The following is a 56,120-nucleotide window of genomic DNA, read 5'->3' as shown; positions in this document are numbered from 1 at the left end:
CCGGCCGGGCTGCTGCAGCTCGACGCCAGCGGCGCGGTGCAGATGCTGAACCCGCCCGCGGCGCAGATGCTGCTGCCGCTGCTGGCCACGCCGGTGCTGGAGAACCTGTTCACCTGCCTGGAAGGCTACGCGCCCGAGCTGCGTAACCTGGTCGCCGACTTCCACGAACCCCGCGGCACGATTTGCGAGAACCACCGCATCCACGTCAGCCAGGTGGCCGACCGGCCCGCCGTGCTGTCCTGCACCCTGCTGCGCATCCGGCCGGACTGCATCATGGCGGTGCTGAGCGACGTGTCGGCGCAGGTGGCGCAGGAGCGGCGGCTGCAGCAGGCGGAATCCTGGTTCGGCACCCTGCTGGCGGGGGTGCACGACTTCGCCCTGTTCTCGCTCGACCGCGACGGGCGGATCGACAGCTGGAACGCGTCCGCCCAGCGTCACACCGGCTTCACCGAGGCGGAGGTGCTGGGGCGCACGCTGCACCAGTTCTATGCGGCCGAGGACGTCATCCGCAACAAGGCGCAGGAGCAGATCGAGCGGGCGCGGCGCGAAGGCTGGGCCGTGGAGGAAGGGCGCCGGATCAACCGCGACGGCCGCGGCAGCTGGATGCAGAGCCTGGTGGCCGCGCTGCGCGAGCAGGACGGGGAGATCCATGGCTTTTCCGTGGTGATGCGCGACACCGCCGAGCGCAAGGTGAGCACGGACGAACTGCGCCGGCTGCTGACCACCGACCACCTCACCGGCGCGGCCAACCGCGCCCGGCTCTTCGACGTGGGCGAGATCGAGATCGCGCGCTGGAAGCGCCACGGCTCGCCGCTCTCGGCCATCATGTTCGATGCCGACCACTTCAAGCGCATCAACGACAGCTGCGGCCACGCGGCGGGGGATGCGGTGCTGCGGGAACTGGCCCGGCGCTGCCGCGACGGCTTGCGCGCGGTGGACACCCTGGCCCGCTACGGCGGCGAGGAGTTCGTGGTGCTGCTGCCCGGAATGGGGGAAGCGGAAGCGGCCGAGGTGGCGGAACACCTGCGCTGCACCGTGGCCGAGCGGCCGGTGGAGCATGCCGGCACCGCCGTGCCGGTCACGCTGAGCCTGGGCTGCGCCAGCATGGGCCCGGGCATCGCCGGCATGGACGATCTGCTCAACGCCGCCGACGCGGCCATGTACCGGGCCAAGCAGGACGGCCGGAACCGCGTCGTGCTGCACCGGCTGCAGCCGGAACCCGTGCGCACCTGAACGGACGGCGCCAAGCGCGCCCTGCCTGAAACGGGCGGTGGCCGATTCTGCCCTTCCCGCGCGCCGCACGTCCCCGTCCCGCCAGGCGGCCCCGTGTCGCCGGCCGCGGCCGGTGGCCGGGCTAGAAGGTGACCGCCGGCAGTTCCTCGAAGCCCGGCCGCGCGAACAGGTAGCCCTGGAAGCAGCGCACGCCCATGTCGCGCAGCGCCGCCACCTCGCCCGGGCTTTCCACCCCTTCCGCGATCACCCCGATGCCGAGGTCGCGGGTCATCTGCAGCACGCCGGCGATGATGCAGCGGCGGGCGGCGTGCCGGTCCACGTCGCGCACCAGCGCCATGTCGAGCTTGATCAGGTCGGGCTGGAACTCGGCCAGCAGATTCAGCCCGGCATAGCCGGCGCCGAAATCATCCAGGGCCGTGACGAAGCCGTGCCGCTTGTAGACGTCCAGGATGCGCCGCAGATGGGGCACGTCCTGCACCTTCTCGTTCTCGGTCAGCTCGAACATCAGGCGGTCGAGGGGCAAGTGGAAGCGCCGCGCGGCGGCCAGCGTCGCCTGCACGCAGTTTTCCGGTTCGTACATGGCGCCGGGGATGAAGTTGATGGACAGCCGGGCGCCGCCCAGCCCCAGCTCCAGCCCCGCCGCCAGTTCGATCGCGCGGCGGCGGCAGGACTGGTCGAAGGCGTAGCGGTTGTCGGGGGTGACGTGGGTCAGCACGGTGCTGGCACCCTCGCCGGCCGGGCCGCGCACCAGCGCCTCGTAGGCGACGACGCGGCGGTCTTCCAGATCCACGATCGGCTGGAAGGCCATGGAGAAGGGAAAGGGCGCCGAGCGGCCGCCGGAGCAGTTGCGACAGGGCTTGGTGGCCCGCTGGTCGGATTCGTCGACGTTCTCGACGCTGCTCATGTCACGCGTACTCCGGGGTGCCCATCACCCCGTTCCTTCAGAGTGAGCACCGTATGGTGCCACAGGTTGCCTCAGCTTCATGAAAACTTCCCTGAGAGGCACCGAATACTGCCGATGTTGCGATGACTGCCGTGCCGCCGCGACGCGATGCTTCATTGCCCCGGGCAGCCGCGCATCGCTGCGGCCTGCGGGCGGTTGTCAGGGTGCCCGGCGGAAATGCGCCAGGGTTGCCACGTCCTGCTGCAGCGCCTCGTCCAGCATGGCGCGGGCTGCGGGCGTTTCCACCAGGGCCAGCACGCGGTCGAACCAGGCCGCGGCGCCGCCCTGCCGCGCCTGGAACAACCGCTCCAGCGCCGCCGCGGCGGGCGAGCGGCCGCCACAGCAGGAACAGCCGGCGAGATGCGCGCCGAAGGGCTCGAAGCTCACCGCGGCGAGCAGCCCGGCCGGCAGGGGCGGCGGCGGTGCCTCGAACAGCGCGGCGGCCGGCGGTCCCGCGGCCAGCGCGGTGGCCAGCGCGGCCTCATCGGGCAGAACCGTCACGGGGATGCGGGCGTCAAGGCTCCAGGGCATGGCCGCAGGCAGATGAACCACCCCGCCCGCCCTGTCGACTCGGCGGCTATCGGCCGGGGTCAGGCGGCGCGGCGGGCCGGCAGCATCAACAGGCCCGGGCTGGGGCGCAGGGTAATGCGCATCTGCAGGCCGGGGGCGGTGTTGCCGGCCAGGGACAGGCGCAGGGCGGGCAGCAGCGTGGCCAGGATCGCCACGGCTTCCAGCGTGGCGAAGGAAGCGCCGATGCAGATGCGCGGCCCGGCGCCGAAGGGCAGGAAGGCGTAGCGGTGGCGGGCCTTGGCCAGTTCCGGGCGGAAGCGATCGGGGTCGAAGCGGTCCGGCTCCTCCCACAGCGTGCGGTGGCGGTGCACGGAATACACCGGGATGTAGACGGGGGTGCCGGCGCGGACGGGCAGGTCGCCCAGCCGCACGTCGCGCTGGGCGGTGCGGGCGACGATGGGGGCGGGCGGATAGAGGCGCATGGCCTCCTGGATCACCTGCCGCACGTAGGTCAGGGCGGGGACGTGGTCCGGCCGCAGCGGGCCGCCGCCGGTGACGGCGGCGATTTCCGCCAGCACGCGCGCCTCGACGGCGGGGTGCAGGGCGAGGAGGTAGAAGCTCCAGGCCAGGGCCAGGGCGGTGGTCTCGTGCCCGGCGGTGATGAAGGTCAGCAGGTTGTCGGCCACGTCCTGGTCGTCCATGGCCTGGCCGGTGTCGGGGTCCTGCGCCTGCAGCAGCAGGGAGATCAGGTCGCGCCGCTCCTCGCCCTCCGGGCCGTGGCCCGCCGGGTCGGCGCCGCGCCGGGCGGTGGCCAGGCGCAGCAGCTCGTCGCGCAGGTAGTCGCGGGCCCGCTCGGCGCGGCGGCGGCCGGGATGCGGCGTCCAGGCGGGCGCGTGCAGCATGGCCAGGGCGATGGCCCAGGAGGTGGCGCCGAGATAATCGGTGATGCCCTGCTCCACCCGGTCCACGTCGATGTCGCCGCGGCCCGAGAGCATGGTGTCCACGATGATGTCGAAGGTGGTGCGCATCATCTCGTGCCCGAGATCCACCGGCTGCCCGGCCGGCAGGGCCAGCCAGCGGTCGCGCGTGCGGCCGGCGGCGGTCAGCATTTCCGGCAGGAAGCCCAGGATGCGCTCGTGCCGGAAGATCGGCGCGGCGGCGCGGCGCTGCCAGCGCCAGCGCTCGCCGTCGGCGGTCAGGATGGCCTCGCCCAGCGCGGGCTTCAGGGCGCGCTGCATCGCCTCCGCCTTGACGAAGGCATCGGCCTCGGCCGTCAGGACCTGGCCCACCAGCTCGGGCGCCATCACGAAGACGCGGCGATAGCTGAACACGCCCTGCTGCACGATGGGCTCGGTGAGGGTGGCGGCCGGGATCGCCTCCATCGGGTTGCGCAGCACGGTGCGCAGCAGGCGCAGGGGGGAGAGCGGCGCCACCGGCAGGGCGGCCCCGGCCGGCAGAACGGTGGCTTCGGACAAGGGGGTTCCGGCACTCGCGGTGGAGCCGGCATATCGGCACGGCTGCCCCAGGCTTCCAGGCGGCGTCACGCCGCGTGACGTGCCAGGGGCCGCGCCCCCGGCGGGCCAGGGCCCGAAACAAGGCGCTGGCCCCCCTGGCCACACCGCGCTAGAGGGGGCGGCAAGCACCGACCGGCGCAGCCGGCCTGCGGCCCCCTTGCGAGGGGGCTGCCGAACAGGATATCGCCCCATGCCCCAGTATCGCTCGCGCACCACCACCCACGGCCGCAACATGGCGGGCGCCCGCGGCCTTTGGCGCGCCACGGGGATGCGCGACGGCGACTTCGGCAAGCCGATCATCGCCGTGGTCAACTCCTTCACGCAGTTCGTGCCCGGGCACGTGCACCTGAAGGACCTCGGCCAGATGGTGGCGCGCGAGATCGAGGCGGCGGGCGGCGTCGCCAAGGAGTTCAACACCATCGCGGTGGATGACGGCATCGCGATGGGCCACGACGGCATGCTCTACAGCCTGCCCTCGCGCGAGCTGATCGCCGACAGCGTGGAATACATGGTCAACGCGCACTGCGCCGACGCCATGGTCTGCATCTCCAACTGCGACAAGATCACGCCGGGCATGCTGATGGCCGCGATGCGGCTGAACATCCCCGCGATCTTCGTCTCGGGTGGGCCGATGGAGGCCGGCAAGGTCGTGCACCGCGGCGTCAAGCGCTCGGTGGACCTGATCGACGCCATGGTGGCCGCGGCCGACAGCTCGATCACCGATGCCGAGGTGGCGGTGATCGAGCGCTCGGCCTGCCCGACCTGCGGCTCCTGCTCGGGCATGTTCACCGCCAATTCCATGAACTGCCTGACCGAGGCGCTGGGCCTCTCGCTGCCCGGCAACGGCACGGTGGTGGCGACGCACGCCGACCGCAAGGAACTGTTCCTGGAAGCCGGGCGGCGGATCGTGGAGATCACCCGCCGGCACTACGAGACCGACGACATGAGCGTGCTGCCGCGCTCGGTGGCCACCTTCCCGGCCTTCGAGAACGCGATGACGCTGGACATCGCCATGGGCGGTTCCACCAACACCGTGCTGCACCTGCTGGCCGCGGCGGTGGAGGGCGGGGTGGACTTCACCATGCGCGACATCGACCGGCTCAGCCGCCGGGTTCCGGTGCTGTGCAAGGTGGCGCCGTCCGTGCCCGACGTGCACGTGGAGGACGTCCACCGCGCCGGCGGCATCATGGGCATCCTGGGCGAGTTGGACCGCGCCGGGCTGCTCGATACCTCCGTTCCCACCGTGCATTCCGACACCATGGCCGAGGCGCTGCAGCGCTGGGACATCAAGCGCACCGCCGACGAGAAGGTGCGCCACTTCTTCCGCGCGGCGCCCGGCGGCATCCCGACCACGGTGGCCTTCTCGCAGAACCAGCGCTGGGAAGAGGTGGATGACGACCGGCAGAAGGGCGTGATCCGCGCGCGGGAAAGCGCCTTCTCCGCCGATGGTGGGCTGGCCGTGCTCTACGGCAACCTCGCGGAAGAGGGCTGCATCGTGAAGACCGCCGGGGTGGACGAGAGCATCCTGCGCTTCAGCGGCCCCGCCCACGTGTTCGAGAGCCAGGACGCCGCGGTGGAGGGCATCCTGGGCGGCAAGGTGGTGCCGGGCGAGGTGGTGCTGATCCGCTACGAGGGGCCGCGCGGCGGGCCGGGGATGCAGGAGATGCTGTACCCGACCAGCTACCTGAAGTCGAAGGGCCTGGGGAAGGCCTGCGCCCTGGTGACGGACGGGCGCTTCTCCGGCGGCTCTTCCGGTCTCAGCATCGGGCACGTGTCGCCCGAGGCGGAGGAGGGCGGCACGATCGGGCTGGTGGAGACCGGCGACCGCATCGAGATCAACATCCCCGAGCGCACCATCCACCTGGCGGTGGACGACGCCACCCTGGCCGCGCGCCGCGCCGCCATGGACGCCCGCCCGGATGGCTGGCAGCCGGCGGCGCCGCGGCAGCGGCAGGTGTCGGCCGCGCTGCAGGCCTACGCCGCCATGGCCACCAGCGCCGCCCGCGGCGCGGTGCGCGACGTGCGGATGCTGCGCCGGCGCTGAGGAACCGCCGGCCGGGCGCGCCGCGTCCGGCCGGTTCGCCTTACTTCCTTACCATCTTACTTCCTTACCCGGACCTCGCCGAAAGGGCGCGGATCGGGCGTTTCGGACGGTATTCCTATCAGCCAAGTGGCTGATTCGTCAAGAGAATTACCTCGGGGGTCGCCTGCCCGGGCGGGCCGGGGTGCGGCCGGATGTGGCATTTCGGGCGGAATCTGACACATCCGGCCCGTGCGGCCAGGCCGGGGGAGTGAACTCCCCCGGACTTACTTCTTTCACCGCACCAGAACGAAGACTCGCTGCCCTCAGGACTTGCCGCCGTTGTCGCGGATCCAGTTCACCAGCGCGGTCAGCCGCGCCTCGTCGCGCAGGCCCGGATAGGGCATCGACCCGCCGGGCACGAGCTCGCGCGGGTTGCGCAGGTAGGCGCGCAGGTTCTCCTCGTCCCAGCTCAGCCCGCCCTCGGCCTTGGCGCGCAGGGCGGGGGAATAGCGGAAGCCCTCCACCGCGGCGGCGCGGCGTTCCCAGACCCCGGCCAGGCCGGGGCCGACGCGGTTGCGCGCGTCCATGCCGTGGCAGGCGCCGCACTGGGCGCGGAACAGCTGCGCGCCGTCCGGGGCGGCGGCCTCCTGCGCCCCGGCGGCGAGGCTGGGCAGGCTCAGGAGCAGGGCGAGGACGAACGGGCGCATGGGCGGTTTCCTGGATGTCCGGGCGGGCGCGGCAGGAGCCGGTCCCTTCGCCGGTTATTCTGCACGCCCGCGTCGCGAGGTGAATGCGGGGGAACACCGCCGGGTTGCGCGTCCCCCGCCGGCATTCCGGCGCCGCGGCGCCGGGGCAGGGAGGCCGGCAGTGGATGGGACGGGGCAAGGGCGCCCGCGCCGTGGGGCGGGGCAGTGCGGGGCGGGACAGGGCGGAGCGGAGCGGCGCGACACGGCACGGCGCGGCGCGGTGCAGTGCGACGCCGGCGGGGCGCAGGGGCGATGGACCCGCGGGCCTCGGCGCGTTGCACCTCTCCGGCCGCGCGCCGCCCGTGATAGGCTGGCGCCCATGGCCGACCTGCTTTCTCCCGCCCTTCTCCGCCCCGGCCGCGACGACGACGCGCCGGGCTTCATCCGGCTGATCGGCGACGCCTGGGGCGAATACCCCAACTGCATCCTGGACGTGGACGGCGAGAACCCGGAGCTGCGGGCGCTGGCCAGCTACTTCGCCGGGCGCGGCGGCGCGCTGTGGACGGCGGAACAGGGCGGCGAGGTGGTGGGCATGGTCGGCACCCGCCCGCTGGGCGCCGACGAGGCCTGGGAAATCTGCCGCGTCTATGTCCGCCGCGACCGGCGCGGCAGCGGCCTGGCGCAATCCCTGCTGGACGCGGCGGAAGCGCACGCGGTGGCGGCGGGGGCGCAGCGCTTCGTGCTGTGGACCGACACCCGCTTCGACGCCGCGCATGCCTTCTACGAGAAGCACGGCTACGTCCGCTCGGGCTCCATCCGCATCCTGGACGACGTGTCGCGCTCGCTGGAGTTCCGCTACGCCAAGCCGGCGCGCGGGCTGGTGGTGGAAGCGCTGGACGCCGCCGCCGCCGCCAGCGCCGAGCGGCGCCTGTCGGCCATCCTGATCCGCTGCGTGGCGGAGGGCGCGTCCGTGTCCTTCCTGCCGCCGCTGGCCCCCGACGTGGCGCGCCGCCACTGGCGCGCCGTGTCGGCCGAGGTGGCCACGGGCAAGCGGCTGCTGCTGGCGGCCTGGCTGGACGGGCGCATGGCCGGCACGGTGCAGCTGCACCTCGCCACGCCGCAGAACCAGCCGCACCGGGCGGAGATCCGCAAGCTGCTGGTGGACCCCGCCTTCCGTCGCCGCGGCGTGGCCCGCGTCCTGATGCAGCGGGCCGAACAGGCCGCCCGCGGCCTGGGCCGCCGGCTGCTGACGCTGGACACCCTGGCCGGGAGCGGCGCCGAGCCGCTGTTTCGCGAACTCGGCTGGCTGGAAGCCGGCCGTATCCCCGGCTACGCCCTGGACGCCGCGGGCCGCGCCGAAGCCACGGTTCTGTTCTTCAAACCCCTCGGCGGCTGACGATTCCGCCCGGGTTTCCGGGTTGGGGTGGTTGGTCTGGGTGGTGTGAGCGTTGGCCAGGAGGCTCTGCCTCCTGGACCTCCGCCGGGGAGTTACGAACTCCCCGGACCCCGCGTTGAGTGCCTCCGGCGGGGGCAGGATGGCCGAGGTTGGTCATCACGGACAACGCGGGCCAACCCGCCTCCGCCGGAGGCACTCATGAGGTCGAGGAGCCCAAGCTCCTCGCGCGGGACGAAGGCTTCGCCTTCGTCCTGGGGTGTCCAGAGGGGTGGCGCCCCTTTGGCCGCCGCCCGAACACCCAGGAACAGCCGCCCCACCCGGAACCGGGCGGGTGTTAGGATGTCATCCCCTGGGGTGGACTGCTAAGAACCGCGGCCATGCCCGCCAATGATGCGCTGACCGTTTCCCTGACGCCGGAGTTGCGCCGCTTCATCGCGGCGCAGGTGGAATCCGGCCGCTACGGCAGCGCCAGCGAGGTGGTGCGGGCGGGGTTGCGGCTGCTGAGCCGGGTGGACCCGCCGCGTAGGCTGGACGCGCCGCCCGCCGCGCGGGAGCCGGGCCATGACTGACCGGGCCGGGGAGGACGGGCTCGGGGCGGCGGGGGACGGCGCCGCGGCGGGTGGCACGGCCAGCGGGGTTTCGCCCCGCGGCGTGGTGACGGGGGCGCAGATCTGGACGGAGGCGGAGCGCCTGGCCGCGCTGCACCGCACGGGGCTGCTGGACACCTCGCCGGAACAGGCCTTCGATGACCTCGTGCGGCTGGCCGCCGAGCTGCTGGGCATGCCCATGGCCGGCATCCACCTGGTGGATGCGGACCGGCAATGGGGCAAGGCGGAGGTCGGGCTAGGCACCCGCCACATCGCGCGCGAGGTCGCCTTCTGCCCGCACACCCTGCTGCAGCCCGGCGGCATGGTGGTGCCCGATGCCACGCGCGACCCGCGCTTCGCCGACAACCCGCTGGTCACCGGCGGGCCGGGCATCCGCTTCTATGCCGGCATGCCGCTGGAAGCCGAGGGGCTGCCGATCGGTGCGCTCTGCGTGCTGGACACGGTGCCGCATGCCCAGGGGCTGGATGAGCGGCAGCTCTTCACCCTCCGCACCCTGGCGGCCCAGGTCAGCACCCAGATCGCGCTGCGCCGCGCCCTGGCCGAGCGCAACGCGGCACTGACCGAGCTGACCCGGCGCGGCGCGCTGCAGCAACAGACGCTGAACAGCGTCACCGACTACGCCATCATCAGCACCGACCCGCAGGGCCGCGTGTCCGGCTGGAACACGGGGGCGGAAAACGTGCTGGGCTGGACGGAGGCGGAGATGCTCGGCCAGCCCACCGAGCGCTTCTTCACGCCCGAGGACCGCGCCGCCGGGCGTCCGGCGGCCGAGATGCGCGAGGCGCTGGAGAGCGGGCGCGGCAGCGACGAGCGCTGGCATGTCCGCGCCGATGGCCGGCGCTTCTGGGCCAACGGCACCACCATGCCGCTGCGCGACGAGGCCGGCGCGGCGGTGGGCTTCGTCAAGGTGCTGCGCGACCGCACGGAACAGCACCGCGCCGAGCAGGCGCTGCGGGACGCCGAGCTGGGGCTGCGGCGGGCGCAGGAAGCGGGGCGGGTGGGCGTCTTCACCGTCGGCGTGGAGGACGGGATGCTGCAGGCCTCGCCGGAGTTCTGCCGCCTGTACGGCCTGCCGCCGCGCGACCGCTTCCCCGCCGCCGAGGTCGAGCGGCTGGTGCTGCCGGAGGATGCGGCGCTGCCCTCCAACGCGGAGTCGCGCCGCAGCGGCGAGGTGGCGGGCGACGTGGCCTACCGCATCCGCCGCGCCGACACCGGCGAGCTGCGCTGGATCGCCCGCAAGGCGGAGGTGGAGCGCGACGCGGATGGCCGGCCGCTGCGCTTCGTGGGCGTGGTGCAGGACATCACCGAGCAGCGCGCGGCGCAGCAGGCGGTGGCCGAGAGCGAGGCCCGCTACCGGGCGCTGATCGAGACCATCGATGTCGGCTTCTGCGTGCTGGAGATGACGTTCGACGAGGCCGGCCGGGCGGTGGACTACCGCGTGGCGGAGGCCAACCCGGCCTTCGAGCGGCAAACCGGCGCGGACGTGCTGGGGCGCTGGGTGAGCGACTTCGCCCCCGACCTGGAGCGGCACTGGTTCGACACCTATGGCCGCGTGGCGCTGACCGGCCAGCCCGTGCATTTCGAGAACGGCGCCGCGGTGTTCGGCCGCTGGTTCGACGTGCGGGCGCTGCGCATCGGGGATCCGGCCGCGCATCGCGTGGCGGTGCTGTTCAGCGACATCACCGGCCGCAAGCGCATGGAGGATGCGCTGGTGGAGGAGCGCAACCGCCTGGCGCAGATGTTCGAGCAGGCGCCGACCTTCATGGCGATGCTGCAGGGGCCGCAGCACCGCATCGAGCTGGCCAATCCCGGCTTCCTGCGGCTGGTGGGCCACCGCGAGGTGCTGGGCCGCACGGTGGCCGACGCCCTGCCCGACGCGGTGGCGCAGGGCCACCTGGACCGGCTGGACGAGGTGTTCCGCACGGGGCGGCCCTTCGCGGCGCGCGGGCTGCTCTATGCCGCGCAGCCCGTGCCGGGCGGGCCGGTGGAGGAGCACTACGTCGATTTCGTGTACAGCCCGATCCGCGACGCGGCGGGACAGGTGTCGGGCATCTTCGTGGAGGGTGCCGACGTCACCGACCGCGCCCTGGCCGAGCGCGGGCTGCGGCAGAGCGAGGCGCAGTTCCGCGTCTTCGCCCAGGCGGTGCCCAGCCAGATCTGGGCGGCCCAGCCGGACGGGCGGTTCTACTGGTTCAACGACCAGGTCTACAACTATGCCGGCGCGACGCCGGAACAGCTCTGCACGGCCGAGGGCTGGACGGCGCTGATCCACCCCGACGATTTGCCCGGCGCGCGGGCGGCCTGGGCGCACGCGCTGCGCACGGGCGAGGTCTACGAGACGGAGTTCCGCGTCCGCCGCCACGACGGCGCGTATCGCTGGTTCCTGGCGCGCGCCGAGGCGGTGCGCGACGAGGCGGGCGGCATCACCGGCTGGGTGGGCACCAGCACCGACATCCACGACCGCAAGCAGCAGGCCACGGCGCTGGCCGAGCTGAACGAGGTGCTGGAACAGCGTGTCGAGGCACGCACGGCCGAGCGCAACCGCATCTGGCAGGTCAGCCGCGACATGCTGCTAGTGGCCGACCTCGCCGGCGTCTGGCTGAGCGTGAACCCGTCCTGGACGCGGGTGCTGGGCTGGGAGGAAGCGGAACTGGTCGGACAAACCTCCGAATGGCTGGAACACCCCGACGACCGCGCCAGGACCCGTGCGGAGATGGAGCGCCTGGCGGACGGACGGGCCACGCTGGTGTTCGAGAACCGCTTCCGCACGCGGCGCGGCGACTACCGCATCCTGTCCTGGACGGCGGTGCCGGCCGAGGGGCTGGTGTTCTGCGTGGCGCGCGACGTCACCGAGGAGCGCGAGAGCGCGGCCGCGCTGCGCCTGTACGAGAAGATCATCCAGTCCGACCGCTCGCCGGTCTGCGCCTTCGACACGGAATACCGGCTGATCGCCTTCAACCAGGCGCATTCGGACGAGTTCTTCCGCATCTACGGCCATCGCGTGCGGGTGGGCGAGGTGTTCCCCGACCTGTTCCTGCCCGATCAGGCGCCGGTGATCCGCGGCTTCATGGCGCGTGCCCTGGCCGGCGAAAGCTTCACCGCCCTGGAGGAGTTCGGCGACCCCACCCTGGCCAAGCCGCACTGGGAGGTGTCCTACACGCCGCTGCGCGATGCCGGCGGGCGCATCACCGGGGCCTTCCACCACGCCAACGACGTGTCCTCGCGGCTGCGGGCGGAGGCGGAGCTGCAGGCGGCGCAGGACGCGCTGCGGCAATCGCAGAAGATGGAGGCGGTGGGCCAGCTGACCGGCGGCATCGCGCACGACTTCAACAACCTGCTGACCGGCATCATCGGCTCGCTGGAGCTGCTCAACACCCGGGTGGCGCAGGGGCGGATGGCGGATGCGGCGCGCTACGTTTCCGCGGCGCAGGGCGCGGCGCGGCGGGCGGCGGCGCTGACGCACCGGCTGCTGGCCTTCTCCCGCCGGCAAACCCTGGACCCGCGGCCCACGGACGCGAACCGGCTGGTGCGCGGGATGGAGGAGCTGATCCGCCGCACGGTGGGCCCGGCCATCGACACGGAGGTGGCAGGGGCGGAGGCGCTGTGGCCGGTGCTGGTGGACCCGCCGCAGCTGGAGAACGCGCTGCTGAACCTGTGCATCAACGCGCGCGACGCCATGCCCGATGGCGGGCAGCTGCGGATCGAGACGGCCAACACCTGGCTGGACGAGCGCGCGGCGCGCGAGCGCGACCTGCCGCCGGGCGCCTTTATCACCCTGAGCGTGTCCGACACCGGCGCCGGCATGACGCCCGAGGTGGCGGCGCGCGCCTTCGACCCCTTCTTCACCACCAAGCCGCTGGGCCAGGGCACCGGGCTGGGGCTGAGCATGATCTACGGCTTCGTGCGGCAATCCGGCGGGCAGGTGCGGATCTATTCCGCGCCCGGGGAAGGCACCACCGTCCGCCTGTACCTGCCGCGGCACCTGGGCGAGGCGGCCGCGGCCGAGGCGGCGCCGGCCCCCGCCGGGACGCTGCGCGCGCGTGCCGGGCAGACCGTGCTGGTGGTGGACGACGAGGCCACGGTGCGGATGCTGGTGGCCGAGGTGCTGGAGGAGCTGGGCTACGCGGCGACGGAGGCGGCGGACGGCGCCGCCGGGCTGCGGCTGCTGCAGTCGGAGGCGCGGGTGGACCTGCTGGTGACCGATGTCGGCCTGCCCGGCGGCATGAACGGGCGGCAGCTGGCCGATGCGGCGCGGGCGATCCGGCCCGGGCTGCGCGTGCTGTTCATCACCGGCTACGCGGAGAACGCGGTGGTGGGCAACGGCCAGCTGGAGGCGGGCATGCAGGTGCTGACCAAGCCCTTCGCCATGGAAGCCCTGGCCAGCCGCATCAAGGAGCTGATCGACACCCCCTGACCCGCCGTGCTGCCCGGCGGCGGGCAGCGCGCGCTGCGGGCTGGGAGTGCGACGGGTCAGGCGACGGCTTCGGGACGTGCCCTCAGCGCTGCTTCAGCCCCATCAGCCCGGCGATCAGGTTGCGCTGGGTTTCCGAGGTGCCGGCGGCGATGGTGGCGCTGCGGGCGTCGCGGAAATAGCGCTGCATGTCGAACTCGGCGTTGAGGCCGTAACCGCCCATGATCTGCACGCCCTCGCCGGACACGCGGACATAGGTTTCGGCGGAGAAGAGCTTGGCCATGGTGATCTCGCGCAGCGCGTCGCGCCCTTGGGCGGCCAGCCAGGCGGCGCGCCAGGTCAGCATGCGGGCGGCGTCGACCTCCGTCTGCATGTCGGCCAGGCGGTGGCCGATCGCCTGGAAGGAGCCGATCGGGCGGCCGAACTGCACGCGTTCCCCGGCATAGTGCAGCGCGAGGTCCACCACCGCCTGGGCGCCGCCGCAATTGCCGGCGGCCGAGACGGCGCGCTCGCTCTGCAGGCCGGACATCAGGCAGTTCCAGCCCCCGTTCTCGCCGCCCACGAGGTTGTCGTCCGGCACTTCGACGTCGCGGAAGAAGACCTCATAGGTGCCGGTGCAGCGGCGGCCCAGCATCTCCAGCTTGCGCAGCTCCACGCCGGGGCTGTCGGCGGGGATCAGCAGCAGCGACAGCCCGTGGCGGCCATGCGCCTTGGGGTCGGTGCGGGCATAGGTGCTGATGACGCTGCCTCGCAGCCCCGCCCCGGTGGTCCAGAGCTTCTGGCCGTTGACGATCCAGCGGTCGCCCTGCTTGCGCGCACTGGTCCGCAGCGCGCCGACATCGGAGCCGGCATCGGGTTCGGAGATGCCGATGGCCAGCCGCACCTCGCCCGCGATGACCTTGGGCAGCCAGTGCCGCTTCTGCGCCTCGCTACCCACCCGCAGGATGTTGAGGCCGCAGAACACGCTGCCCGCGGCCGCCATGGTGAAGTCCGTGCTGGTGCGCGACAGTTCCTCGATCACCAGGGCGAGGTCCACGGCGTCGCCGCCGGCGCCGCCGTACTCCTCGGGGAAGGCGAGGCCGAGCAGCCCGGCCTCGGCCCAGGCGTCATAGAGTTCGTAAGGGTAGGTGCGCTCGGCGTCGTGGCGGCGCACCACCTCCGGCGGCGCGTGGCGGGCCATCAAGCGGCGCACGCTGTCGAGCAGCATCTCCTGTTGCTCGGAAAGGGCGAAATCCATAGCGGTGTTCTCCTCGTGCCCCGCAGTGGCCAGCCCCTGTGAGGAACCGCGATCAACGGTTCGCAAGGTGTGCCGGCTCTGGCGGGACGGTTGTTCCTGGGTGTTCTGACATTGGCCAGGAGGCTCTGCCTCCTGGACCTCCGCCGGGGAGTTTAAACTCCCCGGACCCCACGTTGAGCCTCCGGCGGGGGCGGGATGATCCACGTCAGTCGCGGCGGGCACCGTCGGCCATCCCGCCCCCGCCGGAGGCACTCATGAGGTCGAGGAGCCTAAGCTCCTCGCGGGGTGTCCAGAGGGGCAGAGCCCCTCTGGCCCCGGCCGGAACACCGAAGACCAACCGCCCCCCAGGGCCGGCACCTCGCGCGAACCGATGACCGGGGTCCCTCGCAGGGGCGCGGGTCAGCCGCGGACCACCAGGGCGTCCAGGGCAATGGCGCCCTGGCCCTGGGGGTAGAGCATCACGGGGTTGATCTCGACCTCCGTCAGTTCGGGGGCGGCGCGCAGCAGGGCGCCCAGGCGGGCGGCGATGGCGGCGGCGGCGGGGATGTCCAGGGCGGGGGTGCCGCGGAAGCCTCGCAGCAGGGCGGCGCCCTTGAGCTGGTGGATTTCCGCGGCGATGGCCTCCTCCGGCAGGTCGGCGGGGAGGAGGCGGACGTCGTGCAGGGCTTCGGCCCAGATGCCGCCCAGCCCGACCAGCAGCACGGGGCCCCAGTTCGGGTCGCGCCGGGCGCCCAGGATCAGCTCCGTGCCTGGGGAAGCCATGCGCTCCACCAGCACGCTGTCCAGCACCAGCCCCGGCCGGGTGCGGGCGAGGGCGGCGTGCAGGGCGTCCCAGCCGGCGGCCAGGGTTTCGGGGTCGGTCAGGCGCAGCACCACGCCGCCGGCATCGCTCTTGTGCGCCAGGGCAGCCGCCTGGGCCTTGAGCACCACGGGAAAGCCGATGCGTGCGGCGGCGTCCTGCGCGGCGGCGAGGTCGTGCACCAGCTCGCCCGCCGGCACGGGGATGCCCAGCGCCGCCAGGATCGCCTTGGAGCGGTGTTCCGTGGCCGGGCCCGGCGCGAGGTCCAGCGGCGGCACTTCGGGAGCCGCGGCTCCGGCGGGCGCGGCGGCTGCGGGTGGCCCGCCGGAGGAGGCGGGAGCGGGCGGCGCGGCGGAGGGGGCGCTCGCCGCGGCGGGCGCTCCGGTGCTGGCGGGCGCGGCCCGCTCGGGCGTTTCGGTGAAGCGGGCCAGGGCGCGCAGCGCGCGCTCGGGGGAGCGGAAGAAGGGGACGCCCAGGGCGCGAAAGCGCGACACCAGCTCGGGCGGCACGGGGGCCTCCTCGCCCAGCATGGCCAGCACCACGGGCTTGGCGGGTTTGAGTTCGGCGAGGGCGTCGATGATGGGGGGCAGCTTGCGGCGGCTGGTTTCCTCGCCGGTCAGGATCACCGCCAGCACCACGCTGCCGAAGGCGGCGCTGTCCAGCAGCGGTGCAAGGGTGCGGCGGTACAGGTCCGGGTCCACCAGCGCCTGGGCGGTGAGGTCCAGCGGGTTGTCCAGGGTGAAGAAGTCCGGCACCACGGCGCGCAGGGCCGCTTCCGTGTCGGGCGGAAGGCTGGGCAGGGGCAGCCCGACATCCTCGCAGAAATCCAGGGTCAGCGCCTTGAAGGCGCCGGAATCCGTCATGACCGCGGCGCCGGCCTGCGGGCGCGCGGGGCAGCGCAGCGTCAGCTCGCCGAGGTCGATCAGCTCCTCCAGCGTGTCCACGGCCAGCACGCCGGCCTGGGCCACCAGGGTGCGCATCACCGCGTGGTCGCCGCTCATGGCACCGGTGTGGGTCTGGGCGGAGAGGCGGGCGGCGGCGGAGCGGCCGGGATGCAGCAGCAGGATCGGCTTGCCCATCGCGCGGGCGCGGCGCGCCAGGTCGAGGAAGCGCGGCGGGTCGCGGAACTGTTCCACCACCATCGCCACGGCGGCGGTGGCGTCGTCCGCCAGCAGGGGTTCCAGGAAGTCCTCGATGCCGTTCAGCGCCTCGTTGCCGGTGGAGATGGTGAAGGTGACGTCGATCTCGCGCGCCTGCAGCGCGGCGCGCAGCACGGAGGCCATGGCGCCGCTCTGCGACACCACGCCCAGGCCGGGGCCGCGCAGCGGGATCGGCTGCGCGCCGCCGAAGGTCAGGGGGATGCCGTCGACGTAGTTCACCATGCCCAGGCAGTTCGGGCCCTCGATCGCCATGCCGTGGGCGCGGGCGAGGGCGGCCAGCTTTTCCTGCTCGGCGCGGCCTTCCTCGCCCGCTTCGGCGAAGCCGGCGGAGAACAGGATCAGCCCGCCCACGCCCCGGCGGGCGCAGGCTGCCGCCGCTTCCATCACGCCGGCGCGCGGGATGGCCAGCACGGCGCAGTCCACGCCCTCCGGCAGCGCGTCGGGGGAGGGCAGGCAGGGGCGGCCGTTGATCTCCGCCCGGGTGGGGTGGACGAGGTGGATAGGGCCCGCGAAGCGGAAGCGTTCCAGGTTGGCCAGCACGCCGCCGCCCAGCGAACCGGGCGCGGGCGAGGCGCCGATGACCGCGACGCTGCGCGGGCGCAGGAGGCGGGTGACCGCGTCCCGCCGCTCGCCCCCGGCGGCGGCCGGCAGGGCCTCCGCCGACGTGCCCGGGGGCAGCCGCCCTGCCGGCGCGGCGCTGCCCGGCACGGCTGCCCCCATCGCGATTGCCCCTGGGGCGGCCTCAGCCTTCACGGCTGTAGCCGGCGAGGCCTGGCTTGAAGGTCTTCTCGTCCAGGAACTGCTTCATGCCCTGTTCGCGGCCGCGCTCGGGGTCCAGCAGGCGGGCCTGGGCGCTCTTGGCCATCAGGTAGTCGTCGGAGAGCTCCCATTCCATGCCGGTGACGTGGCGCACGGCCTGCTTGGCGGCGCGCAGCACGGTGGGGTTCTTGCCCAGCAGCACCTTGGCCAGTTCCGTGGTGCGGGCGCGCAGCCGGTCCTTGGGCACCGCCTCGTTCACCAGCTTCATCTCCGCGGCCTTGCGGCCGTCGAAGGTTTCGCCGGTCATGACGTAGTACATGGCGTCGCGGTGGCACATGGTCTGCACCACGGCGCGGGTGACGTTGCCGCCGGGGATGATGCCCCAGTTGATCTCCGAGAGACCGAACTGCGCGTCCTCGTCGGCGATGGCCAGGTCGCAGGCCACCAGCGGGGTGAAGGCGCCGCCGAAGCACCAGCCGTTGACCATGGCGATCGTCGGCTTGGAATAGTTCATCAGCATCCGCCACTGCCACTGCCAGGCGGAACGGCGCGCGCGCATCTGCTGGGCATAGGGCAGGTGGTCCTGGGCGCGGAAGAACTCCTTGAGGTCCATGCCGGCGGAGAAGCTGTCGCCCACGCCGGTCAACACGATCACGCCGACGCTGTCGTCGATCTCCAGCGCGTCCAGGATCTCCACCATCTCGTCGTTCAGCGCCGGGCTCATGCAGTTGCGCTTGTCCGGGCGGTTCAGCGACACCCAGGCGATGCGATCCTCGACCTCCACCAGCACGTTCTTCCATTGCGGGAACTGCCGCGTGCCGGCGGTAGGGTTTTCCTGGTCCATGACGTTTCCTTCCCGCGGGCCGCCGCGCGCCGGCTGCTTCCGCCGCGCCCGTCCCACCCTGTTTCACCAGGAGGTTAGAAACAATCAGCCAGGCTGATCAAGTGGCTTTTCGCCCGCGGCCGCCGGATCGCGCGCGGGGCGGTGCAGTTCCTTCAGCAGGCGCGACAGCGCATGGCGCAGCGAGGCGAGTTCCCCTTCCCCCAGGATGTCCAGCAGCCTGTCTTCCACCGCGTCCACCGCGCGATCGCAGCGCGCCAGCACGCGCTTGCCGGCGGGAGTAAGGCGGATGGCCAGCGCGCGGCGGTCGCCGCCTTCCCCCGTGCGCGCGATCAGCCCCTTGGACTCCAGGCTGGACACCAGCTTGATCATGGTCTGCGGCGTGACGGAGAATTTCCGCGACAGTTCCGCCGAGCTCAGGCTGGGGCTGCGCGCCAGCAGGCTGAGCACCGTGTACTGCGTGGTGGTGACGTCCAGCGGCTGCAGCGCCGCTTCCAGGCGCAGAAATGTCTCCTGCTGCACCCGCCGCACGAGGTAGACGGTGCGGGCCGTGTCGTGGCCGGCCGGGGCATCGTCGGCCCGCTTCGCGCTGCGCTGCATCGCCCGATGGTGCGGCACCCACCGCAGCAAGTCCAACACCCGCCCCCTCGGCCCCGGCGCCACGCGCTGGTCGTCGGAGGCGGAGGCTGGGTTACTCGATACGGATGTTGGCTTTCTCGACGACCTCGTTCCACTTCACCGACTCATCGCGGATGATGTCGCGGAACTGTTCGGGGGTGGTGGGGCGGGGCTCGCAGCCGATCTCCAGCAGCCGACGGCGCACGGTGGGGTCGCGCAGGGCCGTCGTGAAGGCGGCGTTGACGCGGGTGATGATCGGCGCCGGGGTGGCGGCGGGGGCCACCAGGCCGAACCAGCCCACCGTCTCGTAGCCGGGCACGCCGGCCTCGGCCACGGTGGGAGTGTCGGGCAGCACAGCGATGCGCTCGCGCGAGGTGACGGCCAGGGCGCGCAGCGTGCCATCCTGGATCAGGCTGAGTGCCACGGGCACGTCCACCGCGGCGGCCTCGATTTCGCCGCCCGCGGCGGCCGCGCCGGAGGGGGCGATGCCGCGATAGGGCACGGGCATGATCTGCACGCCGCCCAGCTGGTTCAGCAGCTCCGTGGACAGGTGCATCAGCGTGCCGTTGCCGCCATGGCCGATGGACATCTGGCCCGGGCGCGCCTTGGCCATGTCCAGGAGCTCGCGCAGGTTGCGGGCGGCGACCTTGCGGCCCACCACGATCACGAAGGGGCTCTCGATCAGCTGGGTGACGGGGGCCAGGTCGCGCGTGGGGTCGTAGGGGCGGTGGGCGTAGAGGCGGGGGCTGACCACCAGCCCGCCCTGGCCGGCGATGCCGATCGTGTAGCCGTCGGGGGCGGATTTCGCGATGGCATCGGCGCCGATGACGCCGCCGGCGCCGCCGCGGTTCTCCACCACCAGGGACTGGTGCAGCTGCTCCCCCGCCACCGGCGTCACGAGGCGCGCCACGACGTCGCTGCTGCCGCCGGGGGGAAAGGGTACGATGAAGCGGATCGGCTTGTTGGGCCAGTCCGCCTGGGCCCGCGCGATCCGCGGGGTGGCCAGCAGGACGGCCGTGCCCGCGCCGAGCAGGCGACGCCGCGAGGTGATGCTTTGCACGTGTTCCTCCGAAACCTTGTTGCCGGTTCTTCGGGAACGAGGCTGCCCGCCCCCGTGCCGGGACGGGCAGCATAGGCGTGGGGCGCGGCCGGACGCTAGACCATCAGCGAGGCTGACGGGTTGGAAGCAAGGTCGGGGGAGTGAACTCCCCCGAGCCCCCTCCTTTTTTCGGGAGTTCGGGTGCGCCCCGGAAAACTCACGAAAATAGATGGGGGACCGGGGGAATACCTTCCCCCGGCTTTCTTTTCACCGCGACGGGCAGCGCGCGGCGTGCACGTCGGCGCGGCGTTCCGCCACGGTTTCCACCAGCTCCGTCTGCAGGCCGCCCTGGGCGTTGCGGCCGACGCGGTTGAGATAGAAGTTCTGGATAGGGAAGTTGTTGGTGTTGAAGCTCAGTGGGCCGCGCACGGATTCGAAGCGGGCCTGGCGGAGGGCCGTGCGCATCGCGTCGGTGTCGGTGATGCGGCCGCCGGCCTCGCGCACCGCGGCGTCCAGCATGAACACCGTGTCGTAGGCCATGGCGGCCAGGATGCCGGGGGTGCGGTTGTAGCGCTCGCGGAAGGCCGTCACGAAGCGGCGGTTGGCGGGGTTGTCCAGGCCGGGGCTCCAGGAGCCCACGGTCTGGATGCCCAGCGCCACGTCGCCCACCGCGGCGAAGCTCATCTCGTCGATCTGGAAGGTGGCGGCGTAGGTTTTGATGGTGCGGTTCAGCCCGGCCTGGGTGAACTGGCGGATAAAGGCATTGCCGGGGCCGCCGGGCAGGAAATACACGATCGCGTCGGGGCGGGACTGGCGCAGCTGCGTCAGCTCGGCCGCGAAGTCGGACTGGTCGATGCGCACCAGGATCTCGCCGACGAGGTCGCCGCCATAGCCGCGCTTGACCCCCGTCACCACGTCCCAGCCGGCCTGGAAGTTCTGCGCCACCACCGCGACCCGGCGGGCACCGCTGCGCTTGAGGACCTCGCCGATCGCCTCGAACACCGTGTCGGTGTTCCAGGACATGACGAAGAAGTTCTGGTTGCAGTTGGGCCCCGCGAGTTCCGAGGAGCCGCCGACGGAGGCCACCACCAGCCGGCCCGTAGGCATCACCGTGGCGGTCACGGCCTCCACCACGTTGCTGTAGATCAGGCCGGTGACGAGCTGCACGCCGTCGCGGTCCATCATCTGCCGCACCACCTGGGTGGCGGCCTGCGGACGCGCCTGGTCGTCGCCCACCACGAGGTCCACCGGCACGCCGCCGAGCTTGCCGCCCAGCGATTCCAGCCCGAGCTGGAAGGCGCGCTGCATCTCCTCGCCCTGCTGGCCGCCGGGGCCGGACAGGGTGGTGATGTAGCCGAGCTTGATCCGCTCCGGCGCGGCGGCCGGGGCCTGCATCCCCCAGGTGGCAAGCAGCCCTGCCAAGACCGCGCCGATCCGCTTGTGCCGCATGGTTTCCTCCGTGTGTTGGTTCTTGGTCGACGTCGGTTACACGCCGATGTGCCGCAGCTGGGCTTCCGGGTCGGCGCGCAGCGCGGCGGAGCTGCCCTGCCAGGCGACCTGCCCCTTCACCACCACCACGTGCCGGTCGGCGAGGTCGAGCAGGGCGGACAGGTTCTTGTCCACCAGCAGGATGGATTGCCCGCCGGCCTTGAGCTGGCCGACGCAGTTCCAGATTTCGCGCCGGATCAGCGGGGCGAGGCCCTCCGTGGCCTCGTCCAGGATCAGCAAGGTCGGGTTGGTCATCAGCGCGCGGCCGATCGCCAGCATCTGCTGCTCGCCGCCCGAGAGCTGCGAGCCCAGGTTGTTCAGCCGCTGCCCGAGGCGCGGAAACAGCGCCAGCACGCGCTCCAGCGTCCAGGGCGCGGCGTTGCCGGCGCGGTTGGCGGCGGTGGCGATCAGGTTCTCCCGCACCGTCAGGGTGGGGAAGACCTCACGCCCTTCCGGCACCAGCCCCAGGCCGAGCCGGGCGATGCGGTGGTCGGCCATGCCGCCGATGCGGCTGCCGCGGAAGCGGATCTCGCCGTCCGCGAGGCGCAGGTTGCCCATCACCGTGCGGATGGTGGTGGTCTTGCCCATGCCGTTGCGGCCGAGCAGCGCCACGACCTCGCCCGGCTGCACGTCGAGGTCGATGCCGTGCAGCACCTGGGCACCGCCGTAGCCGGCGCGCACGCCGCGCAGTTCCAGCAGGGCGGTCACGGTGCCGCGTCCCGGCTGGCGCGCGGGCTCGGCGGCGCGAGCGGGCCGGTGCCGTGGACGGGGTGCGGGCCGTGCGGTTGCCGCGGCGCGGTCATGCCGGCACTGCCTCGTCACCGAGATAGGCGGCGCGGACGTCGGGGTTGCGCTGGATTTCCGCGGGCGTGCCGGCGGCGATGACGCGGCCTTCCGCCAGCACGGTGAGGCGGTCGGCCAGGGCGAAGACGGCGTCCATGTCGTGTTCCACCAGCAGGATGGCGACGCTTCTCTTCAGCCCGCGCAGCAGGGAGACCATGCGCTGGCTTTCCTCCGGCCCGGTGCCGGCCATGGGTTCGTCCAGCAGCAGCAGGCGCGGTTGCAGCGCCAGGCCCATGGCGATCTCCAGCGCCCGCTGCTGGCCATAGGCGAGGTTGCGCGCCGCCGCTTCCGCCTGCCCGTCCAGCCCGACCTGGCGCAGCAGCCGCGCCACCTCCGCCGCGATGTCAGGACGGTCGGGCAGCGGGCGCCAAGGGGAAGGGGTGCGGCCGTCGCGGCCGGCCAGGGCCAGGGCGAGGTTTTCCCGGACGCTGAGGCTGCCCAGAACGCTGGTGATCTGGAAGGAGCGCGCCAGGCCGCGCCGGGCACGGGCGTCGGGGGGGAGGGCGGTGATGTCGCGGCCGTCGAAGCGCACCGTGCCGCGGTCGGGCCGGAGCTCGCCGAAGAGCTGGTTGATCAGCGTGGTCTTGCCGGCGCCGTTGGGGCCGATCAGCGCGTGCACCTCGCCGGGGAGGACGTCGAAGGACACGTCGACCGTGACGTGCAGGGCGCCGAAGCTCTTGCCCAGGCCGCGCACTTCCAGGAGCGGTTCGGCCGTGCCAGGCACCTCGGGTGCTACTGCTGCGGTTCGCGACATCGGCTCAGCCATGCCCGGAACTCCCGCCGGTCTCGCCGCGGCGGCGCCAGCCCGACAGGCCCTGCGGGAGGAACAGCACCACCAGGATCACCGCCGGCCCGAGGATGACGCGCCAGTAGGTGGTCCATTCCGACAGGGCGGTTTCCGCGACGATCAGCGCGAAGGCGCCCAGCACCGGCCCGGCGACGCCGCCCAGGCCGCCGAGGATCACCATCACCAGCAACTCACCCGACAGGAGCCAGTGCAGGAAGGCGGGCGAGACGAAGAGGTAGAAATTGGCCACCAGCGCGCCGGCCAGCCCGCTGAGGGCGCCGGATAGGGTAAAGGCGGCCAGCATCAGCCGCGTGGTGCGGTAGCCGGCGGCGCGCATGCGGCGCTCGTTGTCACGCACGCCGCGCAGCGCCAGGCCGAAGGCGGAGCGCGACAGGATGCCGAGCAGCAGCAGCCCGGCGGCGAGGATGGCCAGCACGACGTAGTGAAACAAGATCGTGCCATCCAGCGGGACGCCGGCCAGGGTGTTGCGCGCCGGCAGGCCGATGCCGTCCACCGAGCCCAGAACCTGCAGGCTGGAAAAGATGATGTAGAGCATCTGCGCGAAGCTGAGCGTGATCATGATGAAGTAGACGCCGCGCGTGCGCAGGCTGAGCGCGCCCAACAGCAGCGCCAGCACGCCGCCAGCGGCGGCGGCGATCGGCCAGACCAGCAGGGCCTCGTGCAGCCCGGCCATGCGGCACAGCAGCACGGCATAGGCGCCGGCGCCGAGATAGGCGGCGTGGCCCAGGCTGATCATGCCGCCATGTGGGATCAGGAAGCCCAGCGCCGCCGCCGCCAAGCCGTAGGCCATGCCGCGCGTCGCGACGCCGGTGAAGAAGCCGGGCACGGCCAGCGGCAGGATCACCAGCACGGCCAGCATCAGCAACGGCAGGGCGTGGCGGCGCAGCGGCGCGAGGCGGGAGGGGGCGGTGGCGGCGGGCACGGCTTCGGGCAGGGCGGCGCTCATCGGCGGAACAGCCCTTGCGGCCGGGCGATCAGCACCGCCGCCATCAGCAGGTACACCAGCAGCGAGGCCGCGGCGGGCGCCATGGAGCCGACGCTGCGCGGCGGCAGCACGCCCGACAGCAGCTCGAACATGAAGGCGCGGCCGAGGCTGTCCAGCATCCCCACCAGCAGCGCCGCGATGAAGGTGCCGCGCACGGAGCCGATGCCGCCCAGCACCACGATCACCAGGGCGAGGATCAGCACCTGCTCGCCCATGCCGACCTCCACCGTGACGAGGGGACCGACCATCAAGCCGGCCAGCCCCGCCAGCGCCGCGCCGAGGCCGAACACCAGGCTGTAGAGCAGGCGGATATCCACGCCGAGGTTGCGCACCATGCGGCCATGCGTGGCGCCGGCGCGGATCAGCATCCCCGCCCGGGTGCGGGCGATGAACAGCCACAGCAGCAGCGCCACGGCGGAAGAGGTGACGATCACCGCCAGCCGGTAGGCAGGGTAGAAGAGGTCGGGCAGCAGCTCCACCGTGCCCGATAGCGCTTCGGGCGGTGACAGGAACATCGGCTGGTTGTTGGTCACCCAGCGGATCGCCTCGTTGAAGAACAGGATCAGGCCGAAGGTCGCCAGCACCTGGTCGAGATGGCCGCGGTCCTGCAAGGGCCGCAGCACCAGCCGTTCCACCAGCACGCCCACCAGCAGTACCGCCAGCAGCGCCGCGAGGCAGCCCAGCAGAAAGGAGCCGGAAAGGTTGACGAAGAACACGCCGGCAAAGGCGCCCAGCATGTAGAAGGAACCGTGCGCGAGGTTGACCACGCCCATGATGCCGAACACCAGCGTCAGACCGGCGGCGATCAGGAACAGCAGCATGCCCAGTTGCAAGCCGTTGAGCAGCTGTTCCAGGACGATCAGCAGGTCCATGCGCGCGCCCTCAGCCGAAGCGCGACGGGCGGGCGGTTCCCGCGGCGGCGGGGCCCGTGGTGACGGCCAGCACGTCCCGGCGCAGCAGCATCGCGCGTCCCTCCCCCTTGTTCCGCCTGAACGGTCCGGGCGGTGCATCGCCGCCACGTGACGGAAAACAATCGAATCGTTTTCCTGAGATGTCCAGCGCGATTCCGTGAAGCGCGCCGCCGGTCAGTCGGCGGTGATGTTGGCGTCGCGCACCACCTTGGCCCAGCGCGGCACGGCGGTGGCGACGCGGTCGCGCAGCGCCTCCGGCGTGCCGCCCACGACGGTGTAGCCCTGCGCTTCCAGCGCGCGGGCCGCCTCGGGCGAGGCGAGCACGGCGTTGATCGCCTCGTTCAGGCGGCGCAGCGTGTCGGGCGGGGTGCGCGCAGGGGCGAACAGGGCGAACCAGTCGCGCATGGTGACGCCGGGCACGCCGGCTTCCGCCACGGTGGGCACGGCGGGGATGTTGGGCAGGTGCGCATCCGCCGCCACGGCCAGGATGCGCAGCCGGTCGTCGCGCGCCAGTTCCACCGCGGCCGGGGCGGGCATGAACATCACGCCCACCGTGCCGGCCACCAGGTCGGTGACGGCGCCGGCGGTGCCGCGATAGGGGACGTGCGTCAGTTCCACATTCGCCTGGCGCTTGAACAGCTCCATGCACAGGTGGTGCGGCGTGCCGACGCCGGGGGAGGCGTAGTTCATCGCCCCCGGCCGCGCCCGCGCGCGCTGGAGGAAGCCCGCGAAATCCGTGGCGGCGGAGGTGTGCGCCACCAGGGCGAAGTCGACCTCCACCAGCGTGGCCACGGGCGCGAAGCTGGTGATGGGATCGTAGGGGATGGAGCGGTACAGGCTGACATTCATCGCCAGCGTGCTGGTGTGCACCATCAGCGTGTTGCCGTCCGGCGCGGCGCGGGCCGCGAACTCGGCGCCGATGTTGCCGCTGGCGCCGCTGCGGTTGTCGATCACCGCCGGCTGGCCGAGGCGCCGGCCCAGCGCTTCCGACAAAATGCGCGCCACCGCGTCGGGCGGGGCGCCGGGGCTGAAGGGCAGCACCAGCGTCAGCGGCCGCGCGCCGGCCGGGACCTGGGCGCGCGCGGCGGGAGCGAGCAGGGCGCCGCCCAGCCCGGCCGCGAGCAGCCGGCGCCGTGGCAGGAGCCGGCGGCTGCCGGCGGCGAAGTCTTCCATGCTGTGCATCCTCCCCGTGCCGGGCGGGTGGGTTCCGCCTCGGTGCTGCGCTGTTCCGGCCGGGCGCGGCGGGCTGTCCCCGTGCGCGTCCCATTCGCCGTGGTTCCGGACCTTTCGCGGGCGCGGCGTGCCGGCCTGCAGCGGGTGCGGGGTCGTTCGTGGACCCGCCCCGGCCGTTTCCGGCCGGGGCGGCGCGCTTCTAGCCGCGGGCCGGGCGGTCCAGCCCGAAGAGCTGCCAGGCATTGGTGCGCCCGATCTTTTTCCGGTCGAGCTCGGCGATGGTGCAGCTGTCGAACCAGTTCGCGGCGTGGTCGATGTTCTCGAAGGGCCAGTCCGCCGAGAACAGGATGTGGTCGGAGCCGATCTCCAGCATGGCGTCGATCAGCGTCTGGGTGCGGAAGTTGCCCGAGGTGGTGATGAAGAAGTTCTCGCGGAAATAGTCGCCCAGCGGGCGCTTCGCCGGATAGACCTTGGGCGTCTTCACCCAGCCGTTGCGGTTGTCCACGCGCCAGATGGAATAGGGCAGCCCTTCACCCATGTGGCCCAGGATGATGCGCAGGCCGGGATGCGCGTCGAACAGCCCCGAGGCCATCAGCCGCAGCGCATGCACCGCGGTTTCCTGCCCGAAGGCCCAGGTGGGGCCCATCAGCCAGGGATGGCCGGCATAGATCGCGGCATCCTCGGGCAGCGGGTTGCGGGGATGCAGGTAGAAGGGCACCCCGAGCCGCTCCACCTCCGCCCAGAAGGGGCGGTACTGCGGCAGGTCGTAGTAGGTCGCCCCCGGACGGCCCGCCCCCTCGGAGAAGCCGTTCACCAGGGCGCCCACGAAGCCCAGCTCCTCGACGCAGCGGGCCAGCTCGCGCGCGGCGGCGTCGGGGTCCTGCATGGGCAGCGCGGCGAGGCCGCGGAAGCGCTCGGGGCGCTTGCTGACCTCTTCCGCGAGGAAGTCGTTGGCGCGGGCGGCGAGCGCGGCGGCGCGCGCGGGATCGGGGATGGCCTGCACGGCGGGGGCGTTGAGCGAGGGCAGCATCATCTCAATGCCGTGGGCGTCCATCTCGCGCAGGCGCCGCTCCTGCAGGTCCAGCAGGCGCGCCTTCAGCTCCTCCCAAACGTCGTCGGCCAGGAAGCCGTAGCTGTCCATCACCGTGTCGGGGATGGCGAAGTGTTCCTCCAGCGCGACCTTGCCCTGCATCGCCGACCTTTCCCCGCAGTGCCGGTTCTGGCGCCGGCGGTGGAAGGGAAGCCGGCGGCGCGTTTCCTTGTCAATGCAAAACTTGCGCGCGCAACTGATGCGGGTGCAAGCTTCACGCCGCGGCACGGGGAAAGCAGGAGCAGGATCGCGTGTACCGGTTCTCGTCCTCGCTGCCCTTCCTGCTGGCCCGGCTGGGCGTGCGCATGGGCGAGCTCTTCGCGCGCGAGCTGGCGCGCGACGGGCTGACGCTGCCGATGTACCGCGTGCTGGCGGCGCTGAGCGACGAGGGTGTGCCGCAGCGCCTGGGCGAGCTGGCGCAGCGGGTGTCGGCGGAACTGTCGACGCTGTCGCGCCTGGCGATGGAGATGGAGCGTCGCGGGCTGGTGACGCGCTCGCGGCCCGAAAGCGACCAGCGCAGCCTGGCGGTGGCGCTGGCACCGCGCGGCCGGGCCCTGGCGGAACGGCTGCGGCCGCGGGCGGCGCATTACGAGCAGGTGGCGACCGGCGACCTCAAGACACGGGAAGCGGCGGCGCTGAAGGCGACGCTGGTGCGAGTCTACGAGAACCTGGATCGGCTGGAGCGGGAAATCGAGGCGGCGGAAGCGGCGACGCCGCAGCCGGGCCCGCGGCGGCCGCGGCTGGTGGCGGGCGGCGGGCGGTCCGGGTCGGGCTAGGGACGGCGCGGCCGCAACGCCGGCCGCGGGGTTTTTCGCGGGAGGAGAACGGGCATGGGCAACGATCCCATCGTGGTGGCGGGCGGCGGCATCGGTGGGCTGGCAACGGCGCTGGGGCTGTCGCGGCAGGGTTTCTCCGTGGTGGTGCTGGAACGGGCGGAAACGCTGGGCGAGATCGGGGCGGGCATCCAGCTCGGGCCCAACGCCTTCCATGCCTTCGACTGGCTGGGCGTGGGCGACGCGGCGCGCGGCATGGCGGTGTACATCGACCAGTTGCGGCTGATGGACGCGATGGGCGGCGAGGAGATCACCCATATCGACCTGACGGAGCCGTTCCGGCAGCGCTTCGGCAACCCCTACGCCGTGGTGCATCGCGGCGACCTGCACGGGGTGTTCCTGCGCGCCTGCGAGGCCGACCCGCGCGTGACGCTGCGCACCGGCTGCGCCGTTAGCGGCTACGAGCAGGACGGGACGCGGGCGGCTGCGGTGCTGGCCTCGGGCGAGCGGGTCTGGGGGCGGGTGCTGATCGGCGCCGACGGCCTGCGCTCGCGCGTGCGGGGGCAGCTGGTGGGCGATGGCGGGCCGCGCGTGTCGGGGCACACGACCTATCGCAGCGTGATCCCGCTGGAGCAGATGCCGGAGGACCTGCGCTGGAACGCCGCGACGCTGTGGGCCGGGGCGAAGTGCCACCTCGTGCATTATCCGCTGCAGGGCTGGAAGGTCTTCAACCTGGCGATCACCTGCCACAACGATCCGGCCGAAGCAGTGGCGGGCAAGCCGGTGACGCATGAGGAGGTGATGGCCGGCTTCCGCGACATCCATCCGCGCGCCCAGGCCATCATCCGCCACGGCCGCGACTGGAAGTCCTGGGTGATCTGCGACCGCGATCCGGTGGAGCGCTGGGTGGAGGGTCGCGTGGCGCTGCTGGGCGATGCCGCGCACCCCATGCTGCAATACTTCGCCCAGGGCGCCTGCATGGCGCTGGAGGACGCGGTGTGCCTGTCGCACGAGATGGCCGCCCGTCCCGACGACCCCGAGGCAGCGCTGGAAGCCTACCGGTCGCAGCGGGTGCTGCGCACGGCGCGGGTGCAACTGCAATCGCGGGCGCTGGGCGAGCATATCTACCACCCCAGCGGCGCGCATGCCCTGCTGCGCAACCAGATCATGCGCAGCAAGAGCAGCGCCGACTTCTACGAAGACCTCGCCTGGCTCTACGGCGGCACGGGGCTGGCGGCGCCAGCGTGATGCAGGGAAGGTCGGGGGAATACTTTCCCCCGGCTTCCTTCACGCCATCAGGCCGTGGAGCCGATCGTGGTGGACAGGCTGCCGATGCCCTCGATCTCCACGCGGGTCACGTCGCCGGGGCGCAGGAACTCGCCGGTTTCGGCGCCGACGCCCATCGGCGTGCCGGTCAGGATCACGTCGCCGGGGTGCAGCGTCAGGCGGGTGGACAGGTAGCTGATCTGCTCGGCGGCGGTGAAGATCATGCGGGCGGTGGAGGAGTCCTGCCGCAGCGCGTCGTTGACCCAGAGGCGGATGCGCAGGGATTGCGGGTCGGGGATCTCCTCGGCCGGGACGATCCAGGGGCCCAGCGGGCAGGAACCGTCGAAGCACTTCTGCCCGATCCAGTCGAACTTGAAGGGCGAGCCCACCGCCACCTGCGGGCGGCTGATCAGGTCGCGCGCCGACAGGTCGTTGGCCACGAGGTAGCCGGCCACGTGGCCGAGCGCATCCGCCAACGACACGTGGCGGGCGGTGCGGCCGATCACCAGCGCCAGCTCCGCTTCCCAGTCCAGCTTGTCGGATTGCACCGACACCGTGGCGTCCGGCCCCACGGCGCAGCGCGAGGGCTTGATGAAGTGCCAGGGGTTCAGCCCGGCCTCGTGCGGGTCGGGCTCGGGCGGCACGCCCAGCATCTGCGCCATGCGGGCGACGTGGTCGGTGTAGTTGGCGCCGGCGCAGTAGATGGTGCCGGGGAAGTGCACGGGCGGCAGCAGCACGGCGCCGGCCAGGGGCTCGGCAGAGATGCGGCCGGCCTCGATCGCGGCGGCCGCGTCGCGGAGCTGCGGCAGGGCGGCGTCCCATTGCTCCAGCAGCCCCAGCACCGTGGCGTGGGCGGGCTGGCCGGTGGCGGCCTGGGCGTCGGCGAAGCGCTCGCCCACGGCGATGCCGGCGCGCGGTCCGGTTTCCGCGCGATAGGTGAGGAGGCGGAAGCGCGTCATGCCCTGGTGTTCCTTCCCGTGTGGTGTCCGTCGCCGCGATGCGGTGTCGCGGCGGTGTGCCGTGCTGGCCGCGGGGCCCGCCATTCGAGCCGCACCGGGTACGACGTCACGCGCGCGCGAGGCGGCGCCGCGGGCCGTGAGCCGGACCGCGGCGGCCTGTGCCGCTCCCCGGTGGCGGCTGGGCCGCTCACCCGGTGGCGGTGTCGTTCAGTGCGCGACGTCGCCGCGGTCGAACAGCGCGTCGTAGTGGGACAGCGCGACGTTGCTGATCTCCCACCAGGTGAAGTTCAGGTCCTGCAGGCGGAAGCTGCGCAACCCGTCCGCATCGCGCGGCGGCTCGACCTTGCGGATGCCGTATTCCTCGGCGTGGCGCAGGGCCGCCTCGTGCGCCGCGTCGACCTCGGCGGCGCTGTTCACCGACAGCTTGAACAGGTTGTCCTGCGTCTGGTCCTTGGCCTCGCCGCCGTCCACGCGGACGCAGACCACGGTCCAGGGGCCGCCCTTGTACATGTACTGCGCTTCCTTCACCGGCCGGTGGATATCCAGGCCGAGGAATTCCGTCAGGAAGCGTCGGGTGGTGACCATGTCCGAGCATTCGACGGTGCCGTGCGACAGGGTATCGTTCTGCAGCAGCGGGGTGGGGTATGCCATGATGCGCTGTTCCTCGCTTCGGTCGTGGCGTCGTCAGTCGTGGTGCAGGTCGCCCTTGGCGCGCAGGACCTCGTAGGTCAGGTCGGGGGAGCGGTATTCCAGCTCCCACCAGTTGGAGTCCTCGTCGATGAAGTAGCAGGCGTAGGAGCCGTTGCGGAAGCGCGGCTTCTGCACCCGGGCGATGCCGTATTCCGCCTTGGCGGCGTTGAGCTTGGCATAGGCCTCGTCCACCGCGGCCTCGCTGGGCGCGGCCATGCCCCAGTGGTTCAGCATCTCCTGCTCCACCGCGATCTCCTCGACCTCGCGGATTTCCAGCACCCAGTAGGGCTGGCCGCGCTTGGGGCCGCCCTGCTCGAAGCCGCGGTCGCGCGCCAGCAGCAGGCCCGGCTCGGGCTGCACGCATTGCAGGCCGAAGGCGCCTTCCAGCATGTGGCGCACGCGCTTGAGGTCGCGGCTGACCAGCGTGCCGCAGATCAGCGTGGCGGTGTTGACGTGGGGTGCGCGCGCTTGCGGCGCGGTCTGGACGTTCATGGTGCTTCCTCCTCGGCGGGAACCGGCCCCACCCTGCCAGATCGGCGCGGCGCCGGGGATGCCGGCCGCCGCGCCCCTGTGACAGGATGGGTCGGGCAGGGTGGATCATGTCGCCGGGCCGGCGTTGCGGCCCGGCGGGGCATGGTCAGAGATCCAGGACCAGGGTTTCGCCGGGCATGGCGCGCGACACGCAGGCCTGCATGACCTCCTCGCGGTCCTCGTCGTCCAGGCAGTCGTCGCGGTGTTCCACCTTGCCCGACAGCACGCGCACGCGGCAGGTGCCGCACACGCCTTCGCGGCACAGCGACTTGATGCGGAAGCCGTTGCCCTTCAGCACATCCAGCACGGAACGGTCGGCCGGCACGTGCAGCGTGGCGTTGGTGCGGCGCAGCACGATGTCGAAGGGCTCGTCCGACTTGCGGGTGGCGATGTCGGCCTCGGAGCCCTTGAACAGCTCGTAATGCACGGTGCCCATCGGCCAGTCGCGGCCGGCCTCGCGCGTGGCGCGGATCAGCCCGGCGGGGCCGCAGACATAGGCATGCGCGGCGGTGGGCCGGTCCTTGAGCAGCGACACCAGGTCCAGGCCGCGGGTGGGGTCGCCGCCGTCGTAATGGAAGCGGACACGCTCGCCGTGCTCGGCGGCGATCTCGGCGGCAAAGGCGGCTTCTTCCGCGCTGCGGGCGCAGTAGTGCACGGCGTAGTGCCGGCCCAGCCGCTTCAGCCGTGCCGCCATGGACAGGATCGGCGTAATGCCGATGCCGCCGGCGATCAGGATGTGGTGCTCGCCCGCTTCGCTGAGGCGGAAGTTGTTGGACGGCTCGGACGCGCGCAGCACGTCGCCTTCGCGCAGCACGTCGTGCATCCAGGCGGAGCCGCCGCGGCCGGCGGCCTCGCGCAGCACGGCGATGCAGTAGCGGTGCGTCTCCTCCGGGTCGTTGAGGAGGGAGTAGGAACGTTCCTCGCCGTTGCCGAGCTCCACGTCGATATGCGAGCCGGCCGTGAAGCGCGGCAGCTCGCCGCCGTCCACGGCCACCAGCTCGAGCGTGCGGATCCGCGGCGTCACGTTCCGGACGTGGGAAACCCTGAGTTCCTGCACCGCCCCTCCCCCTTCGTTCTTTGCAGCCTGGGCTTCTTGCCGCGGCGATGGTGTCTGGCACCGCCGACGGTGCGGAAGCTTAGGACCCCGGCACAAATTTGAGCAAGTTCATTTTTCCGCCTTGCCCTTGCCCGATCCCACCTGCGCCTGTTCAAGTGCGGGCGGGACGTGATCCCCGCCCCGTCCGCAAACAGGCTCTTCGCGCATGGACCAGCCGAGCACAGCGGTGTCCCGCCCGCCCGGCCCCGCCGCCGGCCTGCGCGAGGCCGGCAAGGCGGAGCGGCTGCGCCGGCTGAAGGAGGCCACCCGCCGCCTGCTGCTGACCCGCGGCTACGACGCGGCGACCACGCGCGAAATCTCGCAGCTGGCGGGCGTGTCGATCGGCACGCTGTTCGTCTACGCCCGTGACAAGCGCGACCTGCTCTACCTCGTGGTCAACGACGAGCTCGATCCCGTGGCGCGCTTCGCGCACGACAACGTGCCGGAATCCGGCACGGCGCTGGACCGCCTCGGGGCGCTGCTGCGGCCGTGGTACGCGTATTTCGCGGACAACCTCGCCATCGGCCGCTGCGCCTTCCGCGAGATCACCTACTACCAGCACCACCCCGAGGATGTCGGCGAACAGGCGGTGCGGCTGCGCACCCGCATGCAGGCGCAGGAAGCGCATCTGTGCGAGATCCTGCGCGACGCCCGCAGCCGCGGCGAACTCGTCTTCGCCGAATCGCCGGTGCTGGTGGGAAGCATGCTCTACGACATCTACCAGGCCGAGATCCGCGCCTGGGTCTTCGGCCCCGCACCCTGCGTGGACGAGGGCATGGCCCGCCTGCGCGCCAAGTTCGCCTTGCTGCTGGACCGCATGGCGGCCGCACCGGGCTGATCCAGTTGGTCCTGGGTGTTCAAGCCTGGGCCAGAGGGGCTCTGCCCCTCTGGACACCCCGCGAGGAGCTTAGGCTCCTCGACCTCATGAGTGCCTCCGGCGGGGGCGGGCCGGATAACGCGGCCCTTGATGACCACCGTCAGCCATCCCGCCCCCGCCGGAGGCACTCAACGCGGGGTCCGGGGAGTTCGTAACTCCCCGGCTCGGGACAAAGGCTTCGCCTTTGCCCTGGGGTCCAGGGGCAGCGCCCCTGGCCAACGTCAGAACATCCAGGCGAACCCGGACGGCAAGGGCTGCGCGATCAGGCCGGGCGGGCGCGCAGGCGGCGGATCAGGCCGATCACCGGGGCCACGGTCAGGGCCAGCAGGATGCCGCCGCCGACCAGCAGGGTGATGCTGCGGTTCCACAGCTTGTCCAGCGCCATGTCGGTGGTGGCCAGTTCCGGGCGGGCGGGGTCGGCCAGCACGGTGACGGAATAGTCGCCGCTGTGGATGTCGGTGAAGATGTAGTTCACGTCGCGCGACACGACGCCGGTCTTGGTGCGCACCGACAGGGTGGCGTCGCAGATGTTCAGCACCAGCCGGGAACTGCACTTGCCTTCCGTGACCCGGCCATCGGCCATGGGCTGGGCGGTGCCGCGCACCTGCCAGTCCGAGACGAGGTTGGGCACGGTGTACACGGCAATTGCCACCAGCATGGCGCCGAACATCAGCGTGCCGAGCAGCGCGAAGAGGGTGCCTCGCCACCCACCGTCCTGCGGCGGGAGGGAGAGTTGCCGGGGCGGCTCGGTCTGGCTCTGCATGCGGGGATTGTAGCGGGACCGTCGGGGCGGGGGAGTCACCCGCCGGTTACATTCTCGGGATTGGGAAAGGGGCGGTGCCGAGGTCCCGGATCGGAACCTCGGCATCAGGACGCGCGGCTGGGGTTTCGGGATCAGGGGGGCTGCGGGGCCGTGTCGTTCGGGAATGGGGCGCCGGCTGCCGCGCGCTGCGCCTCCTCGGCCAGCAGGCGGCGGGCGACGGCGGCCTGGCGGTAGCGGGCCAGCAGGTCCAGCAGCCCCTGCGCCTTCAGCCCGCGCGGCAGGCCCGAGGTCAGGGTGACGATGTGCCGCTTGCCGTCCAGCTTCACCCGCCGCGATGCGCCGCGCAGCCGGGCGGGGAAGGGAGCCTCGGGCAGCAGCAGCAGGCGGGTGACGAGGCCGCCCTGGGTCGCCGTCATGTCCATGTCGGCCACGTCGTCCCAGGCGATGGGCGCGCTCAGCCCGGGGATCACCAGGGCATCGGGCCGCAGGATCAGGAAGGGCTTGCGGCCGCGGCGCAGGGTGATGGCGCCCATCGCCACGAAGAAGAGGCCCAGCGCGCCGCCGGCACCGGCCACGATGTTCTTCTCCAGGGTGCCGAAGCCCGGCACGTCCACCGCCAGCACGAACAGCGCCGCGGCGATGAGGAGGCCGCCGAAGATGAACAGGAAGAGGGCGCCGCCGCGGGTGTTCTCGTGCAGCACCTGCTCGTCCGGCGCCACGCCGGCGGCGGCGGCTTCCAGCGCCGCGTGCGCTTCGCGGTGGCTGTTGCGCGCCTCGGCCAGGAAATCCGCCGTGGCAGCGCGGCACAGCGCCTCGGGGGCGGCGAAGAGGGTGGCGAGGGGCGGGCGCGCTTCGGGCGGCGGCAGAACCGCGGCCTCGGCCAGCAGGGCACCTTCCGGGGCGCGTCCCAGGGCGGCGACGCGCTGCCGGGTCGGCGGGTGGGTGTCGGTGGGGTGGGGCTGGGTGTCTTCCAGGTGGGCGGTGGGGTCGTCCAGGCCGCGCGCGGCGGCGTGCGCCAGGGTGGCGGCCACCAGGTCGGGCGGCGCGGCGTCGGGGGCCTGGAAGGCGGCTTCCAGCGTTTCGTCGATGCGCGGGTGGGCGGCAGCGGTGCGCAGCAGGGCGCGCGCCGCGGCGTCGGGGGAGGTGACGCCGGCGCCGGCGGCATCGGCGGCGAACTCGCGCAGCCGGCTCCAGTGCCGCACGGCGTGGTGGAACTGGTCCATGGCGAAAAGGCCCAGCCGCAGCGCCGGGCGCATCAGCGGGGAAATGGAGCCGTCCGCCGCCTGGCCGGCCAGCACCACGGCATCCAGGGAACGGCCGACCCCGGCGTAGATCGGCAGGAAGCGCAGGCTGTACTCGGTGTCGCCGCCGGAGAAATGCGCTAGCTCGTGGCCGATGATGGCGGCCAGCTCGTCATCCCGCAACAGGGGCAGGTAGGGCAGCGGCAGGTAGAGGGTGCGGCCGGCCAGCGCGGCGCCGCCGGGTTCCAGCGTCTTGGGGCCGGAGGACACGAAGAAGCCCCCCGTGAGCCCCACCACCACGTTGTCCGGCCGCAGCGCGCCCAGCCGTTCCGCCAGCTCGTCCAGCAGCCGCCACAGGCCGGGCGCTTCCGCCGCGGACACCGGCCGGCCCGCGATCACCAGCGGATCGGGGGTGAACAGGTCCACCGCGCGGCGCAGCTGCAGCAGCGCCTTGCCGGCGGTCCACAGGCTGGCCACCACCGCGAAGCCGGCCAGGCCCAGCAGCTTGGCCCCGCCCGCGCCGAGGTCGCTGCCTTCCAGCAAGGCCAGGGACTCGAAGGCCACCGCCGCCACCACGCCGGCCGCGGCCAGCAGCACCTGCGTGCCCAGCAGCGGCGGCAGCGCCCGGCGCACCACGGTGAAGCCGCGCACCAGCGCGTCGCGCGAGCCGCGGCCGGCGCGGCCCAGCAACAGCGCCGCGAACAGCGCCAACGCCGAGAGCGCCGCTGCCAGCCCGCCGCAGGCGATCACCACGGGGGGAAGGTAGCCGCGCCAGTAGGACAGGGTGACGGCGCCCTGAAGGTCGTCCAGCTCCTCGCGCGCCTGGGCGGTCGCCAGGGGACCCACGTAGGTCTGGCCGTTGCGGCGGAACTGCGCGCCCATGTCGAAGCCGCGGGCCGGGGCGGGACGGGCTTCCAGGATCGCCACCGCCTTGGCCGTGCGATCCCGCTGTTGTTCCAGCGTCGCGAGGTCGTCGGCGGCGCGGTCGCGTTCCCACAGGCCGAGGCCCAGAAAGGCCAGGGGCAGCAGCACGGTGGTGAGGAGCAGGTTCAGCGCGGCGCGGCCGCGCCGGGGTTCGGCGGGAATAATTCGTCTCCTGGCGGGCCGGTCGGCGGCGCAAGCTAGCCGAGGCGGCGGAAGGGCAACAATCGCGGCGGGCGCCGCCGGTGGGGCGGTGCCGCCGCGGGCCAGCATGCGGCCGAGGGGTTGAGAAAACCCTTGCCCGGGCGGTGCTGGTCCCGGCCCGCACCGGGCCCCGGGCCCCGGGCCCCGGGCCCCGGGCCCCGGGCCCCGGGCCCCGGGCGCCGGGCCGGTGGGATCGGGGCCGCGGCGCGGTGCGGCCGGGGCTCAGGCCAGCAGGGGGGCCAGAAAGGGCTCCAGGGCGGCGAGCACGGCTTCGGGGGCTTCCTCGGCGAGGTAGTGGCCGGAGGGGACGGGGCCGCCGGACACGGGGACGTCGCTGTAGCCGCGCCAGGTCGCCACCGGGTCGTACCAGCGGGCGACCTGGCCCTTGGCGCCCCATAGGGCCAGCAGCGGGCAGCGCAGGCGTTCGCGGGCGGCGCGGGAGGCGCGGTCGTGTTCCAGGTCGATGCCGACCGCGGCGCGGTAGTCCTCGCAGATGGCGGCCACGGTGCCGGACTCGTGCAGGGCGGCGAGGTAGTCGGCCCGGGCCTCGGGGTGGAAGATGTCCTGGCCGCCGCGGGCGGTGTGCAGGGCGAACCAGTCTTCCACGTCGCGCCCGATCATGCGCTCCGGCAGGGGGTGCGGCTGGGCCAGAAAGAACCAGTGGTAGTAGCCCAGGGCGAAGGCCAGGTCGGTGCGCTCGAAGTGGGCCAGGGTGGGCACGATGTCCATGGTGCAGAGGCGCTGCACGGCGTCGGGGTGGTCCAGCGCCAGGCGGTGCGCCACGCGGGCGCCGCGGTCATGCGACACCACGCCGAAACGCGGGAAGCCCAGGTCGCGCATCAGCCCGGCCATGTCGGCCGCCATGGCGCGCTTGCTATAGGCGGCGCTGCCGGGGGCCACGGGCGGCTTGCCGCTGAAGCCGTAGCCGCGCAGGTCCGGGCAGACCACGGTGAAGCGCTGCGCCAGGACGGGGGCAACGCGGTGCCACATCAGGTGGGTCTGCGGGTTGCCGTGCAGCAGCAGCAGGGGCGGGCCCTCGCCGCCGTGGCGCAGGCGCAGCGTTTGTTCCCCGACCTGCCGGTGTTCGAGGGTGAAGCCTTCCAAGATCGCCACCGCTGTCGTCCTTTTCCCGTGTGCGGCGGATATGATGCGGCGGGCCGGGCGGGGGCGGGAAGCCGGGCCGTGGCGCGGGATGGGTCGCAGGGCGGGCCGCATCCTGTGCTGCAACGCAACGACCCCGGCGCACGTTTGCCGCGCCATGTTCGCCTTTCTTCTCCGGCCGATCCGCCAGGCCCTGCGCCACCCGAGCTGGAGCATCAGCCGGTTCTGCGGCGAATGCCTGGTGTTCGCCCACAGCGCCACCGCCGCCCGGCGCTTCGCGGACGGGGCCTTCGTGCTGCCGCTCTGGCCGGAAGCCGCCCGGTCGACGCCGCCGGCCCCGCCCTGGTCGCAATGCGCGCTGGTGGACGTGCAGGAGGTGGCACGGGCGCCGGGCGAGGCGGAGGGCGAGGTGCTGACGCAGAACGGCCTGGAAGCGGCGCGCCCGGTGGCTGAGGCGCCGGTGCCGTAGCGCCGCCGTCCGGGAACGCCGGGGCGGCCGGTGGCCGTTCCGCTCGGACCGGGTCAGGCGGCCAGGTCGCGCATCACGGCGATGAGGTCGGACTTGCCCTCGAATCCGATGCCGGGAAGCTCGGGCATGCGGATGCGGCCATTTTCCACCCGCACGCCGTCGGGGAAGCCGCCAAAGGGCTGGAACAGGTCAGGATAGCTCTCGTTGCCGCCCAGGCCGAGGCCGGCGGCGATGTTGAGCGACATCTGGTGGCCGCCATGCGGGATGCAGCGGCGCGGGCTCCAGCCGTGCTCGCGCAGCATCTCCAGGGTGCGGAGGTATTCCACCAGCCCGTAAGACAGGGCGCAGTCGAATTGCAGCCAGTCGCGGTCGGGCCGCATGCCGCCGTAGCGGATGAGGTTGCGCGCGTCGGGGGTGGAGAAGAGGTTCTCGCCGGTGGCCATCGGCCCGGGATAGTGTTCCGCCAGCGCCGCCTGCAGCGCGTAGTCCAGCGGGTCGCCGGCTTCCTCGTACCAGAAGAGCGGGTAGTTCGAGAGCGCCTTGGCGTAGCGGATGGCGGTGTCCAGGTCGAAGCGGCCATTGGCGTCCACCGCTAGGCTGTGGCCAGCCGGCAGCATGCGCAGCACCGCCTCGATCCGGCGAAGGTCGTCGGCCAAAGGCACGCCGCCGATCTTCATCTTCACCACCGTGTAGCCGCGGTCGAGGTAGCCCTGCATTTCGTCGCGCAGCTGGGGGATGTCCTTGCCGGGGTAGTAGTAGCCGCCGGCGGCGTAGACGAAGACGGACGGGTCGGCGCTGGCGGCACCATTCCCGAAGCGTTCGGCCAGCAGGCGGAACAGCGGCTGCCCGGCGATCTTGGCCACGGCGTCCCAGACCGCCATGTCGATCGTGCCCATCGCCACCGAGCGTTCGCCGTGGCCACCCGGCTTCTCGTTGCGGAACATGGTGGCCCAGACCTTGTGCGGGTCCAGGTTGGTCTGCGCTGCGTCCAGCAGGCTTTCGGGCGGGGCTTCCAGGATGCGGGGAGCAAAGCGCTCACGGATCAGCGCGCCCTGGCCGTAGCGGCCATTGGAGTTGAAGCCGTAGCCCACCACCGGCCTGCCGTCGCGCACCGCGTCGGTGACCACGGCCACCAGGCTGAGGTTCATGCGGCTGAAGTCGATATAGGCGTTGGCGATGGACGAGGCGATCGGCTTGGTGACCTCGCGGATCTCGAGGATGCGGACGGACATGCGGCGGCGCTGCTCCGGACGGAAAGGGCTGGCGTGTTGTAGGGCGGCGCGCGGCCCGGCGCGATCCGTCCCGGCTGGCGGCGAAAGGGCGCGGCGCGGGTGCCGCCCGGGCCGCGGTTGCGGCGTTGCAGGGCGTGCGGGATGCGGAACCGCGCGGCGGCGCAACGCCGACGGCGGGGACCGCTGCCGCACGGTGGCGTGCGGGCGGGGCGCCTGGTGCTGTGCCGCGGCCAGGACTGCTGCGGCGCGACGGCCAGCGGGCGCGGCCGCGGCTGCAATGCGCAAGGGCGGGAGGCGACGTGACCCTTTTCTTGGACCTCGACGGCGTGCTGGCCGATTTCGACCGCGGCGTGCAGGCAGTCACGGGCAAGCGGCCGGAGGAACTGCCGCTGAAAACCATGTGGGCGGCCCTGGCCCGCGCGCCCCGCTTCTTCGACACGCTGCACTTCATGGAGGATGCGGAAGCGCTGTGGCGCTTCTGCGCGCCGCACCAGCCGACCATCCTGACCGGCCTGCCGCTGGGCAGCTGGGCGCCGGAACAGAAGAAGCAGTGGGTGGCGCGCATGCTGGGCGCGCATGTGCCGGTGATCACCTGCATGAGCCGCGACAAGCCACGCTATTCCGGCCCCGGCCATGTCCTGGTGGACGACCGCGCGTCCGCCCAGGAGGGCTGGGAACGCAAGGGCGGCACCTTCGTGCACCACCGCTCGGCGGAACGGTCCATCGCCGCGCTGCGCCAGCTGGGGCTGGACGGGGCAGATCCGGCCGGGCGGCGCGACGGGGCCTGATCCGGCCTGCGGCCGAACCCGGGGCGCCGGCGGCGCCGAGGTGGTGGTTCGGGATGCAGGGCGGGACGCTGCCGGAAGGTGGGCCGCGCGCCCGTCCCGGTCCGCCGCGGCGGGTGGAAACCCGGCGGCGGTGCCGGTGGTTCACCCCCGGGGATGGCGCGCTTCGGCTCTCGGGTGAAGGAAGGGGACAGCGCCGGTGGGCGCGCCCCGCCTGCTGCCGGGGCCGCGTCCGATCAGGGGTGGGTGCAGATGGTTCGGTCTCCTTTCCTCGGCGCCGCGGCGGGCCTGCTGGCCCTGGTGCTGCTGCCGGGCTGCGACGAAAAGAAGGAGACGGCCCCGGCGGCGCCCGAACTGGGTGACCAGGCGCGGCAGGCAGCGGAAGCCAGGCTGCGCAGCGGCGCGCGCGACGGCGCCGCCGTGCGGTTCCGGGCGATGCAGACCTATGCGCAGGCGCTGCCGCGCAGCGTCGCCGTATGCGGCCACGTCAACCTGACCGGCGGGTCCGACGAGCCCTTCATTCCCTTCGTGTCGGTGGTGAGCTTCGACGCCGAAGCCGAGGCGCCGCCGCGCGTCGACCAGCACCTGGCCAACAGCAGCCAGGAAGCGACACGCGTTTATGTCGAGCTGGTGTCGCGCTGCTTCGAGGGCGGCGGGCCGCAATCGAACCGGCAGATGGCGCCGGCTCCCTTGCCGCCGCTGCCCACCGGCCTGCCGCGCTTCGGGGAGCCCGCCGCCGGCAACGCCCCGGCCGCGCCCGTGGCGGAGACCCAGGCTCCGGCGGCCCCGACCCCGGCCGAGGCCGCGACCGCCCGGCCCGGGCCGGAAGGCGTGGCCATGCGGCAGAACGGCAACCTGCATTCCGGCCCGGTGGGCGCCAGCCCGGTGCTGCGCGTGGTGCCGCGCGGCACGCCGGTGCGGGTTTATGCCCAGGCGCCGGGCGGCTGGTACCAGATCGGCAGTGCCACGGAAGCCTGGGGCTGGATGCATGGCAGCCTGCTGGACGGCGCCCCGTAACCCGCAGCGCGCACGGGTGACGCGCCGTTGGCGTTCCGGGTGGATCGGGTTGCGCCTGGATGGTCTGACGTTGGCCAGGGGCGCTGCCCCTTTGGCCTCGGCCTGAACATGCGGACACAACCGATCCACAGGACCCGGCAGCGGGGTGCCCACCAGCAGGCGCGGGTTCGGGTGAGCGGCGCGACCCGGTTTCGCCGGGCCGCACCGGCGATCGTCAGGGCGTGAACACGGCGCGCAGGCAGTCTTCCTTCTTGTTCTTGAACAGGTCGTAGCCGCGGGGACTGTCTTCCAGCGACATGGGGTGCGTCAGCAGCGGCGAAGGGTCCATCTCGCCGCGCTCGATATGGCCGAACAGGCGCTCGGCGTAGCGCTGGCCGTGCTGCTGGCCGGAGCGGATGGTGAGAGCCTTGTTGACCACGGCGCCCATCGGGAACTTGTCCACGAAGGAACCGTAGACGCCCATCACGGACACGGTGCCGCCCTTGCGGCAGCACTCGATCGCCTGGCGCAGCGCCGAGATGCGCTCGGTCAGCAGCAGCTGCTGCTTGGCGACGTCGTAGAGGTAGCCGGCGGAATAGTCGTGCGCCTCCATGCCGACGCAGTCGATGCAGCTGTCGGGGCCGCGGCCGCCGGTCAGCGCCATCAGCGCTTCGGGCACGTCCACCTGGGAATAGTCCAGCACCTCGGCCTTGCAGTGCTGCTCGGCGATGCGCAGGCGTTCGGGGAAGCGGTCGATGGCGATGACGCGGCCGGCACCCAGGATCCAGGCGCTCTGGATCGCCATCAGCCCGACGCCGCCGCAGCCCCAGACCGCCACCACGTCGCCCGGCTGGATGTCGGCGAGGTCGGCGCCCATGAAGCCGGTGGGGCAGGCGTCGGAGACGAAGAGCGCCTTCTCGTCCGGGATGGCTTCCGGGACCTTGAAGACGTTCACGTCGGCGTAGGGCACGCGCACGAACTGCGCATGGGAGCCGGAATAGCCGCCCAGCATGTGGGAATAGCCGATGATGCCGGCAGGGCTGTGGCCCCAGACCGCCTCGGCCGCCAGCGGCTTGGGATTGGAATTGTCGCAGCAGGAAAAGGAGGTGCGCTGGCAGTGCTCGCACTGGCCGCAGCCGATGATGGAGATCACCACCGCGCGGTCGCCCTTCCTGAGCTTGCGCACCTCGGAGCCGGTGTCCACCACCTCGCCCATGAACTCGTGGCCGATGATGTCGCCGGGCTTCATGGCGGGGATGTAGCCGCCCAGCAGGTGCAGGTCGGACCCGCAGACCGAGGATTTGGTGACGCGGATGATGGCGTCGCGGGGGTTGACGATCTCGGGGTCGGGAACCGTTTCGACCCGCAGGTCATCCACCCCGTTCCAGCACAGCGCTCGCATCTCGAACTCTCTCCTCAGGCGGTGGCGGGGGTGGCGTCGTCGCGATCGGCGCGGCGCATCGCGGGCGTCGGGATCTCGCCGGTTTCCAGCAGCTGCTTGAGCCGGCGCAGGTCGTCATGGGCCTGCTTGCCCGGCTCCTCGCCCCAGAGCTTGGCGAAGAGGCGACCGAGCTGCCCGGCTGGCGGTTCATAGGCGATGGTGGCGCGTACTTCCGTGCCGCGGTTGGCGGGGGCAGGGATGAACTCCACGGCGCCGGTGTTGCGCACGTCGGCACCCTCTTCCGAGCGCCAGCTGATGCGCTCGTTGGGGCGGTCCTCGGTGACCACGGCGTCCCATTCCACTGTCTGGCCCATCGGCGCGCGTACCACCCAGTGCGAGCGCGTGTCGTCGGTCACCTCGATGCGCTCCACATGCGACATGAAGCCGGGCAGGTTCCGGAAGTCGCGGAAAAAGGCGTAGACCTCGGCGGCTGGCTTGCTGATCGTCACGGAGCGCGACACGGCGGCGGCGCTCTTCCAGCCCAGCTTCTGCGCCACCTGCCGTTCGCCGGGGTTGGGGCCCAGCCGGGCGCTGACGGGGCAGTAGCCGGTGGCGCCGCGCCCGATCAGCGCCGCCCCGCCCAGGGCCAGCAGGCCGCCGAACAGCCCGCCGCGCCGCAGGCCCCAGAGCGCGGTGAGGCCGCCGGCCAGGCCGGACACCCAGCGTTCGGTCTCGCCCAGGTTGGCGCCGGGACCGCGCGGGCCGTGCACGGAAGCGCTTTCCGCCGATGAACGATAGGCCATGGGTTCTCGCTGCCTCCCGGTGTTGCACGTCGGCGCGGCGTGACGCCTGCCACACAAGCCAGCGGCTACGCAGCAGGTTGCCCCGCGTCATCTCTGACAAACCCGTGACACGTCCCGGTCAGCGGTGGGGGCGGGCGGGCTTTGGTCCGGGTGGTGTTGGTTGGTCTGAGTGGCTTGAGCCTTGGCCAGGGGCGCTGCCCCTGGACCCCAGGGCAAAGGCGAAGCCTTTGTCCCGAGCCGGGGAGTTTAAACTCCCCGGACCCCACGTTGAGTGCCTCCGGCGGGGGCGGGATGATCCACGTTGGTCATGGCGGGCACCGTCGGCCAACCCGCTCCCGCCGGAGGCACTCATGAGGTCGAGGAGCCCAAGCTCCTCGCGCGGGACGAAGGCTTCGCCTTCGCCCTGGGGTGTCCAGAGGGGCAGAGCCCCTTTGGCCAAGGCTTGAACACCAAAGACCAACCCGCACCCACCGAAACCGGAACCGCGCAGACGCCCGGCATCGTGCCGGGCTGTTCAGGGCCGCAGGGCGGGCAGCAGTTCGCGGCCGGCCATGTCGAGGAAGGCGCGCTGGTTGGTGCCGACGTTGTGCAGGTCGATGCTCTCGAAGCCCAGCGCGGCGCATTCGCGCAGCTGTGCCGCGTGGCGGGCGGGGTCGGCGGAGATCAGCACGCTCTCGTGCAGGTCCTCGGGGCGGACGAAGCGGGCGGCGGCCTCGAACTGCTCGGGGGTGCGGAGTTCCCAGTTGAGGTCGCCGCCGAGCAGGTTGAAGCGCCATTGCGCATGCGCCTGTTCCAACGCTTCCGCCTCGGTGGCGGCCCAGCTGAGGTCGGCCTTGAGAAAGAGCGGCTTGCCTTCGCCGCCGCCACGGCGAAAGGCGTCCACGATGCGGCGCAGCTTGTCCGGCTGTGTGCCGACGGTGAGCAGCCCGTCCGCCCAGCCGCCGAGCCATTCCGCCGTGGCCTCGGTGGTGGCGGCGCCCACCAGGCGGGTGGGCTGTTCGGGCCGGGACCACACCTTGGCGTGCACCACCGACACGCGGCCGCGATGGGTGACGGTTTCGCCCGCCAGCAGGGCGCGGGTGATCTCCGCCCCTTCGCGCAGCCGGGCGTTGCGCTCGGCCTTTTCGGGCCAGGGCTGGCCGGCGACCGCCTCGTTCATCGCCTGGCCGCTGCCCAGCGCGATCCAGGGCAGGCGGCCGGGAAACATCTGCCCCAGCGTGGCGATGGCCTGGGCCAGCACGGCGGGGCTGTAGCGCCAGCCGCCGGGCACGCTGATGGCGCCGAAGCTCAGCCGCTCCGTGGCCTGCATCGCGGCACCGAGCCAGGACCAGGCGAAGCCGGACTGGCCTTGCGAGGGCGACCAGGGCTGCAGGTGGTCGGAGGAAAAGGCGGCGTCGAAGCCCACGGCCTCGGCGTGCTGGACGAGGCCGAGCAGGTCGCGCGGCGCGAACTGCTCGTGCGAGATGTGGTAGCTGAACAGGGGCATCTCAGGTGCTGTGCGGTGCGGCCGCCACGCCGCCGTGGCGCGGCCGGCGGTGAACCGTGGCGGCACCGGGGATGGGGCGCCGGGAGGGCAGCGTCACGAGCCCGTCCAGAGCATGATCGCCGCCCCGGCCACCGCGGCGATGGCCGTCACGGCCACCACCATGGCGAGGGGGCCTTCCGGCCCGGTGCGCGCCCGCGCCGCTGCCCCCGGCAGGGACTCGTCGGCCGTCGCAGCGTCCGCGGTCATGGCCAGGCGGCGCGGGTCCGGCGGGCCGCCTGCGATCGGTGCCACGGGATCAGGGTGCGCCGGCAGCGCGGTTTGGTCGTCGTTTCTCGACATGGTCGGCCTCCATCGCGCCACCGGCGCGCGCCGCACCCGCGGCGAGGGGACGGGGTTCGGGCTTGGCCACGCTGCGCCGCGGCTCGGGCGGCTTGGTATCCAGGAGGGGCAGGAACCGGTCGGAGCGGCGCCACCAGCCCGGCTGGTCCAGCGCCGGGGTGAAGCGGCCCGTCGTGGCCAGGGCGCGCACGGCTTCCGCCACCAGGGTGGGGCGCGGCGGGTCGAAGCGGGCGTCGAAGACGCCGGGCTCGTAGGCGCCTTCCCGGTGGCGCAGCAGGGACTTCCAGTCCATCGCCCCGAACAGGGACCAGGCGGTCACGGCACGCAGGTCCACGCCGTCCTCGCGCAGCCGCTCGGCGGCTTCCCACACGTCCACCAGCCAGCGCTGGCATTCCTCCGGCTCGGTGCAGCCGAGATGGGCCTCCGTCACTGCCATGGGCAGGCCGTAGCGGTCCCAGGCTTCGCGCAGCCGCGCCTCGACGCCGATCATGTCGGCCGGCTGGCGCACGCGCACCGCTTCCACGTCGGCATAGGTCTGGTGGCCGTTTCCAGCGCGGTAGCGCTCGGGGTAGAGGTGCAGGCGCTCGTCCAGGAAGCGGTCGCTGGTGACGTAGTGGTTGATGCCGAGGATGTCGGGCGGGCAGGGATCGTCCACCAGGGCGTCCAGCGCCGCCGGGTCCAGCCCAGCCGCTTCCATGGCGCCGCGCCAGGGGTGGTCGCGATCCACCCGGCCACAGAGCAGGTCCAGGCTGAGCCAGCGGCGCTCGTTCTCGTGCCGGGCCTGGGCGGCCATGACGGGGGTGGAGAAGACGCGGCCGAGATCCTCGGTCTGCACCAGCCGGGCATCCGGGCGGACCCGGCGGATGGCCCGCATCGCCAGGGCGACGCCGCGGCATTCGCCGAACAGCGCCTGCAGGAAGGCGTTCATGTCGTTCCCGTGCGGGAACCAGTGGCCGTAAAGGCCGGAAAACCGCGCCGTGGTCAGCGGTTCGTTCACCGGGGTCCAGTCGCGCACCCAGGGGTAGCGCGCGGCGACCCGGCCGGCGTAGTCTGCCAGCTTCTCGGGGAAAAGGGGGTCGAGCAGGTCGGTGTAGACCGGCCCGGCACCGTGATGCACCAGCCCGACGATCGGCGCGATGCCGAGCTGCCGCAGCCGTGCCAGCCGGTCGTCGGACCAGGACCAGTCGCATTCCTTCAGGGACCGCGGCGCCACGCGTTCCCACAGCACGGGATAGCGCAGGGTCCGGATGCCGAGCGAGGCGATCAGGTCCAGGTCACCGGGGCGGTCATGGTGTCCGGTTTCGTGCAACTGGTCGCGCTGGTCCTCGCCGATCCGCACAACCGTGCACTCGACGCCGCCCCACATTTCCAGACCGCTCATGCATTGCTCTCCGCCGTTCCACGCGCCGGCGCCGCCGAGGATGCCGCGACGGTAAGGTGTCTGTGCTTCCCGGGTTGCCTCAGGCAAGACTGGCCCCCGTCACGCTTGCGCCAGCTTTGCTCCCCTCGATCAGGGTCATCATGGCGGCCCAGGTCCGGTCCCAGGAGATGCGGGCGAGGTGGGCGTCCACCCGGGCCAGCCAGGGGGCGCGCGGCCGCGCCATGACGTGTTCCAGCGCCGCCACGGCGGCCCCGGGGTCGCGGATGATCTCCACCAGCCCTTCCTCGCCCCAGGGGCGCGCCACGTCGGTGATGGCAGTGGACACCACCGGCACGCCGGCGGCGAGGTATTCGGGGGTCTTGGTGGGGCTGATGAACCGGGTGGCCTCGTTCAGCGCGAAAGGCATGAATCCGGCATCCCAGTGCGCCAGCTGCGCCGGCAGCTCCGCGTAGCGGCGACCGCCGAGCCAGTGGATGTTGGGGCGGCGGGGCAGCTCCTCCTCCGCCAGCTTCACCACCGGGCCGACCATGACGAAGCTCCAGTCCGGGCGCAGCGCGGCGCAGGCATCCAGCAACGCGAGGTCCATGCGCTCGTCCACCACGCCGAACCAGCCGATGCGCGGGTGCGGCAGAGCCGCCAGCTCCGGCGGCTCGGGCAGCGGCGCCGCCCCGCGCGGCTGCGCCGCGCCGGGCGAGCCGGGCCTGCGGGCCGCGGCGAAATGCGCCGCGTCGATGGAGGAGGGGAAGCAGTGGATGTCGGGGTGCAGGCCCTGCTTGGCCTCGAACAGCGAGCGGCCGCCGGTGAACACCAGGTCGGCGCGGCGCAGCAGGCGGCGCTCTCCCAGCAGCAGCTGCGGCGAGGCGTCCTTGAAGGCCGAGAGCTCGTCCATGCAGTCGTAGACGGTCAGGCGGGGCTGCAGGTGCCCGGCGAAGCTCAGTGCCAGGGGCGTGTAGTACCAGGCGATGTCGGGCTGGCCGATCTCCGCGAACAGGGCGTCCAGCAGCGGGCGCTGCTGCCGCTCGACGCTGCCGGGCACGCCGTCCCAGTAGGGCAGGACCGGCACCGCCACCTCGATGCCGGGAAACACCTCCTCGCGGTCCAGGCGCGGCAGCCCGGGCGCCGGCGCCTCGAAGCGGGCTTCCTCCAGGTACAGCACGCGCCAGTGCCGCGCCGCCCGCATCAGCAGGTGCTGCGGCCGCTGCAGCACGAGGTCCCAGCGCAGGTGCGACAGGCAGAGCAGCAGCGGCTGGCCGGCGGCAGGATCGGGCAGGGGCATGCGCGTCTCCGGAAAGCAACGGTGGACGGAAAGAACCGGTTGTCCCGGGCGGCGCGCCGGCTGCAAGGCGGGCGACTCCGGGCTTAGGCGAGGGGGGAGGGGCCAGCCGTACGCTTCCGAACCGTTCATGTCGCGCAATGTCGTGAGCAGTGGCGCCCGGGCGAACCGGCGCCGCGCCCGGTTCGCCCCCTCGCAACACCGCAGCGTCCGGCAGGGTTTCGCCGCGGGGGGGAATGCGACATCGTGCGCCGCAAGGCGCGGACCACGCGCCGCGGGAGGGACGGGAATGCGAAGCGGGAACGGTGGCCGGGACCTGCCCGGCGTCCGGACGGGCGGGGGCCGGGCATGAGCGGCGCGGAGCTGCCGCGGCGGTTGTTGCCGGCGCTGTTGGGTGCCCTGCCCGCGGCGCTGGCGCGGCCGGTGCTGGCGCAGCAGCCGGCCTTTCCCGCGCGTCCCATCACCGTGGTGGTGCCCTATGCCCCCGGCGGGCTGACGGACGTGCTGGCGCGTCTGGTGGCGGAAAAGCTGCGGCTGCGCTGGGGCCAACCGGTGGTGATCGAGAACCGGCCCGGCGCGGGCGGCATCCTGGGGGCCCGCACCGTCGCGGCGGCGGCGCCGGACGGCCACACCGTGCTGCTGGCCAACACCAACATCGCGGTGAACCCCAGCCTGTACCGGCAGCTGCCCTACGACACCGCCACCGCCTTCGCGCCGCTGACCCTGGCCTACACCGTGCCCAACCTGATCCTGGTGCATGCCGGGGTGCCCGCGCGCACGCTGGCGGAGATGATCGCCCTGGCCAGGGCACGGCCGGAGGCGCTGAACTACGCGTCCGCCGGCAATGGCAGCCTGCCGCATCTCGTGATGGTGATGCTGCTGCGCCAGGCCGGCATCGGCATGACGCATATCCCCTTCAACGGCGCCGCCCCGGCCATGGCCGCCCTGCTGGGCCGGCAGGTGGACGCGCTGGCCAGCGACCCGCCGGGTGCGCTGCCCAATCTGGAGAATGGCAGCGTGCGGGCGCTGGCCATCTCCTCGCGCACGCGGCTGCCCAGCCTGCCCGAGGTGCCCACGGTGGCGGAATCCGGGCTGCCGGGCTTCGAGGGCGTGGGCTGGCAGGGCTTCATGGTGCCCGCGGGGACGCCGCCGGCCGTGGCCGCGCAGCTGCACGAGGCCATCGTGGCGGCGCTGCGCGCGCCGGAGGTGAGCGAGCGCCTGTCCGGCCAGGGCGTGCAGGTGGTAGCCAACACGGCGGAGGAATTCGCCGCGTTCCTGCGCCGCGATACCCTGCGCTGGCGCGAGGTCGTGCAGGCTTCCGGCGTGGTGCTGGACTGAGGACGAGGGAAAGGACAGGGCTGTGGAGCAGCGCAATCTCGGCTATTCCGGCCTGCGGGTATCCGCAGTCGGTCTGGGCTGCAACAACTTCGGCGGTCGCAGCGATGCCGAGGAGTCGCGCGCGGTGGTGCATGCGGCGCTCGACGGCGGCGTGACGCTGTTCGACACCGCCAACGGCTATCCGGTGACCGATCGCGGCCGGTCGGAGGAAATCCTCGGCCGCATCCTGGGCCCGCGGCGCAAGGAGGTGGTGGTGGCCACCAAGTTCGGCATCCCCATGGGGCCGGGCGGTGAGCCGGGCGGGGCGTCGCGCCGCACGATCATGGCGGCGGTCGAGGGCAGCCTGCGGCGCCTCGGCACCGACTGGATCGACCTGTACCAGGTGCACCGCTTCGACCCGCTGACGCCGGTGGAGGAAACCCTGCGCGCGCTGGACGACCTGATCCGCCAGGGCAAGGTCCGCTACATCGGCTGTTCCAATTTCGAGGCCTGGCGCGTGGTGGACGCGCTGTGGATATCCCGCAGCAACGGTTTGAACCGCTTCATCTCCTGCCAGGACGAGTACAGCCTGCTGCACCGCGCGCCCGAAACCGGGCTGCTGGACGCCATGGCCGCGCACGGGCTGGGCCTGCTGCCCTATTTCCCGCTGGCGAGCGGGTTGCTGACCGGCAAGTACCGCCGCGGTGGCAGCGTGCCGGATGGCGCCCGGCTGGCCACCACCAAGCCGCTTTCCGACCTGTTCCTGACCGGGCGCAACCTGGAGATGGTGGAAGCCCTGCATGCCTTCTGCGAGGCGCGCGGCCGTTCCATGCTGGAGCTGGCCTTTTCCTGGCTGCTGTCGCGCCCCGTGGTGGGCAGCGTCATCGCCGGCGCCAGCCGCCCCGAACAGCTGGCCGCCAACATCGCCGCCACCGGCTGGACCCTGTCGCCCGAGGACCTCGCCGAGCTCGACCGCCTGACGGATGCACCCCAGCCGCCCGTGCCGCACTGAGGGTTGCGCTTTCTGGCCAGGCCGCGGCCAAGGAGGCTCTGCCCCCTTGGATCCCCCGCGAGGGGCATTTCGCCCCTCGACCCCATGAGCGCTCCGCGAGGCGAGGCGTTGTGACAGGTCACACCACGAGGATGTAACGGTTCCGCAAAGCCCCGCTTCGCGGAGCGCTCAACGCGGAGCCTGGGAAGTTCGTAACCCCCGGCGAGGACACCAGGGGGGGTAGTGCCGCCTCGCCACGGCTTGGCACAGGACGTGCAACCCTGCGTGCCGGTGCGGACGGCGGGACAGCCTGTGGGGCGGGCCGGTGGGGAGCAGCGGGAATGGGTGAGGCGGAGTTCGACCTCGTGGTGCGGGGCGGGACGCTGGCCACGGCGGCGGAGGTGTTCGAGGCCGATCTCGGCATCCGCGGCGGGGTGATCGCGGCGGTGGGGCGCGGGCTGGGCCGCGGGCAGGAGGAGCTTTCGGCCAAGGGGATGATCGTCACCCCCGGCGGGCTGGACCCGCATTGCCATCTGGAGGAGATGGGCCAGGACGGCGCGGTGCAGGAGGAAAGCTTCGACACGGGCTCGGCGGCGGCACTGGCCGGCGGGACGACCGCGTTTCTCTGCTTCCTGCCGCAGTGGAAGGGCCATTCCCTGGCCAGGAGCGCGCCGGGCTACGAGGCGCGGGCACAACGGTCGCGGGCGGATTATTCCTTTCACCAGATCATCACCGACCCGACGCCGGAGGTGCTGGAGCGCGAGGTGCCGGCACTGGTGGCGCGCGGCATCCGCTCGCTGAAGGTGTTCCTGACCTACGACCCGCTGCGGCTGACGGATGCGGAGTTCCTTCTGGTGCTGGCCACCGCGCGTCGGCTGGGCTGCATGGTCACCGTGCATTGCGAGAACTTCGACGCCATCGGTTGGCGCATCGCGGCCCTGCTCAAGGCCGGGCGCACCGACCCGCTGCAGCACGCCTGGTCCCGACCGCCGGTGGTGGAGCGCGAGGCGACGCACCGCGCCATCGCGCTGGCCGAGCTGGTGGACCAGCCGATCCAGGTTTTCCACGTGTCCTGCGAGGATGCGGCGGTCGAGATCGCGCGGGGCCGCGCGCGCGGGCTGAAGGTGTGGGGGGAAACCTGCCCGCAATACCTGACGCTCTCCACCGAGGACCTCGACCGCCCCGATTTCGCCGGCGCCAAGGCCGTGTGCTCGCCGGCGCTGCGCGAGCCTGCGGAGCGCGAACGGGTGTGGCGGCGCATCCAGGACGGCACGCTGGACGTGGTATCCTCCGACCATTGCGGCTTTTCCTTCGGCACGGCGAAGCAGGCGGCGGGCAGCAGTGCCTATGGCACGGGGGCGGCGGTGTCGCGGCCGGACGGTAGGCCGGCCTTCAATGCCATTCCCAACGGCGTGCCGGGCATCGAGACGCGGCTGCCCGTGCTGTTTTCCGAAGGGGTGAGCAAAGGGCGCATCGACTTGCCGACCTTTGTGCGCCTCAGCTCGGCCAATGCGGCGCGGCTGTTCGGCCTGGGCGGGGTGAAGGGCAGCCTGATGCCCGGCGCGGATGCCGACCTGGTGCTGTGGGACCCGGATGCGGAGCGCACCATCCGCAACGCGGATCTCCATCACGCCATCGACTACACGCCCTGGGAAGGCTTCGCGGTGAAGGGCTGGCCGGCGGTCACGATCCGCCGCGGCGAGGTGGCGGCGCGCGATGGGCAGGTGCTGGCACCGCCGGGTTCCGGCCGCTTCCTGGCACGCGGCGCGGCCGCCTCCGCCTTGCCCACGGGCCGGGTGCCCGACGGCTTCGACGCCGCCGCGGTGTGAGCCGGGCGGCGCTGATCCCTGGCCGGTGCTGTGCGGTGTTCCGGGTAGATCGGGTTGCGCCTGAATGGTCTGGCGCTGGCCAGGGGCGCCGTTTCCTGGACCCCAGGGCAAAGGCGAAGCCTTTGTCTCGAGCCGCGGAGGCCCGGCCTCCCCGGTGTCCCGCGGTTGAGTGCCTCCTGCGGGGGCGGGCGGGGACAGCGTTCTCCGGGCGGCCAACGTCAGCCATCCCGCCCCCGCCGGAGGCACTCATGAGGTCGAGGAGCCTAAGCTCCTCGCGGGGGCTCCAAGGGGGCAGCGCCCCCTTGGCCACGGCCTGAGCATCCGGAGCAGCCCGGAACGCCACGCGCCACCCGGCACGGCGCCTGCCCTCCGGGCCGGACCGCGGCGCCGGCCGGTGTGGGCTGGGGTGGCGTCGCGGCCCGGGGTTATTCCGCGGTGATGCCGGCTTCGCGGATCACCGTGGCCCAGCGTTGCAGGTCGCTCGCGATCAGGGCGGCGAAGGCGTCCGGTGTGTTGGGGGCGGGGAGGAGGCCCTGGCCCATCAGCGCTTCGCGCGTGCGGGGTTCGGCCAGCCAAGCGTTGATCGCGGCGTTGATCGGCGTGACCAGCTCACGCGGCATGCCGGCGGGGCCCATGAGGCCGTACCAGTTGTCGCTGCTCAGGCCGGGCTGGCCGGCCTCGGCCATGGTGGGGACGTCGGGGGCGATCTCGGCGCGGTTGTCGGAAAACAATGCCAGCATGCGGATCTGCCCGTCGCGCGCCAGCGGCACCGCCGTGTGCACCGGCAGCGCCATGGCCGGGATGCGGCCGCCCAGCAGGTCCTGGATGGCCGGGGGCGAGGTGCGGTAGGGGACGTGGTTCAGCTGCAGCCCGGCGGCGTGGTCCAGCAGCGCCATGGACAGGTGCTGCGGCGTGCCAATGCCGGGGGAGGCGTAGTCGATGCCGCCGGGCTTCGCCTTGGCCTTGGCGATGAACTCGGCCAGCGTGGATACGCCCAGGTCGCTGCGCACGGCCAGCAGCAGCACGCCCTTGGCGACCTCGGCGATGGCGGTGAAGCTGTTCACGGGGTCGTAGGGCACCTGCTTGAACAGGGCCGGGTTGATCACGAAGGGCGTGGTCTGCATCAGCAGCGTCCGCCCGTCCGGGGCCGAGCGCGCCACGGCCTGCGAAGCGATGTTGCCCGAGGCGCCGGGGCGGTTGTCCACCACCACCGACTGGCCCAGCCGCGCCTGCAGCACGCTGGCCACCAGCCGCGCCAGCGTGTCCGGGCCGGTGCCGGCGCCATAGGGCACCACGATGGTCACGGGGCCCGCGGCCACGCTGGGCTGCGCGCGGCCGGTGCCGGGCAGCAGGGCGCCGGCGGCCCCCAGCGCCAGGATGGCGCGGCGCGACGGGAAGGAGGGGGTGGGCACCGGGTTCTTCGTCCTTCGTGTCTGGTTTGCCAGGGCGGCCGACGTGCGGCGCCCCCGTTTCCGCCCGCTTTCTCCCCCCAAGTCGGCCGCTGGATTAAACGGGCACGACGCAGGGGAAGCGGGGCCGCGGGCTGCTGTAGAGCCTCGCATGTTGACGAACAATATTCGCCATCGTCAAATGATCACATGAACGGTTCGCTCGGACCCTGCGGCGGATGAGCCCTGTCCGGCCGATGTCCGGCCCACCCGGCGGAGCTGCTGTGGAAGCGCTGGCCGCCGATGCCTTCTGGCGCTTTTCCCTGGGTGTCTACGGCCGGCCCGGCGTCGCGGCCGCCTGCCTGGCCTTGCAGGACCGTGACGGGCTGGACGTGAACCTGTTGTTGTTTGCCGCCTGGATGGGGCATGAGCGCGGCCTGCGGCTCGGCGTCGCGGGGGTGCAGGCCGCGGCCGGGGCGGTGGCCGCTTGGCAGGCCGAGGTGGTGGCGCCGTTGCGCGCCCTGCGCCGGCGTTTGAAGGACGGGCCGCCGCCGGCCCCCGATGCCGCGACGGGCGTGATGCGGGAACATCTCAAGGCGGTCGAGCTGGAAGCGGAACGGGTGGAACAGGACACGCTGCAACGGCTCGCCGCGACGATCCCGGTGGAACCGGCGCCCGCCGGGCCGGCGCTGGCGGCGGAGAACATGCGGGCGGTGGCCGGCCTGCCGGAAGGAATGGCGCGAAGCGGCACCGACGCGCGCGCTGCGACGCGGGAGGACATCGCAGCACTCGCCGCGGCCCTGGGGGCGGGGGCATGACGCCCGAAGCGCCGAAGCGGCGCCTGATCGTCGCCCTTACCGGGGCGTCCGGTGCCATCTACGGCATCCGCGCGCTGGAGCGGCTGCGCGCGGCCGGGGGGATCGAGACGCATCTGGTGCTGTCGCGCTCGGCTGCCCGCACCATCGCGGAAGAAACGCCCTATTCCCTGGCGGAGGTGCGCGCCCTGGCGGACTGCGAATACCCCGTGCGCGACATCGGCGCCGCCATCTCCTCGGGGTCGTTCAAGACGATGGGGATGCTGGTGGCGCCCTGTTCGGTGAAGACGCTGAGCAGCATCGCGCACTGCCACGGCGACGAGCTGATCGCGCGTGCCGCCGACGTGTGCCTGAAGGAACGCCGCCGCGTGGTGCTGCTGCTGCGCGAAACGCCGCTGCATGCCGGGCACATCGCGCTGATGGATCTGGCCACGCGCAGCGGCGCCATCATCATGCCGCCCGTGCCGGCCTTCTATCATCGCCCGCAGACCATCGACGACATTGTGGACCAGACCGTCGGCCGCGCCCTGGACCTGTTCGACCTGGAACTGGGCCTGGTGAAACGCTGGCACGGCAGCACCGCCCGCCCCGGCACCCCGACCTGATCCGAACGGTGCCCACACGCCGGGCGTGGCGGGGTGTTGGGCGCGCGTGGGGCAGGTTGCGCCTGAGTGTTCGGGCGTAGGCCAGGGGCGCTGCCCCTGGACCCCGTCGGGGAGTTACGAACTCCCCGGACCCCGCGTTGAGTGCCTCCGGCGGGGGCGGGATGTCCGACGGTAGTCTCGGGGACAGCGTTGTCCTGGCCCGCCCCCGCCGGAGGCACTCATGAGGTCGAGGTGCCCCGGGCTCCTCGCGGGGTGTCCAGAGGGGCGGCGCCCCTCTGGCCCAGGCCCGAACACCCAGGCGCACCTGCCCCACGTGGCCTCAACACGGAGCCGCACCGAGCGCGGGACGCCGATCGGACCGGGGGCGGTGTATCGCATCGTGGGCGGGTGCGTTGCTGCCGGGCATGGGACGACGCATGTTCAGGGGGCGGGCGGGCCGATCCGGTACGGGGTGGGCGCGCTGTCGGGCTATGGGGGTTTTGCGCGTTGCGGACGGAGAAGAACCAGGTTCAGGTGATCGCGCGGGCCGCGGCGATCCTGCGGGCGCTGGAACAGGAACCGGAAGGGCTGAGCCTGGGGCAACTGGCGGGGCGGCTGGACCTCGCGCGCTCCACGGTGCAGCGGATCGTGGCGGCACTGGGCAGCGAGCAACTCGTGATGGCGGCCTCCCCCACCGGGCGGGTGCGGCTGGGACCGGCGCTGTTGCGGCTGGCGGCCTCGGTGGAAACCGACGTGGCGGCGCTGGTACGACCGTTTATCGCGGAACTCTCGGCGGCGCTGCGCGAAACGGTGGATTTCGCCGCGATCCGCCGCGATCATCTGACATTCATCGACCAGGTAGTGGGCCCGCAGCGGTTGCGCACGGTGTCAGCGGTGGGGGAGACGTTTCCGCTCTACTGCACGGCCAATGGCAAGGCGCACTTGGCGCTGCTGGAGGACGCGGAGATCGAGGCGCTGATCGGCCGCAGCTATCCCGCGCGCACGCCACGCACGCTGACGCGGATCGAGGACCTGCTGGCAGAAGTCGCGGTGATCCGGCGCGAGGGCGTGGCCTTCGACCGGGAAGAGCACATGGTCGGCATTTCCGCGGCCGGCGTGGCGCTGCGCGACGTGCTGGGCAACCCTGTCGCGATCTCCGTGCCGGTGCCGACGCAGCGTTTCCTGGGCGAGGAAGCGGCCATCGCGACGCGGCTGCTGGCCACCAAGCAGGCGCTGCAGGAGCGCTTCTCCGACCGGGGGGAGTGAGACCGGCAACAGGAAGCCGGGGGAAGCATCCCCTCGGACCCCCTTCTATTTTCGGGAGTTTGGGGGTGCCTTTCAGGGCATCCCCAAACTCCCGAAAGAAGGAGGGGGCTCGGGGGAGTTCACTCCCCCGACCCTTCCCATCATCCCAGACCAGCACAGCGGCCACCCCGCGCAGTGAGCAGGTGCAGCGACGAATCCGGCTTGCGCGGCTGAACCGCGATGCGATACGCACTGTTCCACAACACAGTACCGTGCGGCCGCCCCTCCGTGGTCGGCCGTGCCAGGCAA

General features: G+C 72.5%; 48 protein-coding genes (1 of these 48 running past the window's edge). 17 read left to right on the top strand and 31 right to left on the bottom strand.

Features of this window, described 5'->3' with window-relative positions; translation table 11 throughout:
* Positions 1-1,233, top strand: the 3' portion of a protein-coding gene (locus tag ACLIBK_RS19575) for a diguanylate cyclase (RefSeq protein WP_415388982.1). The gene continues 72 nt to the left of window position 1, outside the view; 1,233 of the gene's 1,305 nt are visible here — the last part of the coding sequence; the start codon falls outside the window, past its left edge; the stop codon is at positions 1,231-1,233.
* 121 nt (positions 1,234-1,354) lie between these two features.
* Here the strand turns inward: ACLIBK_RS19575 and ACLIBK_RS19570 are convergent, their stop codons facing one another.
* The 3 genes from ACLIBK_RS19570 to ACLIBK_RS19560 form a co-directional block, all read right to left on the bottom strand.
* Entirely contained in the window at positions 1,355-2,137 is a 783-nt protein-coding gene (locus tag ACLIBK_RS19570) for an EAL domain-containing protein (protein ID WP_415388981.1), read from the bottom strand.
* Positions 2,138-2,335: 198 nt separating this feature from the next.
* On the bottom strand, positions 2,336-2,707 hold the full coding sequence (locus tag ACLIBK_RS19565) for a hypothetical protein (RefSeq protein ID WP_415388980.1): 372 nt from the start codon (positions 2,705-2,707) through the stop codon (positions 2,336-2,338).
* A 59-nt stretch (positions 2,708-2,766) separates the two neighbouring features.
* Positions 2,767-4,161: a cytochrome P450 gene (locus ACLIBK_RS19560; RefSeq protein WP_415388979.1), complete on the bottom strand. Its 1,395-nt coding sequence runs from the start codon at positions 4,159-4,161 to the stop codon at positions 2,767-2,769.
* A 229-nt stretch (positions 4,162-4,390) separates the two neighbouring features.
* Here ACLIBK_RS19560 and ilvD point away from each other — a divergent pair, with 229 nt between their 5' ends.
* A complete protein-coding gene (ilvD, locus tag ACLIBK_RS19555; protein WP_415388978.1) occupies positions 4,391-6,244 on the top strand; it encodes a dihydroxy-acid dehydratase in 1,854 nt (617 codons plus the stop codon).
* 302 nt (positions 6,245-6,546) lie between these two features.
* On the opposite strand, the gene ACLIBK_RS19550 is transcribed toward ilvD, so the two are convergent.
* Complete coding sequence (locus ACLIBK_RS19550) at positions 6,547-6,930, bottom strand: c-type cytochrome (RefSeq protein ID WP_415388977.1); 384 nt, start codon at positions 6,928-6,930, stop codon at positions 6,547-6,549.
* Positions 6,931-7,288: 358 nt separating this feature from the next.
* Here ACLIBK_RS19550 and ACLIBK_RS19545 point away from each other — a divergent pair, with 358 nt between their 5' ends.
* The 3 genes from ACLIBK_RS19545 to ACLIBK_RS19535 all read left to right on the top strand — a co-directional run bounded on the left by ACLIBK_RS19545 (position 7,289) and on the right by ACLIBK_RS19535 (position 13,327).
* Positions 7,289-8,305, top strand: coding sequence for a GNAT family N-acetyltransferase (locus ACLIBK_RS19545; protein WP_415388976.1), 1,017 nt, complete (start codon positions 7,289-7,291; stop codon positions 8,303-8,305).
* 377 nt (positions 8,306-8,682) lie between these two features.
* A complete protein-coding gene (locus tag ACLIBK_RS19540; protein ID WP_415388975.1) occupies positions 8,683-8,874 on the top strand; it encodes a type II toxin-antitoxin system ParD family antitoxin in 192 nt (63 codons plus the stop codon).
* Positions 8,867-13,327: a PAS domain S-box protein gene (locus ACLIBK_RS19535; RefSeq protein WP_415388974.1), complete on the top strand. Its 4,461-nt coding sequence runs from the start codon at positions 8,867-8,869 to the stop codon at positions 13,325-13,327. Before ACLIBK_RS19540 ends, ACLIBK_RS19535 begins: the two co-directional genes overlap by 8 nt.
* Before the next feature lie 82 nt (positions 13,328-13,409).
* On the opposite strand, the gene ACLIBK_RS19530 is transcribed toward ACLIBK_RS19535, so the two are convergent.
* The 12 genes from ACLIBK_RS19530 to ACLIBK_RS19475 form a co-directional block, all read right to left on the bottom strand.
* Complete coding sequence (locus ACLIBK_RS19530; protein WP_415388973.1) at positions 13,410-14,561, bottom strand: acyl-CoA dehydrogenase family protein; 1,152 nt, start codon at positions 14,559-14,561, stop codon at positions 13,410-13,412.
* Positions 14,562-14,960: 399 nt separating this feature from the next.
* Positions 14,961-17,240 (bottom strand): acetate--CoA ligase family protein, encoded by a 2,280-nt coding sequence (locus ACLIBK_RS19525; protein ID WP_415388972.1) that lies wholly within the window; start codon positions 17,238-17,240, stop codon positions 14,961-14,963.
* 22 nt (positions 17,241-17,262) lie between these two features.
* The gene (locus ACLIBK_RS19520) at positions 17,263-18,123 is read right to left on the bottom strand and encodes a p-hydroxycinnamoyl CoA hydratase/lyase (RefSeq protein ID WP_415388971.1); all 861 of its coding nucleotides are present in this window, start codon (positions 18,121-18,123) and stop codon (positions 17,263-17,265) included.
* An 84-nt stretch (positions 18,124-18,207) separates the two neighbouring features.
* Entirely contained in the window at positions 18,208-18,756 is a 549-nt protein-coding gene (locus ACLIBK_RS19515; protein ID WP_415388970.1) for a MarR family winged helix-turn-helix transcriptional regulator, read from the bottom strand.
* 55 nt (positions 18,757-18,811) lie between these two features.
* Positions 18,812-19,798, bottom strand: coding sequence for a Bug family tripartite tricarboxylate transporter substrate binding protein (locus ACLIBK_RS19510; RefSeq protein ID WP_415388969.1), 987 nt, complete (start codon positions 19,796-19,798; stop codon positions 18,812-18,814).
* Positions 19,799-20,044: 246 nt separating this feature from the next.
* Complete coding sequence (locus ACLIBK_RS19505) at positions 20,045-21,226, bottom strand: ABC transporter substrate-binding protein (RefSeq protein ID WP_415388968.1); 1,182 nt, start codon at positions 21,224-21,226, stop codon at positions 20,045-20,047.
* 36 nt (positions 21,227-21,262) lie between these two features.
* Positions 21,263-21,973: an ABC transporter ATP-binding protein gene (locus ACLIBK_RS19500; RefSeq protein ID WP_415388967.1), complete on the bottom strand. Its 711-nt coding sequence runs from the start codon at positions 21,971-21,973 to the stop codon at positions 21,263-21,265.
* Between the two features lie 91 nt (positions 21,974-22,064).
* Positions 22,065-22,874: an ABC transporter ATP-binding protein gene (locus ACLIBK_RS19495; RefSeq protein WP_415388966.1), complete on the bottom strand. Its 810-nt coding sequence runs from the start codon at positions 22,872-22,874 to the stop codon at positions 22,065-22,067.
* On the bottom strand, positions 22,867-23,862 hold the full coding sequence (locus tag ACLIBK_RS19490; RefSeq protein WP_415388965.1) for a branched-chain amino acid ABC transporter permease: 996 nt from the start codon (positions 23,860-23,862) through the stop codon (positions 22,867-22,869). The genes ACLIBK_RS19495 and ACLIBK_RS19490 overlap by 8 nt, the downstream gene beginning before the upstream one ends.
* Positions 23,859-24,773 carry a branched-chain amino acid ABC transporter permease gene (locus ACLIBK_RS19485; protein ID WP_415388964.1) on the bottom strand — a complete coding sequence of 305 codons (915 nt, stop codon included), beginning with the start codon at positions 24,771-24,773 and terminating at the stop codon, positions 23,859-23,861. Before ACLIBK_RS19485 ends, ACLIBK_RS19490 begins: the two co-directional genes overlap by 4 nt.
* A gap of 213 nt (positions 24,774-24,986) precedes the next feature.
* Complete coding sequence (locus tag ACLIBK_RS19480; protein ID WP_415388963.1) at positions 24,987-25,985, bottom strand: tripartite tricarboxylate transporter substrate binding protein; 999 nt, start codon at positions 25,983-25,985, stop codon at positions 24,987-24,989.
* A gap of 199 nt (positions 25,986-26,184) precedes the next feature.
* Positions 26,185-27,177, bottom strand: coding sequence for an amidohydrolase family protein (locus ACLIBK_RS19475; RefSeq protein ID WP_415388962.1), 993 nt, complete (start codon positions 27,175-27,177; stop codon positions 26,185-26,187).
* A 149-nt stretch (positions 27,178-27,326) separates the two neighbouring features.
* On the opposite strand from ACLIBK_RS19475, the gene ACLIBK_RS19470 reads away from it, so the two are divergent.
* Both ACLIBK_RS19470 and ACLIBK_RS19465 read left to right on the top strand, forming a co-directional pair.
* Positions 27,327-27,851, top strand: coding sequence for a MarR family winged helix-turn-helix transcriptional regulator (locus tag ACLIBK_RS19470; protein ID WP_415388961.1), 525 nt, complete (start codon positions 27,327-27,329; stop codon positions 27,849-27,851).
* Between the two features lie 54 nt (positions 27,852-27,905).
* A complete protein-coding gene (locus ACLIBK_RS19465; protein WP_415388960.1) occupies positions 27,906-29,096 on the top strand; it encodes a 3-hydroxybenzoate 6-monooxygenase in 1,191 nt (396 codons plus the stop codon).
* Positions 29,097-29,143: 47 nt separating this feature from the next.
* On the opposite strand, the gene ACLIBK_RS19460 is transcribed toward ACLIBK_RS19465, so the two are convergent.
* From ACLIBK_RS19460 to ACLIBK_RS19445, 4 genes are all read right to left on the bottom strand, one after another.
* Entirely contained in the window at positions 29,144-30,073 is a 930-nt protein-coding gene (locus ACLIBK_RS19460) for a fumarylacetoacetate hydrolase family protein (RefSeq protein ID WP_415388959.1), read from the bottom strand.
* Positions 30,074-30,280: 207 nt separating this feature from the next.
* Positions 30,281-30,724, bottom strand: coding sequence for a VOC family protein (locus tag ACLIBK_RS19455; protein WP_415388958.1), 444 nt, complete (start codon positions 30,722-30,724; stop codon positions 30,281-30,283).
* A 33-nt stretch (positions 30,725-30,757) separates the two neighbouring features.
* Positions 30,758-31,255, bottom strand: coding sequence for a hypothetical protein (locus ACLIBK_RS19450; RefSeq protein WP_415388957.1), 498 nt, complete (start codon positions 31,253-31,255; stop codon positions 30,758-30,760).
* Between the two features lie 145 nt (positions 31,256-31,400).
* A complete protein-coding gene (locus ACLIBK_RS19445) occupies positions 31,401-32,318 on the bottom strand; it encodes a PDR/VanB family oxidoreductase (RefSeq protein WP_415388956.1) in 918 nt (305 codons plus the stop codon).
* Between the two features lie 238 nt (positions 32,319-32,556).
* On the opposite strand from ACLIBK_RS19445, the gene ACLIBK_RS19440 reads away from it, so the two are divergent.
* On the top strand, positions 32,557-33,228 hold the full coding sequence (locus tag ACLIBK_RS19440; protein WP_415388955.1) for a TetR/AcrR family transcriptional regulator: 672 nt from the start codon (positions 32,557-32,559) through the stop codon (positions 33,226-33,228).
* A 301-nt stretch (positions 33,229-33,529) separates the two neighbouring features.
* Here the strand turns inward: ACLIBK_RS19440 and ACLIBK_RS19435 are convergent, their stop codons facing one another.
* The 3 genes from ACLIBK_RS19435 to ACLIBK_RS19425 all read right to left on the bottom strand — a co-directional run bounded on the left by ACLIBK_RS19435 (position 33,530) and on the right by ACLIBK_RS19425 (position 37,503).
* On the bottom strand, positions 33,530-34,030 hold the full coding sequence (locus tag ACLIBK_RS19435) for a hypothetical protein (protein WP_415388954.1): 501 nt from the start codon (positions 34,028-34,030) through the stop codon (positions 33,530-33,532).
* A gap of 131 nt (positions 34,031-34,161) precedes the next feature.
* Positions 34,162-36,465 carry a M48 family metalloprotease gene (locus tag ACLIBK_RS19430; protein ID WP_415388953.1) on the bottom strand — a complete coding sequence of 768 codons (2,304 nt, stop codon included), beginning with the start codon at positions 36,463-36,465 and terminating at the stop codon, positions 34,162-34,164.
* A gap of 153 nt (positions 36,466-36,618) precedes the next feature.
* Positions 36,619-37,503, bottom strand: coding sequence for an alpha/beta fold hydrolase (locus tag ACLIBK_RS19425; protein WP_415388985.1), 885 nt, complete (start codon positions 37,501-37,503; stop codon positions 36,619-36,621).
* A gap of 151 nt (positions 37,504-37,654) precedes the next feature.
* On the opposite strand from ACLIBK_RS19425, the gene ACLIBK_RS19420 reads away from it, so the two are divergent.
* On the top strand, positions 37,655-37,966 hold the full coding sequence (locus ACLIBK_RS19420) for a hypothetical protein (protein ID WP_415388952.1): 312 nt from the start codon (positions 37,655-37,657) through the stop codon (positions 37,964-37,966).
* A gap of 53 nt (positions 37,967-38,019) precedes the next feature.
* Here the strand turns inward: ACLIBK_RS19420 and ACLIBK_RS19415 are convergent, their stop codons facing one another.
* A complete protein-coding gene (locus tag ACLIBK_RS19415) occupies positions 38,020-39,198 on the bottom strand; it encodes a mandelate racemase/muconate lactonizing enzyme family protein (RefSeq protein WP_415388951.1) in 1,179 nt (392 codons plus the stop codon).
* Positions 39,199-39,497: 299 nt separating this feature from the next.
* On the opposite strand from ACLIBK_RS19415, the gene ACLIBK_RS19410 reads away from it, so the two are divergent.
* Entirely contained in the window at positions 39,498-39,986 is a 489-nt protein-coding gene (locus ACLIBK_RS19410) for a hypothetical protein (protein WP_415388950.1), read from the top strand.
* A gap of 249 nt (positions 39,987-40,235) precedes the next feature.
* Positions 40,236-41,000, top strand: a complete 765-nt coding sequence (locus ACLIBK_RS19405) for an SH3 domain-containing protein (RefSeq protein WP_415388949.1) — start codon at positions 40,236-40,238, stop codon at positions 40,998-41,000.
* A 214-nt stretch (positions 41,001-41,214) separates the two neighbouring features.
* Here ACLIBK_RS19405 and ACLIBK_RS19400 read toward each other — a convergent pair whose 3' ends face one another.
* From ACLIBK_RS19400 to ACLIBK_RS19375, 6 genes are all read right to left on the bottom strand, one after another.
* Positions 41,215-42,381: a zinc-dependent alcohol dehydrogenase gene (locus tag ACLIBK_RS19400; RefSeq protein WP_415388948.1), complete on the bottom strand. Its 1,167-nt coding sequence runs from the start codon at positions 42,379-42,381 to the stop codon at positions 41,215-41,217.
* 14 nt (positions 42,382-42,395) lie between these two features.
* Entirely contained in the window at positions 42,396-43,163 is a 768-nt protein-coding gene (locus ACLIBK_RS19395) for an SRPBCC family protein (protein ID WP_415388947.1), read from the bottom strand.
* Between the two features lie 514 nt (positions 43,164-43,677).
* Complete coding sequence (locus ACLIBK_RS19390) at positions 43,678-44,649, bottom strand: TIGR03885 family FMN-dependent LLM class oxidoreductase (protein ID WP_415388946.1); 972 nt, start codon at positions 44,647-44,649, stop codon at positions 43,678-43,680.
* 93 nt (positions 44,650-44,742) lie between these two features.
* Positions 44,743-44,940, bottom strand: a complete 198-nt coding sequence (locus ACLIBK_RS19385; RefSeq protein WP_415388945.1) for a hypothetical protein — start codon at positions 44,938-44,940, stop codon at positions 44,743-44,745.
* A 4-nt stretch (positions 44,941-44,944) separates the two neighbouring features.
* Complete coding sequence (locus tag ACLIBK_RS19380) at positions 44,945-46,369, bottom strand: family 1 glycosylhydrolase (protein ID WP_415388944.1); 1,425 nt, start codon at positions 46,367-46,369, stop codon at positions 44,945-44,947.
* Positions 46,370-46,448: 79 nt separating this feature from the next.
* On the bottom strand, positions 46,449-47,645 hold the full coding sequence (locus tag ACLIBK_RS19375) for a glycosyltransferase (RefSeq protein ID WP_415388943.1): 1,197 nt from the start codon (positions 47,643-47,645) through the stop codon (positions 46,449-46,451).
* 345 nt (positions 47,646-47,990) lie between these two features.
* Between ACLIBK_RS19375 and ACLIBK_RS19370 the strand changes: the two genes are divergently transcribed.
* The 3 genes from ACLIBK_RS19370 to hydA all read left to right on the top strand — a co-directional run bounded on the left by ACLIBK_RS19370 (position 47,991) and on the right by hydA (position 51,779).
* Entirely contained in the window at positions 47,991-48,980 is a 990-nt protein-coding gene (locus ACLIBK_RS19370; RefSeq protein ID WP_415388942.1) for a tripartite tricarboxylate transporter substrate binding protein, read from the top strand.
* Positions 48,981-49,002: 22 nt separating this feature from the next.
* Positions 49,003-49,971, top strand: a complete 969-nt coding sequence (locus ACLIBK_RS19365; protein ID WP_415388941.1) for an aldo/keto reductase — start codon at positions 49,003-49,005, stop codon at positions 49,969-49,971.
* A 320-nt stretch (positions 49,972-50,291) separates the two neighbouring features.
* Entirely contained in the window at positions 50,292-51,779 is a 1,488-nt protein-coding gene (hydA, locus tag ACLIBK_RS19360; protein WP_415388940.1) for a dihydropyrimidinase, read from the top strand.
* Positions 51,780-52,204: 425 nt separating this feature from the next.
* On the opposite strand, the gene ACLIBK_RS19355 is transcribed toward hydA, so the two are convergent.
* The gene (locus ACLIBK_RS19355; protein WP_415388939.1) at positions 52,205-53,191 is read right to left on the bottom strand and encodes a Bug family tripartite tricarboxylate transporter substrate binding protein; all 987 of its coding nucleotides are present in this window, start codon (positions 53,189-53,191) and stop codon (positions 52,205-52,207) included.
* Positions 53,192-53,424: 233 nt separating this feature from the next.
* Here ACLIBK_RS19355 and ACLIBK_RS19350 point away from each other — a divergent pair, with 233 nt between their 5' ends.
* The 3 genes from ACLIBK_RS19350 (at position 53,425) to ACLIBK_RS19340 (ending at position 55,832) form a co-directional block, all read left to right on the top strand.
* On the top strand, positions 53,425-53,985 hold the full coding sequence (locus ACLIBK_RS19350) for a TIGR02444 family protein (protein ID WP_415388938.1): 561 nt from the start codon (positions 53,425-53,427) through the stop codon (positions 53,983-53,985).
* Entirely contained in the window at positions 53,982-54,587 is a 606-nt protein-coding gene (locus ACLIBK_RS19345; RefSeq protein WP_415388937.1) for a UbiX family flavin prenyltransferase, read from the top strand. Before ACLIBK_RS19350 ends, ACLIBK_RS19345 begins: the two co-directional genes overlap by 4 nt.
* A gap of 513 nt (positions 54,588-55,100) precedes the next feature.
* The gene (locus tag ACLIBK_RS19340; RefSeq protein ID WP_415388936.1) at positions 55,101-55,832 is read left to right on the top strand and encodes an IclR family transcriptional regulator; all 732 of its coding nucleotides are present in this window, start codon (positions 55,101-55,103) and stop codon (positions 55,830-55,832) included.
* The last annotated feature ends 288 nt before the right edge of the window (positions 55,833-56,120 follow it).

Source organism: Roseomonas sp. BN140053, from assembly GCF_047690175.1.
Classification (GTDB): Bacteria; Pseudomonadota; Alphaproteobacteria; order Acetobacterales; family Acetobacteraceae; genus Roseomonas.
Note: the sequence above shows the minus strand (reverse complement) of the source record. Positions and strands in the feature narration are given on the sequence as shown.

What these genes read in the sequence shown, in the direction of transcription:
- ACLIBK_RS19550 (WP_415388977.1), bottom strand. Translation starts at nt 6,930, where the DNA reads ATGCGCCCGTTCGTCCTCGCCCTGCTCCTGAGCCTGCCCAGCCTCGCC.
- ACLIBK_RS19370 (WP_415388942.1), top strand. Translation starts at nt 47,991, where the DNA reads ATGAGCGGCGCGGAGCTGCCGCGGCGGTTGTTGCCGGCGCTGTTGGGT.
- ACLIBK_RS19540 (WP_415388975.1), top strand. Translation starts at nt 8,683, where the DNA reads ATGCCCGCCAATGATGCGCTGACCGTTTCCCTGACGCCGGAGTTGCGC.
- ACLIBK_RS19535 (WP_415388974.1), top strand. Translation starts at nt 8,867, where the DNA reads ATGACTGACCGGGCCGGGGAGGACGGGCTCGGGGCGGCGGGGGACGGC.
- ACLIBK_RS19530 (WP_415388973.1), bottom strand. Translation starts at nt 14,561, where the DNA reads ATGGATTTCGCCCTTTCCGAGCAACAGGAGATGCTGCTCGACAGCGTG.
- ACLIBK_RS19485 (WP_415388964.1), bottom strand. Translation starts at nt 24,773, where the DNA reads ATGGACCTGCTGATCGTCCTGGAACAGCTGCTCAACGGCTTGCAACTG.
- ACLIBK_RS19350 (WP_415388938.1), top strand. Translation starts at nt 53,425, where the DNA reads ATGTCCGGCCCACCCGGCGGAGCTGCTGTGGAAGCGCTGGCCGCCGAT.
- ACLIBK_RS19430 (WP_415388953.1), bottom strand. Translation starts at nt 36,465, where the DNA reads ATGCTGGCCCGCGGCGGCACCGCCCCACCGGCGGCGCCCGCCGCGATT.
- ACLIBK_RS19565 (WP_415388980.1), bottom strand. Translation starts at nt 2,707, where the DNA reads ATGCCCTGGAGCCTTGACGCCCGCATCCCCGTGACGGTTCTGCCCGAT.
- ACLIBK_RS19465 (WP_415388960.1), top strand. Translation starts at nt 27,906, where the DNA reads ATGGGCAACGATCCCATCGTGGTGGCGGGCGGCGGCATCGGTGGGCTG.
- ACLIBK_RS19570 (WP_415388981.1), bottom strand. Translation starts at nt 2,137, where the DNA reads ATGAGCAGCGTCGAGAACGTCGACGAATCCGACCAGCGGGCCACCAAG.
- ACLIBK_RS19525 (WP_415388972.1), bottom strand. Translation starts at nt 17,240, where the DNA reads ATGGGGGCAGCCGTGCCGGGCAGCGCCGCGCCGGCAGGGCGGCTGCCC.
- ACLIBK_RS19440 (WP_415388955.1), top strand. Translation starts at nt 32,557, where the DNA reads ATGGACCAGCCGAGCACAGCGGTGTCCCGCCCGCCCGGCCCCGCCGCC.
- hydA (WP_415388940.1), top strand. Translation starts at nt 50,292, where the DNA reads ATGGGTGAGGCGGAGTTCGACCTCGTGGTGCGGGGCGGGACGCTGGCC.
- ACLIBK_RS19460 (WP_415388959.1), bottom strand. Translation starts at nt 30,073, where the DNA reads ATGACGCGCTTCCGCCTCCTCACCTATCGCGCGGAAACCGGACCGCGC.
- ACLIBK_RS19495 (WP_415388966.1), bottom strand. Translation starts at nt 22,874, where the DNA reads ATGGCTGAGCCGATGTCGCGAACCGCAGCAGTAGCACCCGAGGTGCCT.
- ACLIBK_RS19420 (WP_415388952.1), top strand. Translation starts at nt 37,655, where the DNA reads ATGTTCGCCTTTCTTCTCCGGCCGATCCGCCAGGCCCTGCGCCACCCG.
- ACLIBK_RS19345 (WP_415388937.1), top strand. Translation starts at nt 53,982, where the DNA reads ATGACGCCCGAAGCGCCGAAGCGGCGCCTGATCGTCGCCCTTACCGGG.
- ACLIBK_RS19390 (WP_415388946.1), bottom strand. Translation starts at nt 44,649, where the DNA reads ATGCCCCTGTTCAGCTACCACATCTCGCACGAGCAGTTCGCGCCGCGC.
- ACLIBK_RS19380 (WP_415388944.1), bottom strand. Translation starts at nt 46,369, where the DNA reads ATGAGCGGTCTGGAAATGTGGGGCGGCGTCGAGTGCACGGTTGTGCGG.
- ACLIBK_RS19415 (WP_415388951.1), bottom strand. Translation starts at nt 39,198, where the DNA reads ATGTCCGTCCGCATCCTCGAGATCCGCGAGGTCACCAAGCCGATCGCC.
- ACLIBK_RS19455 (WP_415388958.1), bottom strand. Translation starts at nt 30,724, where the DNA reads ATGGCATACCCCACCCCGCTGCTGCAGAACGATACCCTGTCGCACGGC.
- ACLIBK_RS19405 (WP_415388949.1), top strand. Translation starts at nt 40,236, where the DNA reads ATGGTTCGGTCTCCTTTCCTCGGCGCCGCGGCGGGCCTGCTGGCCCTG.
- ACLIBK_RS19375 (WP_415388943.1), bottom strand. Translation starts at nt 47,645, where the DNA reads ATGCCCCTGCCCGATCCTGCCGCCGGCCAGCCGCTGCTGCTCTGCCTG.
- ACLIBK_RS19490 (WP_415388965.1), bottom strand. Translation starts at nt 23,862, where the DNA reads ATGAGCGCCGCCCTGCCCGAAGCCGTGCCCGCCGCCACCGCCCCCTCC.
- ACLIBK_RS19450 (WP_415388957.1), bottom strand. Translation starts at nt 31,255, where the DNA reads ATGAACGTCCAGACCGCGCCGCAAGCGCGCGCACCCCACGTCAACACC.
- ACLIBK_RS19395 (WP_415388947.1), bottom strand. Translation starts at nt 43,163, where the DNA reads ATGGCCTATCGTTCATCGGCGGAAAGCGCTTCCGTGCACGGCCCGCGC.
- ACLIBK_RS19545 (WP_415388976.1), top strand. Translation starts at nt 7,289, where the DNA reads ATGGCCGACCTGCTTTCTCCCGCCCTTCTCCGCCCCGGCCGCGACGAC.
- ACLIBK_RS19435 (WP_415388954.1), bottom strand. Translation starts at nt 34,030, where the DNA reads ATGCAGAGCCAGACCGAGCCGCCCCGGCAACTCTCCCTCCCGCCGCAG.
- ACLIBK_RS19505 (WP_415388968.1), bottom strand. Translation starts at nt 21,226, where the DNA reads ATGCGGCACAAGCGGATCGGCGCGGTCTTGGCAGGGCTGCTTGCCACC.
- ACLIBK_RS19475 (WP_415388962.1), bottom strand. Translation starts at nt 27,177, where the DNA reads ATGCAGGGCAAGGTCGCGCTGGAGGAACACTTCGCCATCCCCGACACG.
- ACLIBK_RS19520 (WP_415388971.1), bottom strand. Translation starts at nt 18,123, where the DNA reads ATGGACCAGGAAAACCCTACCGCCGGCACGCGGCAGTTCCCGCAATGG.
- ACLIBK_RS19480 (WP_415388963.1), bottom strand. Translation starts at nt 25,985, where the DNA reads ATGGAAGACTTCGCCGCCGGCAGCCGCCGGCTCCTGCCACGGCGCCGG.
- ilvD (WP_415388978.1), top strand. Translation starts at nt 4,391, where the DNA reads ATGCCCCAGTATCGCTCGCGCACCACCACCCACGGCCGCAACATGGCG.
- ACLIBK_RS19400 (WP_415388948.1), bottom strand. Translation starts at nt 42,381, where the DNA reads ATGCGAGCGCTGTGCTGGAACGGGGTGGATGACCTGCGGGTCGAAACG.